The following is a 57,671-nucleotide window of genomic DNA, read 5'->3' as shown; positions in this document are numbered from 1 at the left end:
CAGCGTGCTCGGCTGGTTCCCGGCACCCAGCGGCCGGGTCGATCCGGACACCAACCTGACCCCGATCAGCGGCGCCGACCTGGTCGACGCGGCGTTGACCGCGAACGGGCCGGCGTTCACCTCGGCGCTGGCCCACCTGGTCCTGCCGGTGGCCACCCTGGCGATCGTCATCGTGGCACCGCTGCTGCGCAGTGTGCGGGCGTCGGCACTGGAGGTGCTGCACTCCGAGTCGTACGTCGCCGCCGGGGCGCACGGCCTGCGCGGACGTACCCTGCTCCGGGGATACCTGACCCGGGCCACCATGGTCCGGGTGCCGTCGCTGGCCGCGCTGGTCTTCGGCACCGCGATCGGCTCCACGGTGCTGGTCGAGTACGTCTACTCGTGGCAGGGCTTCGGCCAGTGGGCGCTGCGCGGCCTGCTGTACCGCGACTACCCGGTGGTGCAGGCGTCCGTGGTGATCATCGCGTTCGCGTACGTGCTCGTGTTCCTGATCGCCGACGTGGTGCACGCGATCCTCGATCCGAGAGTGAAAATCTGATGGTTGACCTGCGCGCCGCCGGTGGCCCCGGCGAGACCGCCGACACCGCAGCGCCGGTCCGGGTCCGCGGAGTCCGCGACGGCCGGTTCGCGAATGTCCTGATCTGGACCGGTGCGGTGATCCTGGCCGTGGTCGCGCTCGCCGCGCTGTTCGCCCCGCTGCTCAGCTCGTGGGGGCCGGAGGAGATCGACCCGGCGGGCAACCTGGTCGCCCCGGGCGGCACCCACCTGCTCGGCACCGACAGCAACGGGATGGACATCTGGAGCCGGCTGCTGCATGCCGGCCGGCTCGACCTGGGCATCGCGGTGTCGTCGGTCGCCCTCTCCGTCGTCGTCGGCACCCTGCTCGGACTGCTCGCCGGCTACCTCGGCGGCTGGGTCGACGACGTCCTGATGCGGCTGTTCGACATCCTCCAGGCGTTCCCGACCTTCATCCTGGCCCTGGCGGTGGCCGCCCTGCTCGGCAACGGCACCGTCAACCTGATCATCACGATCGCGGCGGTCAACGCGCCCGGGTACGCCCGCCTGGTCCGCGCCGAGGCCCGCTCGGTACGGGAACTGCCGTTCGTCGACGCGTCGGTGACCGCCGGCTCGTCCGCGTTCGGCGTGCTCTGGCGGCACATCCTGCCCAACTGCCTCACCCCGGTCCGGGTGATCGCCCCGCTGAACTGCGGCTGGGCCATGCTGACCCTCGCCGGCCTGTCCTTCCTCGGACTCGGCGTCAGCGTGCCCACCGCCGAGTGGGGCGCCATGATCAGCCTGGGCAACGCCGACGTGGTCGCCGGCCGCTGGTGGACCTCGGTGCCGCCCGGTCTCGTCCTGCTCGTCTGCGTGCTCGGGTTCAGCCTGCTCGGCGAGGGGCTGCAGGAACGCGCCGACGCGAAGCGGAGATGACGATGCTGTCGATCGAGAACCTTTCGGTGCTGATCCGCCGGTCCGGCCGCGAGGTCGCCGCGCTGAGCAACGTCGACCTGCGCGTCGACGCCGGCGAGGTGGTCGGGCTGGTGGGCGAGAGTGGCGGCGGCAAGAGCATGGTCGCCCGGTCGATCGTCGCGCTGCTGCCCGGCGGCTCGCACGCCACCGGCGCGATCCGGTTCGAGGGCGCCGACGTGCTGCGGATGGACGCCGAGGCGCTGCGCACGCACCGGGGACACGGCGCCGCGCTGTGCTTCCAGAACCCGCGCGGCGCGTTGTCGCCGACCCGGACCGTCGGCCGGCAGCTCACCGACCGGCTCACCACCCACCGGGGGATGTCCGCGGCGCAGGCCCGGACGACCGCCCGGGAATTGTTCGAGGCGGTCGGTATCCGCGATCCTGCCCGGCGGCTCGACGCGTACCCGCACGAGCTGTCCGGCGGGATGGCGCAACGGGTGATGATCTCGCTAGCCACCGGTTGCGCTCCCGGTCTGCTGATCGCCGACGAGCCGACCACCGGGCTGGACGTGACCCTGACCCGGGAGATCCTGCGCCAGTTCCGGCAGGCGGCCGACACCGACCGGCGCGGCGTACTGCTCATCTCGCACGACCTCGCCTCGATCGCGCCGGTCTGCGACCGGGTGGTGGTGCTGTACGCCGGCACGGTCGTCGAGTCCGGCCCGGCCGACCGGGTGCTGCGCGAGCCGGCGCACCCGTACACCCGGGCCCTGCTCGCCTCGGTCCCCGACGTCGACGGGCGGCCGGTGGTCGCGACCGCCGGCTCGATGCCGCTGCTGCGGACCGCGCCGCAGAACTGTCCGTTCGCGCCGCGGTGCGCGCACGCCACCGACAACTGCGGCACCGGACGGCCGGCGACCACCCCGGTGCCCGGCGGCACCGACGGCTGGACCCTGGCCTGCTTCCACCCCCAGTCCGGCCCGCTGACCGTGGCCCCGACCGCCACCGTCCCGGTCGACGCGACCCCATCCGGCGCGGCCCCGGCCGTCACCGTGGCCGACAAGCCCTCGGCCAGCGCGCCGGCAGTGCTGGCGATCGACGACGCACACGTGGTGTACCGCAGCCGGTTCGGGCGCGGCGGCCACCACGCGCTGCGTGGGGTCAGCCTGCGGGTCGCGGCCGGCGAGACGCTCGGCGTGGTCGGCGAGAGCGGATGCGGTAAGAGCACCCTGGCCAAGCTGATGCTCGGCCTGGTCGAGCCGACCCAGGGCACCGTCGAGGTCGGTGGGCAGCGGTACGCCGGCCTGCGCGGCCGCAAACTGCGCCGGCTGCGGACCAGGGCACAACTCGTCTTCCAGGATCCGATCGGGTCGCTGAGCCCACGCCGTACGGTCGGTGACTCGATCGCGGAACCGCTGCGCGCCCTCGGCGTACCGGCGGGGGAGCGGGCCGGACGGGTCGCGGCCGTTCTGGACCGGATGAACCTGGACCGGTCGATCCTGTCCCGGCAGCCGCACGAACTGTCCGGCGGGCAGGCGCAGCGGATCGGGATCGCCCGGGCGCTGGTCGGCCGCCCCGAACTGATCGTCTTCGACGAGCCGACGTCGGCGCTGGACGTCACCGTCCAGGCCCAGATCCTCGAGGTGATCGCCGATGTCGCCCGGGACAACTCGCGCGGCTCGGTGTTCATCTCGCACGACCTGGCCACCGTGCGCGGCTTCGCCGACCGGGTGGTGGTGCTCTACCTCGGCCGGGTGGTCGAGCAGGGCCCCGTCGACGAGGTCTTCGACGACCCGAAACACCCGTACACCCGGGCGTTGCTGTCCAGCGCGCCCAGTCTCGGCGCCGGCTTCGGCGGGCCGCGGGTCGAGCTGACCCGGGACCTCGCGGACACCGACGCGACCGTCGGGTGCCCGCTGGCTGCCCGCTGCCCGTTCGCCGTCGACCGCTGCCGGTCCGAAGAGCAGCAACTGCGGCCGTACGGCGCGAGCGAGGCGGCCTGCTGGCGCATTCCCGAGATCCCCGTCCTGATGAAAGGCAGTGAGAGCCTTGTCTGAACCGCACATCCGGCTCGCCGTCGACATCGGCGGCACGTTCGTCGACGCGATGGAGTTGGATACCCGCACCAACCGGGTCCGGTTCCGGAAGGCGTCGACCACGCCGGCCCGGCCGTGGGAGGGGGTGCTCGACGCGGTCACCGCGCTCGGCACCGATCTGTCCGATGTGGAGCTGTTCATCCACGGCACCACGCTGGGTCTCAACGCGGTGCTGGAACGCCGTGGCGGCGCGACCGGCATCATCACCAACGACGGCTTCCGGGACATTTTCCTGCTCGGCCGCGGCAACGTACCCGCCGACCACATGTACGACTTCAGGTACGAGCGCCCGGAGAGTCTGGTACAGCGGCGCTACACGGCCGGGGTCACCGGTCGCCTGGACTACAAGGGCCGGGTCGTCGACGACCTCGACCCGGACAGCGTCCGCGCCGCCGCCCGCGAACTGGTCGAGGTGCAGGGGGTCCGGTCGATCGCGATCTGCTTCCTGCACTCGTTCCTCGACCCGACCCACGAGCGGGAGGCCGCCGCGATCATCCGGCGCGAGTACCCGGACGTGAGCCTGTCGCTGTCCACCGACATCGTCCGCGAGTACCGCGAGTACGAGCGGACCAGCACCACCGTGCTGGAGGCGTACATCCGGCCGATCTTCGAACGCTACGTCGACGAGCTGGAGAGTGGGCTGGCCGCCCGCGGCTTCACCGGCCGGTTCCTGATCATGCGCTCTGGTGGCGGGTCGATGACGTCCACGGTGGCCAAGACGTCGCCGACGCACACCGTGCTGTCCGGCCCGGCCGGCGGCATCGTCGGCGCCGCCTACCTCGCCAACGAGCTGGGCCGGGACAACCTGCTCACCTTCGACATCGGCGGCACCTCGCTGGACGCCTGCGTCATCGAGCGCGGCACCGCCGTCGCCGCGTACGAGGCGCAGCTCGAGCACTTCCCGCTGCTGATCCCGACGTACGACATCCGGACCATCGGCGCCGGCGGCGGCTCGATCGCCTGGCTGGACCGGGGCCTGCTCAAGGTCGGTCCGCACAGCGCCGGCGCCGACCCCGGCCCGGTCTGCTACGGCCGGGGCGGCACGAAACCGACGGTCACCGACGCGTCGGTGGTACTCGGCTACGTCGACCCGCAACGGTTCCTGGCCGGCACGATGGGGCTGCGTGACGCCGCCGCCCGCGACGCGGTCCGGGAACAGATCGCCGAGCCGCTCGGGCTGTCCGTGGAGTCGGCCGCCGCCGGCATCTACGACGTGCTGCTGGCCAGGACCGTCGGCGCGGTCCGCCAGATCACCGTCGAACGGGGTCACGACCCGCGCGGCTTCTCGCTGCTCGCCTTCGGCGGCGCCGGGCCGCTGCTCGCCCCGCTGCTGGCCCGCGAGATGGGCATCCGCGAGGTGGTCGTGCCGTTCGCCCCGTCCGGCTTCTCCGCCTGGGGGATGCTGTCCGCGGACATTGTCGACGACTTCGCCCGTACCGTGATGGCCACCCTGGACGACGCGGACCTGGACCATGTCGAGGCGATGTTCTCCGGCGTGGAGGCCGAGGCGGTGGCGTCGCTGCACACTCAGGGCGTCGACGCGCGGGACGCGATCCTGGAGCGGCAGTTCGAGCTGCGCTACCTGGGCCAGGAGCACAGCCTGATGGTGACCGTCGGCGACGACCTGGATCCCGACGCCATCCGGGTGTCGTTCGAGGAGTTGCACCGGGCCCGGTACGGCCACGCGATGGAGAACCGGCTGCAGATCCTGAACCTGCGGGTACGCGGAATCGGCCGGACCCGTCGCCCGGAGCTGCCCAGCCTGTCGGCCGGCGACGGCGACCCGACGCGGGCGCTGCTCGCCCCGCGTGACGCGTACGACTTCGGCACCCGGTCAGTCGTGCCGTTCGCGGTCTACGACCGGTCTCTGCTGGCACCCGGCGACGTGTTCGCCGGCCCGGCTCTGGTCGACGAGGGCACCTCGACCACCGTCGTCCCCAGCGGACAACGTGTCGAGGTCGACGCGCACGGCTACCTGCTGGTGACCCTGGAGGAATCATGACCGGGCGTGGCGAGGGAATCGGCAAGCTCAGCCGGACAGCTCATGCGACTGCCGAGCGAAGCGAGGTGGGGGCGTGACCACATTGGATGGTGCCACGGTCGAGGTGGTCCGTAGCTATCTGCTGTCGGCGGCCGAGGAGATGCGGGCCACTCTGATCCGCACGTCGTTCAACCCGGTCATCTACGAGGTGCACGACTTCGGCATGTCGATGTACGACGCCGACCTGCGGCTGATCGCCGAGGCGACCGGCCTGACGTTCTTCCTCGGCGCCAACGACTTCTCGCTGCGCAAGGGCGTCGAGTACGTCGGCCTCGACAATCTGCACCGCGGCGACATCGTGCTGCTCAACTATCCGTACTGGAACGCCGCACACGCCTCCGACGCCACCCTGTTCGCCCCGGTCTTCCAACCCGACCCCACGGATCCGGACGCGGACGGCACCCTGGTCGGCTTCCTGTGCGTCCGCGCGCACTGGATGGATCTCGGCGCCAAGGACCCTGGCTACGTGCTGGACTCCACCGACATGCACCAGGAGGGCCTGATCTTCCCGGGTACCAAGGTGGTGTCGAAGGGCAAGCCGGTGCACGAGATCCACGAGCTGATCCGGTTCAACTCGCGGATGCCGGCCGAGGTGCTCGGCGACCTGCACGCCCAGATCGCCGCGCTGCGCACCGGCGAGCGCCGCTACCTGGAGATCCTGGCCAAGTTCGGCCGGCCGACCGTCGAGGCGGCCATCGACGCGATGATCGCCGACGGCGAGGCGCGCAGCCGGGCGGCGCTGGCTGCCCTACCGCAGGGCACCTGGACCGCCGAGGACTGGGTCGACGACGATGGCATCACCGCCGACCCGGTGAGGATGCGGGTCACCGTCACCATCGCGGGCGGCGAGTTCACCGTCGACTTCGCCGGTTCCGCGCCGGCCACCGCCGGCCCGATCAACATGCCGTTCGGCGCGACCGAGGCGATCTGCAAGGTGATCCTGAAGTCGCTGACCTCCCCGGACCAGCCGTCGAACGCCGGCACGGTAGCGCCACTGAAGGTGCTCGCCGAGCCCGGCACGCTGTTCCACGCTGTCTATCCACAGCCGACGTTCACGCTGTGGACCGGGATCGTCGCCGTCGAGCTGATCCTCAAGGCGCTCGCCCAGGGGATGCCGGATCTGCTGCCGGCGTCGTCGGGTGGGGACGTACCCGGGTTCATGATGGTGGGTACGCACCCGGACACCGGGGCGTTGTTCGCGGTCAGCAACAACGATCCGGTCGGCTGGGGCGCGACCACCGACCACGACGGGATGGAGGCCGCCACCCACGTGTCCGGCAGCACCGGTCGGATCACCCCGATCGAGGTGCTGGAGGCCCGGACCGGGATGTTCTTCGAGCGGGTCGAGTTCCGTGTCGATTCCGGTGGGGCCGGGCGGTTCCGGGGTGGTGCCGGGTTGCGGCGGGACATCCGGTTCGTGACGCCGGGGGAGTTCCTGTCGGTGATCAAGAAGACCCGGAGTCGGCCGTGGGCGCTGTCCGGTGGTCGGGAGCCGGACCCGAACCAGGTGGTCGTGTTCCCGGGTACGGATCGGGAGGCGCGGGTGTCGACGAAACGTACCCGGGTCGAGGTCGGTGACCGGGTCACGTTGCTGACCGCCGGCGGCGGCGGGCACGGCGAGCCGGGAGACCGGGATCCGGAACTGGTCCGGCACGATGTCGCCGAGGGCTACGTGAGCCAGGCCGCCGCCCGGGAGATCTACGGAGTGGACGTAGATGAGTGAACCGGACGGCGCCACCGTCGAGGTGGTCCGCAGCTACCTGGTCTCGGCCGCCGAGGAGATGCGCGCCGCACTGGTGCGGACCGCCTTCAACCCGGTCATCTACGAGGTGTACGACTTCGGCATCTCCATCTACGACGCCGACCTGCGGCTGGTCGCCGAGTCGACCGGGCTGAGCCGGTTTCTCGGCGCCAACGACTACTCGATCGGTAAAGGCGTCGAGTACGTCGGCGTCGACAACCTCGAACCCGGCGACGTGGTGCTGCTGAACTACCCGTACTGGAACGCCGCGCACTCGTATGACGCGACGCTGTTCAGCCCGGTGTTCCTGCCTCCTGTGGACGGGGCCGGCGACGGCGACATCATCGGCTTTCTCTGCGTCCGCGCGCACTGGATGGATCTGGGCGCCAAGGACCCCGGCTACGTGCTCGACTCGACCGACATGCACCAGGAAGGCGTCATCTTTCCCGGCACCAAGGTTTTTCGGCGCGGCGAGCCGGCGCACGAGATCGTGGAACTCATCCGGTTCAACTCCCGGATGCCGGACCTAGTCATCGGCGACCTGCATGCCCAGGTCGCCGCGCTACGCACCGGCGAACGCCGGCTGATCGACGTCTACACCCGCTACGGCCGGGACACCGTCGGCGCGGTCGTGTCCACCGTGGTTGCCGCCGCGCAGGCTTCCACCGCCGAGGCTGTCGCCGCCCTGCCGCAGGGCTCGTGGACCGCCGTGGACTGGCTCGACGACGACGGCATCACCGACGACCCGATCCGGATGCAGGTCACCGTGACCGTCGCCGACGGCAGGTTCACCGTCGACTTCGCCGGCTCGTCGCCGGCCGTACCCGGGCCGGTGAACCTGCCGCTCGGCGCGACCATCGCCACCGCCCGGGTAGCGTTCAAGGCGGTCACCACCCCGACCGAGCAGACCAACGCCGGACACTTCACCGCCCTCGAGGTACGCGCCGAGCCCGGCACCCTGTTCCACGCCGTGTACCCGGCGGCGACGTTCACCCAGTGGACCGGCACCGTCGCCCTCGAACTCATCTACAAGGCGCTCGCCCAGGGGATGCCGGATCTGCTGCCGGCGTCGTCGGGTGGGGACGTACCCGGGTTCATGATGGTGGGTACGCACCCGGACACCGGGGCGTTGTTCGCGGTCAGCAACAACGATCCGGTCGGCTGGGGCGCCAGCCCCGACCACGACGGCATCGGCCCGGTCAACCACCTGTGCCAGACCCAGGCCCGCAACACCCCGATCGAGGTGCTGGAGGCCCGGACCGGGATGTTCTTCGAGCGGGTCGAGTTCCGTGTCGATTCCGGTGGGGCCGGGCGGTTCCGGGGTGGTGCCGGGTTGCGGCGGGACATCCGGTTCGTGACGCCGGGGGAGTTCCTGTCGGTGATCAAGAAGACCCGGAGTCGGCCGTGGGCGCTGTCCGGTGGTCGGGAGCCGGACCCGAACCAGGTGGTCGTGTTCCCGGGTACGGATCGGGAGGCGCGGGTGTCGACGAAACGTACCCGGGTCGAGGTCGGTGACCGGGTCACGTTGCTGACCGCCGGCGGCGGCGGGCACGGCGAGCCCGCCGCGCGCGACCCAGCCGCGATCCGCCACGACATCGCCGAGGGCTACGTGACCCCGGAAGCCGCCCGCCAGAGCTATGGATTCGAGGACTACCCGTGAGTGAGCGCAGCGAACGAACCATCAGGCTCGGCCTTGGATATGGCGACGCCGAGCGTAGCGAGGTGGCGGCATGAGTGAGGACAGGGCCGCGGTGTCGGCCGTACTGGTGAACTGCACCGTCGTCGACGGGCGGATCGTGGACGGGGTCGCCCCGCAGTCCGACGCCGGGATCCTGGTGCGCGACGACCGGATCGCCGCCGTCGGCCCGGTCGACGCCGTCCTCGCCCAGGCCCGTGCCGAGGGCGAGCACGCCACGATCGACCTGGACGGGGCGTACGTCACGCCGGGGTTGACCAACATGCACACCCACCTGTCGTTGTCGCTGCCCGGCAGCGGCGGCGACGGGGTCAAGGGGATGAACCCGCACGAGCTGGCCCTCTACATGGCCGACGGGGCCCGCCGGACCCTCCTCTGTGGAGTGACCACGGTCCGCTGCGTCGCCGAGAAGGAGCATGCCGACTTCGCGCTGCGTCGGGCGATCGCCGCCGGCCGGGTCGTCGGGCCGCGGATCTTCACCGCCGGACAGGCACTGGTCTGCACCGGCGGCCACGGCCACGAAAGCGGCGACACCCTGGAATGCGACGGCGCCGATGGCTTCCGCCGCGGGGTGCGCTCCCAGGTCAAGGCCGGCGCCGACCTGATCAAGGTGATGATCTCCGGCGGGATCGCCGGCGAACACGAGTCGATCCACACCCGACAGTTGTTCACCGACGAGCTGCGCGCCGTCATCGACACCGCGCACGCCTGGGGCCGGCGGGTCACCGCCCACGCCGGACCCGCCCCGGTCATCGCCGAGGCCGTCGAACTCGGTCTGGACTGCGTCGAACACGGCTACCAGCTCACCCCCGAGGTGGTCGCCCGGATGGCGGCGCAGGGCACCGCGCTGGTGCCGACCCTGCTGGTCACCCGCTGCAAGGAGTTCTTCGACGAACTCGGTGTGCCGGAGTGGATGCAGTGCCGGTCGCTCGGCGCCGGGCCGCGTCACCTGGAAAGCTTCGCGATGGCCGTTGCGGCCGGGGTCGAGGTGCTGCTCGGCAGTGACATGCCGCCGTTCTGGCACTTCGAGGGCACCAACGCCTCGGTCCGCGAGCTCGAATACATGTCCGAAGGGATCGGCCCGGCCCGCGCGCTGCGCGCCGGCACCCTCGGCCCCATCCGCTGGCTCGGCGCCGAGGCCGACCTGGGCACGATCGAAACCGGCAAGTACGCCGACCTGGTCGCGATGGACGCCGACCCGACCGCCGAGACCTCGGCGTTCCGTGGCATCCGCTGGGTGATGAAGGGTGGCCGGGTCGTCCGCGACGACCGGTCGGGATGGAGCGCATGGTGACCAGTCAGACCGACACCGACCTGATCCGGGCCGGCATCGACGACCTGTACGACGCGTTCCTCGCCGGCGACCGGCGGCGCTTCGACAGCCACCTGCACGCCGACGTGACCACCTGGGAGAGTCACCTGCCCGGGCCGCTGCGCACCCGCGCCGAACTAGACGCGTACCGCGACCAGCGCGACGCGGCCGGGGCCCGCCCGACGCTCGCCGTCCTGGCCGCCACCGACCTGCGCGTCGATGTCTGGGACGACACCGCCGTCGCCCGGTACGTGCTGGTCGCCGTCCCACCGGACGGCCCGACGCAGCACAGCCGGGTCACCGACGTACTGCGCCGCGCCGGCAGCGGCTGGGTCATCATGCACCACCACAGCGAGCTGGTCGGCACATGATCCGACGACTGGTCGCGTACCGTGAGGGCGAGCCACACGATGTGCTGACCGTCGCCGAACTGCCCGATGACCCGGCACCCGGTCCCGGCAGCCAGGTGACCCTCGCGGTACACGCCGTCGGCCTGAACTTCCTCGACGTCATGCTGTGCCGGGGCACCTATCCGGTCCGCCCCGACCCGCCGGTCACCCCCGGCGTCGAGGTTGCCGGCCGGGTCGTCGCCGCCAGCGCCGATGCCGGTCACCTGCTCGGCCAGCATGTGCTCGCCTGCCCGACCCTGCCACACGGCGCGCTCGGCGACCGGGTCACCGTCGACGCGAACCTCACCGTGCCGCGGCCGGTCGGGATCAGCGCCGTCGACGCGGCCGCGCTGCCGGTGACGTACCAGACGGCGTGGTTCGCCCTGGAGCGTGCCGGTGTCCGGGCCGGCGACGTGGTGCTGATCCACGCCGGTGCCGGCGGTGTCGGCATCGCCGCCACCCAGCTCGCGGTCGCCCGCCGGGCCCGGGTGATCTGCACCGCCGGCGGGCCGGAGAAGGTCGCGCTGTGCCGGCGCAATGGCGCCAGCCTGGCCATCGACTACCATGCGGCCGACTTCGTCACCGAGGTCCGCGCGGCGACCCGGGGCACCGGCGTCGACGTCGTACTCGACCCCGTCGGCGGCGACGTGTTCACCCGGTCGCTGGACTGCCTCGCCTTCGAGGGCAGGATCGTGGTCATCGGCGCGGCCGGTGGGCCACCGCCGCCGGTCGACCCGATGCGGCTGGTCGCCGCCAACGCCACCGTGGTCGGGCTGTCCTGGGGGTCGGCATATCCGTGGCAGCGCCCCGACGCGGTCCGCGCGGCGTACCAGGCGATCTTCGACCTGCACGCGGAGGGCGCGGTCCGGCCGCCGGTCAGCCGGGTCGTCACCCTCGACGAGACACCGCAAGCACTGTCCGACCTGGCCACCCGGCGCACGGTCGGCAAGATCGTCGTACGGCTGGAAGAGAGCTGATCATGTCCGAGGGTACCGATGGCGACATGGACATCTACGACCTGCGGGTCAGCGTCGACCGGATCGAGGGCCGCTCCGTCTGCGGCATGGCGGTCGGCGACCATTTCGACCTGACCGACAGCGCCCACCTGAAGCTGCCCGAAGGCAAGCACTTCTGCGTGTACGCGCTCGCGTCCGTGCTGCCGTTCCTGGCCGCCAAGCAGCGCGACCTGCCGGCCGGCGACTGGCTCGCCCAGGACTCGCTGTTCGCCTGCCCCGACCCGGAGGAGCGGCTGATCATGCGGGTCGAGCGGACCTGCCGCCGCCGGATGAACTCCGCCGACCTGACCTGATTCCGCCTCGTCCACCTAGGAGGACCACCGTGCCACCCGTCGAGATCGGGCTCGGCCTGCAGAGCGACAAGCGGGCCGGCGACTACGCCCGGCTGGCACGCCGCGCCGAGCAGCACGGCTTCGATGTGCTCACCGTCTTCGGTGACCTGATGTACCAGCCGCCGATCTTCCCGCTGCTGGAGATGGCGGCGGCCACCACCCGGGTACGGCTCGGCACCGCCTGCCTCAACCCGTACTCGATGGCCCCGTACGAGATCGCCGGCCAGCTCGCCGCCCTCGACCTGGCCTCGCACGGGCGGGCCTACCTCGGCCTGGCGCGCGGCACCTGGCTCGGCGCCGTCGGCCTCGACCAGCCCCGGCCGCTGACCGCGCTCGCCGAGGCCGCCCAGGTCGTCTACCGGCTGCTCGGCGGCGACACCAGCGGCTTCGAGGGCAGGGTGTTCCGGCTCGCGCCGGGCACCGCGTTGCGCTACCCGGTGCAGCGCCCCGACCCGCCGTTGCTGCTCGGCGCCTGGGGCGAGCGTGGCGCCGCCCTCGCCGGCCGGATCGCCGCGGAGATCAAGGTCGGTGGCAGCGCCAATCCGGCGATGGTGCCGGTGATCCGCGACCGGGTGCGCGCCGGTGCCGACGCCGCCGGCCGCCCGGTCGACGACATCGGCATCGTGCTTGGCGCGGTCACCGTCGTCGATACCGACGGGCCGGCGGCCCGGGCGAAGGCGCGTACCGAGGTCGCCATGTACCTGGCCGTCGTCGCCGACCTCGACCCCACGGTGGCCCTTCCCGCCGACCTGCTGGCCAGGGTCTCCGAACTCGTCGCCGCCGGTGCCGACGCCGACGCCGGCCGGCTGATCCCCGACGACCTGCTGGACCTGTTCGCGTTCTCCGGCACCCCGGAACAGGTCGCCGCCCAGGCCCAGGCACTGATCGACGCCGGGGTCCGCCGGGTCGAGTTCGGCACCCCGCACGGCCTCACCGACGACCGCGGCATCGAACTGCTCGGCTCCGCCGTGCTGCCGTTGCTGCGCCGATGAGCGGGCGGGTGCTGCGGCCGTACGTGCTGGTCGTCGCGGTCGGCGGGCTGGTCGCCGACCGGGACCTGCTGGCCGAGGTCGCCGATGGGGAGTTCACCACGCTGGGCGTTACCGGGCGGTTCTTGACCGCCCCGGACGTCGCCGGCCTGCGGCGGATCCTCGACAACGTCGGCCGCGAACCGTCCACGGTGCTGGTGGTGCTGCCCGGACCCGAGCCGGCCATCAGGGCGCTGCTGTCCCTGGACGGCCCGCACGCGGTCCGTACCGTCTGGTACGACCTGGCCGTGGCCGAGCCGGTCCCGGTCGCGGCCGGGGCGGTGCACCTGCAGGGGCGTGGCATCTGGGGCCTCGGCTGGGCGGTCCGGCACGCTGTGCACCGGGTATGCACCCCGTCGATCCGTCTCGCGTACGGCCCGCACCCCGAGCAGTGGGCCGACCTGCACCTGCCGGCTGAAGGCCTGCCCGCCGATCGCCAGGCTCCCGGGATCGAGGCGGCGGGGGTCGAAAGGCGGCCGCTGCCGGTCGCGGTGCTGCTGCACGGCGGATTCTGGCGGTCGATCTGGGGCGCGGACCTGATGGACGCCCTGGCCGCCGACCTCGCCGCGCGTGGCTACGCGGTCTGGAACCTGGAGTACCGCCGGCCGGACCGGCACGGCTGGGACGCCACGACAGCCGACGTGGCCGCCGGTGTCGAAGCCCTGGCCAGGCTCGACGCGCTCGACCCGATAGTGGGTGGCACCCTCGACGTCGGCCTCAGGTCGAACGTGAGGTCGATGGTCGACCTGGACCGGGTCGCGGTGATCGGGCACTCTGCCGGCGCCCAGCTCGCGCTGCGGGTGGCCGCCGACGGTGGCCCCACGGCGCTGGTCGTCTCGCTGGCCGGCGTACTCGATCTTGTCGAGGGAGACCGGCGCGACATCGGCTCGGGTGCGGTTCCGGCGGCGCTCGGCGGCCGGCACACCGACCTGCCGGGCGTCTACGCCGGCGCCGACCCGATGAGTCGGCTGCCGATCGGGGTGCCGCAACTGGTGGTGCAGGGGCGTGGCGACGACCTCGACCTGATCGACTTCAACCGCCGGTACGTCGCCACCGCACGGGCGGTCGGCGACGACGTGATCCACCTCGAACAGCCCGGCGACCACTTTTCGGTCATCGACCCCGGCAGCCACGTGTGGCGGGCGGCGGCGGCCGAGATGGACCGCCTACTCAGGCCTGAAAGCGCTCCCGCTTCGTAGCGTGTGAGTGAACAGCTGACTCAGAACAGCCGTGGGGTGACCACCGAGACCACCGTGGTCACCTCGTCGGTGTCGTTGAACAGCCGGTGCGGGACATTCGAACGCAGGTGCAGACTGTCACCCGGGCGCAGCCGGTGCTCGACCCCGTCGACCTCGTAGAGCAGTTCACCGCGCACCACGTACGCGAATTCCTCGCCACCGTGCCCGTACGCCTCCTCGCGCCGGCCACCCGGTGCGATGTGCACCAGCATCGGCTCCAACACCAGGTTGGGGCCGCGGGCCGACAACATCCGGTAGGTCTGCTGGCCGGAGACGTACTCGGTGGCGCCGCTCTCGGCCCGGGTCAACGTGAAGTGCGTGGGTAGCCGGGCTGCCGGCACCTCCTCGACCGCTGGCTGGCCGTCGTCGAAGAACTCGGCGACCGGTCGGTCCAGGGCCGCCGCCACGCTGTTCAGCGCGGTCAGCCCGATCGACGAGACGCCCCGCTCGACCTGCGACAGGAAGCCGATCGACAGCCCGGACCGGGCGGCCAGACCGCGCAGCGTCAGGCCCCGCTCGGTGCGGAACCGCCGCATCCGCGCACCGACCAGGGCGGGTCGGGGGTCGACCTGCTGGCTGCGGTGTTCCGATGTGCGCACCGGTCCTCCTGCGGGGCTGGCGCGGGCGGGTGTGGCCCGGACGAGTCTTGTTCGATCCTATCGAACTTAGCCCCGCTCCGGGTATGGCCGACTCGGCCAGAACAACCGGTCAGCTGGCGAGAAGAGTGCGGCCCGTACGCCGGCCAGACTCCGTGCCCGGGCCGGTGGCCGTGTTGCCCGGCGAGATCACCTGTCCGCCGGTCGAACGTGCACTGATGGACGGTGGTCGCCTTGGGTGTTTGCTCAGTGGCCATGCGTCAGGCGGCCCGGCGGACGACAGGGTGGTCGCGGCAACCGGCTATCGATCCGATCGACGATGACCGGTGGTTCGTGCGGTTGACCGGAATGCCCCACAATGGAGAAAGGTCGCCTGTGATGTGTCTGCAGCAGGCGTTGTTCGGGGCGCAGGCGCTGCGCGTGTCGGCAGCGACCTGGTGGATCTCCAGGACCTCCGGCCAGGTGTCCACCTCGGGGTCCCGCAGGATGCAGCGGATCCGATCCGCCACCGTAGGCGGTGGTAGATGCACTCTACGTGACGGCTCGTCGAAGGACGGCCGGGCATCACGCCGCAATTCGTGCAGTAGGGCCCAATCCATCTCGTCCGAGCACACTTTTCCTTCGTTAAGTCAGTACCCCCATCTAGCCCTGAACGGCTGCTCATCCGTGCTGAACGCCGTTGATCCGGTCTTCAGGATCAGCCCCGCCGGGAGGGAACATGTGATGACGCAGCGCGAGGGAGGGATGCGACGCATGAACAGCACCGAACTGGCTGAGCTGGCTGGGGGGCCAGGCGAGTCGGCCGTCCGACCGGTCACCGCCGACGAACGTGAGGAGCGGGCCGCGGCCAACGCCGGCGAGCCGACCGTGGAGTTTACCGACCGGGTGCCGTACGACGCGTACGTCCACGCCAGCACCCTGCACAGTCTGCAGAGCACGCTGAGCAAGGACCCGGGCGAGATGTCCTTCCTCATGGTCAGCCAGATCATGGAGCTCTACTTCGGGTTGACCCGGTTCGAGATCCGCGAGGCCCAGCGGCTGCTGCGCGACGACGACGTCTGGGGTGCGCTCGCCCCGCTGCGCCGCGCCGCCCTGCATCTCGAAGGGCTCAACGCCTCCTGGCAGACGCTGCGCTGGATGACTCCGGCCGACTTCAACCGGTTCCGGGACCTGCTGGGCGAGGGCTCCGGCTTCCAGTCCGCGATGTACCGCCACCTCGAGTTCCTGCTCGGCCTCAAGACCGCCTCGCTGGTCCGCCCGTTCCGTAGCCAGCCGGACGTGTACGCCGAACTCGTCGAGACCCTTGAGGGTCCGAGCCTGTGGGACGACGTCATCGCACTGCTCGCCCGCCGTGGCCACAACATTCCGCAGGCGCTGCTGGACCGCGACGTCGCGCGGGAGCACCAGCCGCACCCGGCCGTCGAGCAGGCCTGGGTACGCGTCTACGAGCACAACACCCCCCACAATCACCTGCGGATGCTCGGCGAGGCACTGACCGAGGTCGCCGAACAGTTCGGCGACTGGCGGTACCGGCACCTCAAGGCCGTCCAGCGCAGCATGGGCGCCAAGGTCGGCAGCGGCGGATCGGCCGGGCTGGCCTGGTTGCAGCGCAGCATGGCCCGGGTGGTCTTCCCGGAGATCTGGTCCTCCCGGACCTCGATGTGAGGGCGGCGATGAACGACAGCGAGAATGACGCCCGGCGGCGGGACGACGCCGACGCCGGCCACCGCGAGCTGTTCCACATCCCGGCCGCCGACGGTGGCGCGTACCCCGAGGTCGCGTACTTCGCCGGCAACTCCCTCGGGCTGCAGCCGCGCGGCACCGTACCGGAGTTGCTCGACGATCTCGGCGACTGGGCCCGGCTCGGCGTCGAGGGCCATCTCGAAGCGGGCCGCCCCTGGCTGCCGTACCACGAGTTGTTGACCGCGACCGCGGCCCGGCTCGTCGGTGCCCGCCCGACCGAGGCGGTGGTGATGAACTCGCTGACCGTCAACCTGCACCTGCTGATGGTGTCGTTCTACCGGCCCGCGGGCGACCGGACCCGGATCCTGATCGAGGACAGTGCCTTCCCGTCGGACAGCTACGCCGTCCGGAGCCAGGCCGTCTTCCACGGCCTCGACCCCGACCGGACCGTGGTACGTCTGCAACCGCGCGCCGGCGAGGACAACCTGCGGACCGAGGACGTACTGGCCTATCTGCGCGACGAGGGTGACCGGGTGGCGCTGGTGCTGCTCGGCGGGGTCAACTACCTCACCGGCGAACTGATGGACATCGAGGCGATCACTGCCGCCGGCCACGCTGCGGGTGCCGTCGTCGGCTGGGATCTGGCGCACGCGGCCGGCAACGTGCCGCTGCGACTGCACGACTGGGATGTCGACTTCGCCGCCTGGTGCTCCTACAAGTACCTGAACTCGGGGCCGGGCGCGTTGGCCGGCGCGTTCGTCCACGACCGGCACCACGGTGCCGACCTGCCCCGCTTCGAGGGCTGGTGGAGTACGGAGCCGGCGACCCGGTTCGAGATGACGCCGGTGTCCCGGCCGCCGGCCAGCGCGGACGCCTGGCAGATCTCCAACCCGCCGATCTACGCGATGGGCCCGGTCCGTACCTCGCTCGCGATCTTCGACCGGGTCGGCATGCCGGCGCTGCGGGAGCGCAGTCTGCGGCTCACCGGCTACCTTGAGGAACTGCTCGACGGGGTCGTCCCCGGCCGCCCGCTGAAGGTGATCACCCCGCGTGACCCGGCCCGGCGCGGCTGCCAGCTCTCGGTACGGATCAGCGACGGCAGCGCCGTGGACCTGACCCGGCGGCTGCGGCACGAGCACGGCGTGATCGCCGATGCCCGCGAACCCGACGTGGTGCGGTTCGCCCCGGTGCCGCTGTACTCGACGTACCACGACTGCTGGCGGGCCGCCCAGGCGCTGGCCGCGACGGTCAAGGAGGTCGGAGAATGACGAAGGAGGACGGCCACGTCGTCGTGGTCGGGGCGGGGCTGGCCGGCTGCCTGCTGGCCTGCTACCTGGCCCGACGCGGCCACCGGGTCACCGTCTACGAGCGGCGGCCGGACCCGCGGGGCGGGACCGCCGAGCGGGGACGGTCGATCAACCTGGCGCTGTCCGAGCGAGGGCTGGACGCGCTGCGCCGCATCGACCTGGACAAGCAGGTGATGGCCGACGCGCTGCCGATGCGCGGCCGCATGATCCACCCGGTGACCGGTCCGCTGGATTTCCAGCTCTACAGCGCCGGCGGCGACCGGGCGATCAACTCGATCAGCCGGGGCGCGCTGAACAACGCACTGCTCGACGCCGCCGAGGCGGCGCCGGGCGTCGAGATCGTCTTCGACCACCGGCTGGTCGGCCTCGACCCGTCGACCGGCGCGATGACGTATCAGACATCCGGCGGCGAGGTCCGCGCGGACGCCGACGTCGTCCTCGGCACCGACGGCGCCGGATCGGCCGTACGTGGACAGATGCTCGCCCACGACGGCCTGACCGAGAGCCTGGACTTCCTTGACTACGGCTACAAGGAACTGACGATTCCCGCCGTCGACGGTGAGTTCGCGCTCGACCCCGGCGCGCTGCACATCTGGCCGCGTGGCACCTCGATGATGATCGCCCTGCCGAATCCGGACCGGTCGTTCACCTGCACGCTGTTCTGGCCGACCGGCGGCACCAGCAGCTTCGCGTCGCTGTCCAGCCCGGCCGCCATCGAACGGCACTTCGCCACGAACTATCCGGACCTGCCGCCGCTCGCGCCCAACCTCGTCGACGACTTCCAGCACAACCCGGTCGGCCTGCTCGGTACCGTCCGGTGTGCACCATGGCACATGGATGGTCGGGTCGGGCTGCTCGGCGATGCCGCGCACGCCATCGTCCCGTTCTACGGCCAGGGCGCCAACTGCGCCTTCGAGGACGTCGTCGAACTCGACCGCTGCCTCGACGAGACCGGCGATGACTGGGCGCGGGCGCTGCCCCTGTTCGAGGCCCGTCGACGCGCCGACACCGAAGCGATCGCCCAGATGGCGCTGGCCAACTTCGTTGAAATGCGCGACAAGGTCGCCTCGCCGGCATTCCAGTTCGGACGCAAGGTCGAACACGCGCTGGAGAAGGCGCTACCCGATTGGTACGTGTCCCGCTACGAACTGGTCTCGTTCTCCACCACCCCGTACGCGCAGGTGCAGCGGCGGGTCCGCCGCCAGCACCGGATGCTCGGCGCGGCGGTGGCGGGTGCGGCGGCGCTGCTGATCGGGGCAATCGGCACCGCCGCGACCCGGGCCGCCGCCGGCGGCACCAGCCGGCGGTGGCCCGCCAACCGGAAGGGGGACGCGTGAACCTGTGGCAGCCCGATCTGATGAGCGGACGGATTTCCGGCCCGCCCGGCCTGTTGCGCAACTTCGTCGGCGGACAGTTCGTCGACGCCGGCAGCCGGTTCCCGAAGGTGTCGCCGGTGACCGGCCAGACCATCGCCGAGGTGGTCGAGGCCGATACTTCCACTGTGGATGCCGCCGTGGCCGCTGCCCGGTCGGCGGTGCGCGGGCCGTGGGGCCGGATGGGGGAGCGGGAACGCGCCGCCGTGCTCTACCGGGTCGCCGACGAACTCGAACGCCGGTTCGACGACCTGGTGGCCGCCGAGGTCGGCGACACCGGCAAGTCGATCTCCCAGGCCCGTACGCTGGACATCCCGCGCGGCGCCGCGAACTTCCGCGCCTTCGCCGAGACCGTCGCGACCGCGCCGACCGAGTCGTTCACCACGGTCACCCCGTCCGGCGGCCGGGCCCTGAACTACGCGGTCCGCAAGCCGGTCGGCGTCGTCGCCGTCATCGTGCCGTGGAACCTGCCGCTGTTGCTGCTCACCTGGAAGGTCGCCCCGGCCCTGGCCTGCGGCAACGCCGTCATCGTCAAGCCGTCGGAGGAGACCCCGTCGTCGGCGACGCTGCTGGCCGAGGTGATGGCCGCCGTCGGCGTACCCGACGGGGTGTTCAACGTCGTGCACGGGTTCGGACCCGGCTCGGCCGGCGAGTTCCTGACCCGGCACCCGGGCGTCGACGCGATCACCTTCACCGGCGAGTCCGCGACCGGCGGGGCGATCATGCGGGCCGCCGCCGACGGGGTCAAGGCCGTCTCGTTCGAACTCGGTGGCAAGAACGCCGGCCTGGTCTTCGCCGACGCCGATCTCGACGTGGCGGTCGCCGGCTCGGTCCGGTCCAGCTTCACCAACGGCGGCCAGGTCTGCCTGTGCACCGAACGGCTCTACGTGCAACGGCCGGTGTTCGACGAGTTCGTCACCCGGCTGGCCGAGCAGGCCGACGAGTTGGCGTACGGCTGGCCCGCCGACGCCGCGACCGTCAACATGCCGCTGATCTCGCACCAGCACCGCGACAAGGTGCTCGGTTACTACGACCTGGCCCGTACCGAGGGTGCCACGATCCTGGCCGGTGGCGCGGTGCCGCGCTTCGACGACGGCCGCGACGGTGGTGCGTACGTGCAGCCGACGGTGCTGACCGGGCTCGGCCCGGACGCCCGGGTCAACCGCGAGGAGGTCTTCGGGCCGCTCTGCCACGTCGCCCCGTTCGACGACGAGGACGAGGCGTTCGCGCTGGCCAACGACAGCGAGTACGGCCTGGCGTCGACGGTGTGGACCCGGGACGTCGGACGGGCGCACCGGGCCGGGATGCGGCTCGAGGCCGGCATCGTCTGGGTCAACACCTGGTTCCTGCGCGACCTGCGCACCCCGTTCGGCGGGGTGAAGGCATCCGGTGTCGGCCGTGAGGGCGGCGTGCACTCCCTCGACTTCTACTCCGAACTCACCAACGTCTGTGTGGACCTGTCATGAGCGAACGAAGTGAGCGGGTGGCGGCGGTGCTGCGCGGGGCGTACGACAGCCGTACGCCGGTCGCGCCGTTGCGTGGGGACCTGCTGCCGGTCGGCGACGTCGACTCGGCGTACGCGGTCCAGCAGGCCCAGGTCGCCGGCTGGCTGGCCGCCGGCCGGCGCCGGATCGGGGCGAAGATCGGGCTGACCTCGCCCGCCGTGCAGCAGGCGTTCGGTGTCTACCAGCCGGACTTCGGGGTGCTGTTCGCCGACATGGCGGTGCCGGACGGCGACGAGATCGACATCGACCGGCTGTTGCAGCCGCGGGTGGAGGCCGAGGTCGCGTTCGTGCTCGGTGCCGGCCTGCCGTACGAGCAGGTGACGGTGGCCGACGTGATCCGGGCGACCGACCACCTCCTGCCCGCGATCGAGGTCGTCGACTCCCGGATCGCGGGCTGGGACATCTCGATCGTGGACACCGTGGCGGACAACGCGTCGTCGGGGCTGTTCGTGCTCGGCAACCAGCCGCGCCGGCTGTCCGATGTGGATCTCAGGTTGGCGGGGATGGTGCTCGAACACGCCGGCGAGCCGGTGTCGGTCGGCGCCGGCGCCGCCTGCCTCGGTAGTCCGGTGCACGCGGTCGCCTGGTTGGCGCAGACGCTCGTCGCCGCTGGCAGCCCACTGGCCGAGGGGGATGTGGTGCTGTCCGGCGCGCTCGGCCCGATGGTCCCGGTCACCCCCGGCGGGGCGTACGAGGCCAGAATCTCCGGCCTGGGCTCGGTCCGTGCCTGCTTCAGTACGGGGAGGAAAGCGTGACCACGGGTGTGGCGGTGATCGGGTCCGGAAACATCGGGACCGATTTGATGATCAAGGTCCTGCGGTTGTCGGAGTCGCTGCGGATGGTGGCGATGGTCGGCATCGAACCGAACTCCGACGGCCTCGCTCGGGCCCGCCGTCTCGGCGTCGCCACCACCGCCGACGGGATCGACGGGTTGTTGGCGATGCCGGAGTTCGCCGATGTGCGGGTGGTCTTCGACGCGACCTCGGCCGGCGCGCACCGCCGGCACGCGGAGCTGTTGAAGGCGCACGGCCGGCTGGTCGTCGACCTGACTCCGGCGGCCGTCGGACCGTACGTGGTCCCGCCGGTGAACCTCGACGAGCATCTCGCCGAGCCGAACGTCAACATGGTGACCTGTGGTGGTCAGGCGACGGTGCCGATCGTCGCCGCGGTCGGCGCGGTCACCCCGGTCGGGTATGCCGAGATCGTGGCCTCGATCGCGTCGAGGTCGGCGGGACCGGGCACCCGGGCGAATATCGACGAGTTCACCGCGACGACGGCGCGGGCGATCGAGGTCGTCGGCGGCGCCGGTCGTGGCAAGGCGATCATCGTGCTGAACCCGGCCGATCCGCCGCTGCTGATGCGCGACACCGTCTACTGCCTGTGTCCGGATCGGATGGTCGACCGGGCCGCCGTCGCCGCGTCGGTCGAAACCATGGTGGCCACGGTCGCCGGATACGTTCCCGGCTACCGGTTGAAGCAGGAAGTGCAGTTCGACGAGGTGGACGCGTACGTGCCGGCGCTGGGTACGCGGTTCACCGGCGTGCAGGTGTCGGTGTTCCTCGAGGTTTCCGGGGCCGGGCACTACCTGCCGGCGTACGCCGGAAACCTCGACATCATGACCTCGGCGGCGTTACGTACCGCGGAGCGGATGGTCGCGTTGCGCGCGGATCGGGGGGTGAGCGCATGAGCGAGCTTGGCGAGCGAATCGGTCAGCTCAGGTCGTCTTTCGGCGACTGCGAGCGAAGCGAGCAGGTGCCAGGGCTGTATATCCAGGACGTGACGTTGCGGGACGGCATGCACGCTATCCGGCACCAGTTCACCACCGACCAGGTACGGTCGATCGCAGCGGCGCTGGACGCGGCCGGGGTCGCGGCGATCGAGGTCGCGCACGGCGACGGTCTGGCCGGCTCGTCGGTCAACTACGGCCACGGCGCCGCGTCGGACGCGGACTGGATCGCGGCGGCCGCGTCGGTGCTCACCAAGGCCAAGCTGACCACGCTGCTACTGCCCGGCATCGGCACCATCGCCGACCTGAGAGCGGCCCGCGACCTCGGCGTGACCAGCGTACGGATCGCGACGCACTGCACCGAGGCGGACATCTCCGCCCAGCACATCGGCTGGGCGCGCAACAACGGCATGGACGTCGCCGGATTCCTGATGATGGCGCACATGAGCGACCCGAAGTCGCTGGCCGAACAGGCGAAACTGATGGAGTCGTACGGCGCGCACTGCGTCTACGTCACCGACTCCGGCGGCCGGCTGTTGACCCGGGACGTTGCCGAGCGGGTCGACGCGTACCGGCAGGTCCTTGATCCGGAAACCCAGATCGGCATCCACGCGCACCACAACCTGTCCCTCGGGGTGGCCAACAGTGTGGCCGCCGTCGAACACGGCACCACCCGGGTCGACGCGTCGCTGGCCGGGCACGGTGCCGGCGCCGGCAACGCCCCGCTCGAGGTCTTCGTCGCCGTCGCCGAGCTGCACGGCTGGGACCACGGCTGCGACGTGTTCGCCCTGATGGACGCCGCCGAGGACCTGGTCAGACCACTTCAGGACCGGCCGGTGCGCGTCGACCGGGAGACGCTGACGCTCGGCTACGCCGGGGTCTACTCCAGCTTCCTGCGGCACGCCGAACGCGCGTCGGATCGCTACGGTGTCGATGTCCGGTCGATCCTGGTCGAACTCGGCCGGCGCCGGATGGTCGGCGGCCAGGAAGACATGATCGTCGATGTCGCACTCGACCTCGCCGGTGGTTCGGAGGGAAAGTCATGACCGATCTCGCTGCTCTTGCTGACCAGCTCGACGAGGCCGCCTGCACCGGCATCGCCACGCCGCAGCTCGCCGCCGCGGCCGGCGTCGACGTCGACACCGCGTACGCCGTCCAGGAGGAACTGGTCGGCCGCCGGCTGAACCGCGGCGAACGCCTCGTCGGCCTGAAGATGGGCCTGACCAGCCGGGCCAAGATGGCGCAGGTCGGGGTAGACGAAATCATCTGGGGTCGGCTCACCGACGCCATGCACATCGACGACGGCGGCACGGTGCGGGTCGGCGAGTTCATCCACCCACGTGCCGAACCCGAGGTCGCGTTCCTGCTCGACCGCCTGCCGGAACCGGGTGAACCGGTCACCGACTTCGCGTCTGCGGTCCGTGCCGTCGCCCCCGCCGTCGAGATCATCGACTCCCGGTACCGCGACTTCACGTTCTCGCTGCCTGACGTGATCGCCGACAACTGCTCGGCCGCCGCCTACGTCGTCGGTGCCTGGCAACCGGTGCCGGACGGGCTCGACAACCTCGGCGTACTGCTCGAGGTCGACGGCCGGGTCGTGCAGACCGGATCCACCGCCGCCATCCTCGGCGACCCGCGCCGGGCGCTCACCGAAGGCGTCCGACTCGCCGGCCGGTACGGCGTACGGATGCGTGCCGGCTGGGTGTTCCTGGCCGGCGCGGCCACCGCGGCCGTACCGCTCAAGCCCGGCGCCCACGTCCGCGCGGTCGTCGAGTCGCTCGGCACCGCGTCGCTGAAGGCAGCCCCGTGAGCGAGCGGAGCGAGGCGGTGTCCGTGACCGGCGGGGTGGTGGCCGGCAAGGCCACGCCGCGCGGCCGATTTCCGCACGTCAAGGTCGCGGGCGGCCTGGTGTACGTGTCAGGTACGTCGAGCCGTCGCCCCGACAACACCATCGTCGGGGCGACGGTGGACGCGATGGGCACCACCGACCTCGACATCCGGGTGCAGACCCGGGCCGTCATCGACAACATCCGCGACATCCTGCGCTCGGTCGGCGCCGACCTGTCCGACCTCGTCCAGGTCACCAGCTATCTGGTGAACATGAACGACTTCGGCGGCTACAACGAGGTCTACGCCGAGTACTTCGACGAGACCGGTCCGACCCGCACCACCGTCGCGGTGCACCAGTTGCCGCACCCGCACCTGCTCATCGAGATCCAGGCAGTGGCCGTTGTTCCGGAAGGAGCCCGTACATGACCGAGCGTAGCGAGGGAATCGGTCTGCTCAGCCGTATGTCATGCGGCCACCGAGCGAAGCGAGGTGACGCATGACCGACATCACCGAGCCGGTGAGCTTTCCCGGCTGGATCGACGAGAACCAGCACCTGCTGAAGCCGCCGGTCAACAACAAGCAGATGTTCCCCACCGGCGACGACTTCATCGTGCAGGTCGTCGGCGGCCCCAACCAGCGCACCGACTTCCACGTCGATCCGTACGAGGAGTTCTTCTACCAGGTCAAGGGCAACATGCACGTGAACCTGATGACCGAGGACGGCCCGCGGACGGTGCACATCCGCGAGGGGCAGATGTGGGTGTTGCCGGGCAACATCCCCCACTCGCCGCAGCGGCCCGAGGCCGGTTCGATCGGCGTCGTCATCGAGCGGGTCCGCGAGGAGGGCACCCTGGAACGCTTCCAGTGGTACTGCCTGGAGTGCGGCAACAAGGTTCACGACGTCGAACTGCAGGTCCGCGACATCGTCGCCGACCTGCCGCCGGTGTTCACCGCGTTCTACGGCGACGAGCAGGCCCGGACCTGCGACCGGTGCGGCACCCTGCACCCGGGCAAGGGCTGATGGCCGGCCTGGTGCCGCCGCTGCCGGCCCGGCCGGGTACGGCCGGGGCTGGGCGGCCGGTCGTCGACCTGCACACCCATCTGGTACCGAAGGGCTGGCCGGACCTGTCCGCCGCGTGCGGCGGTGCCGACTGGCCCTGGCTCCGGATCGACTCCGAACGCGCCGCCATGATCATGGTGGGGGAGACGGAGTTCCGCCCGGTCGGCCCGCAGGCCTGGGACGCCCCGACCCGACTGTCCGACATGGACGCCGACGGTGTCGACGTACAGGTGGTGTCACCGACCCCGGTCTTCTTCTCCTACGACCGGCCGGCCGACCAGGCAGCCAAGGTCGCCCGGATCTTCAATGATCTGACGCTGGAACTCACCACGGCCGGCGGCGACCGGCTGGTGCCGTTCTGCCAGGTGCCGTTGCAGGACCCGGACGCGGCCTGCGCCGAACTCGACCGCTGCCTGGCCGCCGGACACGCCGGCGTCGAGATCGGCAACCACGTCGGCGACCGTGACCTCGACGACGAGGGCGTGGTCACCTTCCTGCAGCACTGTGCCTCGGTCGGCGCCCCGGTGTTCGTGCACCCGTGGGACATGCCCGACGGGCCCCGGCTCGACCGGTGGATGGCTCGCTGGCTGACCGGCATGCCCGCCGAGACGCACCTGTCGGTGCTGGCGCTGATCCTCGGCGGCGTCTTCGACCGGGTACCGGACACCCTGAAGCTGTGCTTCGCCCACGGCGGTGGCAGTTTCCCCTTCTGGCTTGGTCGCGCCGACAACGCCTGGCACCGCCGGGGCGACCTGGTACGCGGAAGGTCGACCCGACCGCCGAGCCACTACGTGGACCGGTTCCTGGTCGACACGGTGGTCTTCGAACCGGCGGCGTTGCGCCTGCTGGTCGACACGCTCGGAGCGAGTCAGGTGGTGCTGGGCAGCGACTACCCGTACCCGTTGGGTGAACGCCCGGTCGGGGACGTGGTCCGCAAGGCCGACTTCCTCACCGACGACCAGCGCGACGCCCTGCTCTCCGGCAACGCCCTGCGCTTCCTCACCCGCCCCTGACCCGTCGGTCGGACCGGTCGCCGACGGGGCCCTGACCGCCGCGGGCTCTGCGGGGGGCTCTGTCGCGTTGTCGGATCGGTGGAGACGCCGAGCCGGATCAGGGGCACGGTCAGATGCTCGGACGAGTTCGGTGAACGCGGCGGCCCCCCCCGGGTCACCGGTCAGGGTCGCAGGAAGGTGACCCGTTCGGCGGTCTCGGTGAGCTGGAGGGCCAGGTCCCCCGAGTCCACCTCGGCCACCGGCACCCCCAGGGACCCGGCGATCGCGGCAGCCAACCCGGTCGGGGAGACCGTTCCCCGGGGCCCCAGGGGCAGGGGCCCGACCGGGTCGGGGACCCGCTCCGAGCCCCCCGGGGCCCGCAGGGTCCTGCCGAAGCTGCCGGGGGAGCGCGGCTCCACCGCCAGGTGCTGGGCCTCCGGGGGCTGGTGCAGGTCCAGCCGGGCCAACTCGCCCTCGAAGAGGCAGAGCAGCACCTCCGGGTTCAGGCGGCGGGTCACCCAGGGGGTCAGGTGCCCGGTGCCGGCCCGGTCGGCGTACCCGTCGACGAGCAGCCCCGGGTAGCCCGACACCACCTGGGACCGGATCAGGGCCCCGGTGAGGGTGGGGAACTCCAACGGCAGGGGGGCGGCGGCGTCCCGGGCCTCGTCGGCGGGGCCCAGCCGACCCACGCTGACCGCCCCGTCGACCAGGTGCCGGACCCAGCCCTGGTCCACCCCGAGGAACCGTATCGACTCGGCCGGCAGCAGCCCCTCGTCCGGCACCAGGTAGCCGAAGGGCACCCCCTCGAGCCGGGTCAGCCCGGTCAGCCAGTCCCGCACCCCCGCCGGGAGGGAGTCGTCGATCGGGGCCACCGCCAGGGGATACCCGGCGTCGAGGTTGCGGGCGGCGCGCTGGTCCCGGGCGGCCTGCTGGTCCCGGCGGCGACGCCACCCGTACAGGGCGGTAGCGGTGTCCCCGCTGCCCAGGGCCAGCAGTCGGCCGAGCTGCCAGGCGGCGGCGTACCCCAGGTCGAACATGCCCAGCTCCGCGTCGAAACGCAGCAGGGCGTCCCCGGTCCGTACCGGGGCCACCGGCCCCGCATCCGTCGGACCGGGTACCAGGGGCCCCCGGTACCAGCCGATGCTGCTCCCGCCCTGCCGGAGCCGGTGCCGGGCCGGCACGAAACCCTGACCGAGGTACCGGTCGGCGGCGGGCTGCCCGCTGGGAGGAAGCCGGAGGGTGGCCCCCTCCTCGGCGAGGTCCCGGACCAGGGCGGCGAACGTGTGGTCGGTGCTCACCGAGGCGAACCGCCAACTCGTCATGCTGACCAGCCGGACGGTGTCCCCGACCGGGGCAGGCCCCCGGTCGAGTACCCAGGACCCGTCGGTGGCCGGGGTGAACCGGTGCTCCAGGGAGACCAGGTGCACCACGCTGGTCATCCCGGCCGGCGGCAGTCGGGTGCCGACCACCACCGCCGTGTCGGCCGGGTCGTCCCCCTCGGACCGGACGTGGGCCAGCAGGGGCAGGTCGGCGTAGCCGGGCAGCAGGTCGGCGAGGAGAGCGGCCGGGACGTCGATGACGGTGACCGGGTCCTGCGCCGACTCGTGGGACTCGGCAGCGACGGCGGCCGGCGGCAGCCAGGGCCCCGCCGCCACCTGCCCCAGGGGCACCGTCGAGACGGGGGGCGCCTCCTGCTCGGTGAAGAGCAGCAGGGCCAGCCAGGGCGGGGTCTGCGGCCCGGCTCCCCCCGGGCTGCGCTCCCAGGGCAGGGTGGCGCGCTCCAACACGATGTGCGGCAGCACGGCGGCGTGGTCCCCGACGCTCCCCTCGGGCGGGAAGACCGACCGGATGAGGGAGGGGGCCAGGCCGAACCGGTCCCCGGCGACGGTGAACCGGCGGGTCGTGGTGAAGTCCACCGGTTCCAGACTGACCCGATGGGAGGAAGTGACCTGGTAGTCGCCGGCGGCCAGCACCGGGCGGTGGGCGTGGCGGAAGGTCACCTGGGACTCAGACATGGGCTGCCACCTGGGGGATCGCGTGGAACTGGGTGGTGTCGAAGCCGGCGGGGTCGAGTACCGCCGAGGGGAGCAGGGCGGCGGCGACCGCGCTGCGGGTGGCGGCGACCACCGGGTCGGCCATCGCCGCCCGGATCGTGGTCGCCCGCGCAGCCGGCCCGTCCGGTACGACCGGCCGCCGGGGCGGGGGAGACAGGGTGAGCACCTCCCGGGTGTACAGGGGGGTGTCGGCCTGGAGGGCGGCCCGGTCCACCCAGACCGCACGGGCCGGGGCGGGCGGGCGCGGGCGCAGCTCGTACCCGGTGACCAGGTCCTCCATCAGGGCCGGGTCGGTGACCTGGGGGGTGAGCCGGCCACCCCACAGGGCGAAGGGCAGCCCCCGGCAGACCGGGGTGTAGTCGAACCGGTCCTCGACCGGCATCCCCTCGTGGGTGACCACGATCCGGTGGACGGCGGTGACGGCGCCGGGGGCCAGGTCGGCCGGGCCGATCCCGAACGCGGTTCGACCCCCGCCGGTGGGCAGGGCCACCTCCCGCTCCGGGGTGCCCCGGACCGCCCCGCTGGCCGGGATGGCGCTGTTGGTCGCCACGACCAGGGTGGCCGGGTCGACGACCCCCAGCTCCTCGGGGGCGGCCACGGGGGCGGTGTGGTGGGTCTCGGCCCGTACCGACAGGCCGAGGATCCGGTCCCGGGGCGGCAGCAGGGTGTCCCGGAACCGGTCCCAGCTCACCGGTGCCGGCTTCGCCCCGCCGTTCGAGCCGAAGGAGATGCGCACCGTGACGATGTCCAGGTCGATGGCGGCGGTACCGCCGAAGTCCGGACCCCACAGCTGGACGTCGGCGCCGACCTGCACGTTGAGGGTGTGGGTGCCGAAGAGGCTGAAGGTGTACGACACCCCGATGCTGACGTGCAGGGAAGCCTCGTAGTGGTACGGCTGCCAGGAGATCAGGAAGTCCATCGAGGCGTCGAACCCGGCCCGCAGGGAGTCGTCCTGCCACAGGGCGGTGAGCCGGCCCCCGGCCATCAGCGCGGTGGGGGTCAGCGCGAAGTACCCGGCCCCGGCGATGCTGAACTGCTTCGTGACCTGCCAGGCGAAGCCGAGCCGGGGCACCGTCGGGTAGTGGGCGGGTACCGGGAACTGGGGGTGGTAGCCCCCGGCGGTGAGGGCGAAGTCCCCGGTGTGCTCCCCGGTGAACCAGGTGGCGAAGGCGAACCCCCCGGTCAGGTGGCAGTCCGGGGAGAGCAGGTACGAGGCCCGGGTGAGCTGGGCCTCCACCGCCAGGTATCCGTCCTCGGGTACCAGGGTGGCCCGGATGGCGAGCTGGATCTGGGCGACCGGGGTGACCGGCCCCGCCCCCGCGTCCGGTGCGGGCAGCACCACCGTGGCCAGCCCCAGCACGTCCAGCTCGAACCGGTGCCCGAAGGCGGCGGCGACCAGCAGGAAGGCGTCCACCATCTCGAAGGAGTTGACCCGCAGCCCCAGGGCGAGGAAGTAGTCCCCGACCGAGGGGGGCAGGTAGTCGGCGAGGATCCGCAGCTCGTCGGCGAGGGTGGTGCCCGGGGGCGGCCCGGTGACCGCGTCGGCCACCAGGGGGAAGGTCGCCACCTGGTCGATGGCGGGGGCGACGAACCGCCGGTTGTACCCGAACCCGCCCGCCAGCCCCCGTAGCGACAGGGCGGGCGGACCGGCGTGCAGGCCGTTGAGGTAGGCGTAGGCGAACAGGGAGGGCCCGGCGGGGAGCTGGACGTAGGAGCCCAGGGCCCCGACGGAGAACGTCGGGGTCCGTACGCTCAGCCCCCCGCTGTAGGCCGGGTAGCTGGCCCCCTCGTACTCGATGGTGTCCTTGCGCAGGGCTCCGTCGATCCGCAGCGGGCCGCTGGCGTAGGCCAGCCCGATCCCGGCCAGGTCGAAGGTGGGCATCGAGAGGGGATCGGTGGTGGAGACCCCGATGGCGAGGCCGCTCAGGGAGAGGGTCAGCCCGGCCACGGTGACCGAGGCGTCCAGCAGCAGGGCGACCCGGGACTCCCCGCCGGGGGACTGCCGCCAGGCCAGGCCGACCCGGGAGATGTGCAGGGGCCCGAAGGAGCGCTGGACGGTGAGCCAGGTGGCGTCGTCGCCGGTCCGCACCGGCGCGGGACCGCCCGCTGCCGGTGCCGGGGTCACCCCCGGCGGGCCGCCGACCGGTACCGCCAGGGCCTGGGTGAAGGGCCCGAGCAGCAGGGTGGCGTCCACGGTGAACCCGGCGGCCAGGCCCCCGGTGGGCAGGGTGGTGCCCGCCGGGAGCAGGGCGGCCAGGGCGGTGGCCTCGGCCGCCGGCAGGGCGGTGGTGGCGGCGAGCAGCCGCAGGGGGTCCACCCCCATCGTGGTGCCCCGCAGGTGGTCCCCGACCACCGGGAGCCGTCCCAGGTCCAGGGTGGCGGCGACCTCCACCCCGAAGAGGTACCCGGTGCGGGTGCCGTTGCCGGTGAGGGCGAACAGGGCCTGGCGCAGGTCCAGCCGGATTCCCTCGGGGACGTGCGCGGCGGCGGTCGGGGAGATCGCCCCCACCAGGGACCTCAGGTCGGGCACCGGATCCTCGGGCAGGTGCCGGTAGGAGGCGGCGAGCCGGTGGGCCGCCGGATCCTGGGCGAAGTGCAGCTCCAGGGTGGGGTGGAAGGTTCCCCCCTGCACCGGTACGACCAGGTCCAGGGTCCCGGCGACGCTGCGTCGGGCGGTGTCCACGGCGAGGGTGAGGGCAACCTCGGTGCCGTCGACCGGGAACCGGGTCCGCCCGGTGAGGAAGAGGCGTCCGGCCCCGGTGGAGATCTCGGCGGCGAGGTTGTCCACGACGGATTCGGCCAGGGGGGCCGGCAGGGCCAGCCCGCCGAAGCGGTCGGCCAGGTCGGCGAAGAGGTGCCCGACGGGGATCTGCTGCCCGGGGGCGGTCTCGCCGGCGAACTCCCAACGCCGGTCCGGGGCCGGGTCGTACGCGGCCCGGAGCACCACCCCGACCCCGCCCAGCACCAGCCCAGCCCGGGCGTGGAAGGTGGTGCCGGTGGAGTCGTGCAGCAGGTCGAAGCCGACCTCGGTGACGGTGACCTCTTCGGTGATCTGCCAGGCGCCGTCGATGACGATCTCGCCGTCGAAGGAGGCGGGCACGGTGGCCGAGGGCACCACGGCCCCGACCTGGAACCGGGTGACCGTCAGATCCGGGACGTGCTCCGGCTCGGTGCCGGTGAAGTGCCGGTAGACCTCCCGGATACGCAGGGGCGGGTCGCCCGTGCGCAGTCCTCCGCCGATCCGCCGGGTGACGGAGTCGGCGACCAGCTCCAGGGTGCCGTCCCGGCCGATCCCGAACAGGCCGCCGACCAGGACCGACACCTGCGCGGAGGGGCCGGGAGCGACCACCCGGACGGTCAGGTCGATCTGCTGGAGGGTGAACAGCCCGGGGATCACCTCCCACTCCGCCTCGGTGTACAGGGTCATGGTCAGGTACTCGACCGGGTTGGCGGCGGTGGGGTCCACCGCGAGGGTGACCTTCCCCAGGGTGATCCCGGCCCCCGGGTCGATGCCGAACGGCACCGGCAGGGTCTCCAGCCCGACCAGGCCGGCGATGTCGGCCAGGGTCAGCGGCCCCAGCCCGCTGAAGTCGGCGGTGAGGACCAGGTCCTCGCTCCAGGTGGCGAGGCGGGCGTCGATGGTGACCTTGCGGTCCCTGGTGACCCCGGACATGCTGCCCGCCGACACCGGGATGCCCGCCGCGAGCACCAGGGCCCCCCGGACCCGGTGGTCGAGGGTGTTGTAGTTCAGGTCGGGCAGGCCGAACAGCCCGTACCGCAGGTTGGTGAGGGTGAACAGGCCCAGGTCGAGGCCGGCCCCGGCCGGGCCGTAGAGGGCCACGCTCGGCACCAGGGGGGTGGCCGGGGTGATCCCGGGCGGGGCGAGGGAGATCATGGTGATCTCCCCGGAGAGGGGGTGGCTCTGCCCGGGGAAGAGCAGCCCGACCAGCTCCATCCCGGGTCGGATCAGCAGGTTCCCCTCGAAGGCCAGCCAGGTGGCGGTCGGGGTGGGGGGATTTCCGCTCTCCGCGATCAGGTCGGTGTCCAGGCGCAGGACCGCCCCGCTGAACCGGAGGGTGTCCAGCAGGGTCCCGCGCAGGGGCGGGAAGGTGTCGGCCAGGGACCAGTCGGCGACCGGCCGGACGATCACCTCCACCCGGCTGACGGCCTGCCCGGCCAGGGTGAACCGGAGGGTCACGTCGGCGCCGTCGAAGGGGGCCCCGGAACCGGTGCCCCGGACGGTGACCGGGCCGGGGGCCTCGCCGCGGACGCAGCCGGTCAGCAGCAGCCGGCCGGTGGGCAGGAACCGGCCCAGGTAGGCGGCGGTCGGCGGGTCCAGGACGGCGACCGGCAGGTCGAGCCGACCGGAGGGCACCCCGGCCAGCAGGGTCTCCAGGGCCTCGGGGGTCACGCCCGCTCCCAGGTGATGTCGAGGTCACCGTGGGACCCGGTGATGTAGACCGGGGCCTTGAACTCGAACGGCAACGACTTCGCGGGCTCGTAGCGCTCGGAGTCCCAGGCCCACCCGGAGTGGGGTGGCTTCTTCTCCCGACCGCTGTCGACGAAGCGTTTGACGTACCGCTCGACCACTGTCCGGGAGGGCAGGTGGTGGGTGGACACCCCCACCTTTCCGGCGCTGATCAGGGCTCTCTCCTTCGGGTCCAGCAGGTTCACGAACTCCAGGGAGGAGGAGGTGCAGTTGCTGCCGTGGTGGGCGACGTGGACGATGTCGACACCCTTCAGCCGGGTCCGGTTCTCCTCGGCGTACTTCCCCCGGCTGATCAGGTGGTGCTCCGTGCTGCGGGTGGCGTCCCCGCAGAGCAGCAGCTTCTTACCGAAGACCTCGACCAGGAGCACCACGCTGCCCCGGTTCTTGCCCTGGGCCGCGTCCTTGTCCTTCACGTAGTCGTTGGAGACCCCGGCGGTCAGGATGGTCACCGTGCAGGGCGGGTCGGTCTCCGCCACGATCCGGATGCCGCCCTGGCCGTCGAGACAGTCGATGTCGGTGTCCTCGTCCGCCTCCGGTACGGCGACTCCCCCCAGGGTGGTCTCCCCGGCCACCTCCTTGTCATCGAGGTCCTGGTCGGGGTCGACCGCGTTGTGGATCACCCTGCGGATCAGCTTCTCGTTTTTGATGTGCTCGTACACCCAGGTCTTGGCGGCACCGTAGCCGGCGAAGTCCCCGCTGTGGTACACCCGGCCGACCTCGATCCGGTGGGGATTGTCGGCGAGCACCGAGGCGAGCTGGTTGTAGTGGTCCTCGTCGGAGTGCGTGAAGACCAGGATGTCGATGAACTGGGCCTTCGGAATCTCCAGCGGCAAACCGAACTCGTCGGTGGTCTGCACCGCACCCAGGAACTTCGGATCCTCCAGGCAGTCCCGTACCCGCTTGGTGTAGACGTCGACCTCGGTCTCCTTCACCTCCCGGGAGGTGGAGCCGCAGTCGATGAGGATGAACCGTCCACGCGGCGTGCTCAGGGCGATGCAGTCCCCCTGCCCCACCTTGATCATGCGGGCGTAGAACTTCCGGTCCCCCCGGCTGCCGGGGGCGGCCGGCGGTCGCTTGCTGATCTCGTCCTCCCAGAGTTTGGCCAGGGCCTCGGCCTCCTTCCGGAGCTTCGCCGCCTGGTCCTCCTGCAGCTTGATCCGCTTGCGTCTGGACTCCCTGCGGTCGTCGTCGAGGATCGTCTCCCCGTCTCTCAGGCCGAGGCTGGAGTCGGCCGTCTTCCGCTTGCGCTTCGGAGGGGTCGGGTCGGTCATCGTGCTCTCCTCAGCTCGGGAAGGCGATCCGCCAGCGGCCCTGACTGACCCGTTCGCCCTTGCGCCGCCAGGTGAAGACGTGCCGGCGGTCGTTGTCGAAGGGGCTGAAGTCGGCCGCGTAGGCGAACTCGCCCTGCAGCACGTTGTAGAGGTCGAACTCCAGTTCCCCGGCGGCCAGCCGCAGCAGGGCCCGCAGCTCGTGGGCGCCGATGGTGACCCCGTCCACGGTCAGGGCCTGGAAGGTCCCCCGGGCGGCCCGGACGTCGCTCAGGTCGTCGGAGCCGCCCTGCTTGAACGCGAAGCCCTCGGGGCGGCCCTCGATGCGGTGCCAGAACCTGTGGGAGTGGTGGAAGCGGATGCTGGGGTGGACGTCCACCCCGTCCGGGGTCTCGGCCTGGTACAGCTCCAGGAACAGGACCCCGCCCCCACTCTGGTCCTCCCGGCGGAGCTGGAGGTGGTCGGAGCCGGCGGTGAACACCGACTGGCCGGCGGCGATCTGGGCGCCGTGCACCTCCTCGGCCCGGAGCCGGGGGGTCGTCACGGTGCTGGCGGTCAGAGCCCCGGTCGTCACGGCGCTGGCCGTCAGAGCCCCGGTCTGCACGTCGGTCAGCTCGTCGGAGGCGCCCTGCTTGAAGGCGAAGCCCTCGGGGCGGCCCTCGATGCGGTGCCAGAACCTGTGGGAGTGGTGGAAGCGGATGCTGGGGTAGACGTCCACCCCCGCCGGGGTCTGGTCCTGGTACAGCTCCAGGAAGACCACGCCGCCCCCGCTCTGGGCCTCCCGCCGCAGCTGCAGGTGCTCGGAGACCGCCTGCACGGTCAGCGGGGACGCGGGCGCGGTGGTGCCGATGCCGACCTTGTTGCCCACCGGGTTGACGGCCAGCGGGGCACTGCCGTGCGACTGCACCCAGGCGTACCCGGTGTCGTAGCCCAGCCGCAGGTTCGGCTGGTCGGTGGGGCCGACGATGACGCTGCCCCCGTTGGCGTCGCCGTTGTCGTCCACGATGTGCAGCCGGGACTGGGGGGTGGCGGTGCCCAGCCCGGCGTTGCGGGCGGAGAAGACCAGGGGTGCCCGCTCCACTGCGGCGCTGAGCTGACCGTCCTGGAACCCGGGGAGGTTGCGGTAGGCCAGCACCACCGGGGCGTGGCCGGGGTCCGGCAGCCCCTGCACCTCCTCCAGGGTCAGCTCCAGGCACCCTCCGGGGGGCAGGGTCGTGTCCTGCTGGGGGATCAGGGTCCACTGGGCCCGGTCCGCCAGCATCTCCCGGTGGACCTGCCAGACCCCGGGAACCGACCCGCCGACCCGGAGGGTGACCGTGCCGGCGGTACCGGCGGTGGTCAGGGCCCAGTCCCGGGTCTCCCGGTCGCCCTGCACCTCGAAGGAGAGGACCAGTTCGGTGGGGGCGGTCCCGTCCGCCCCGGTCAGCGGCACGGGGATCTCCCGGGAGACGTTGGCCACCCGGACCCGCAGGTCACCGGGGGTCCGTCCGTCGCTGAGCACCCGGTCCCCGCCGACGAACCCCAGGTGCAGGGGGACGTCGGGTCGACCCCGGTGGTTGACGATCTCCAGCACCTGGTGCCGGGCCCCGGTCAGTTCGCTGGGCTCCCCGCTGTACCCCATGCGCTGGTAGCCCAGCTCCACCCGGCTGCCCCGGGTGCCCCCCACCCCGTCGGCCCGCAGCCCGGTCAGGCGCAGGTCGAGGGAGTTCCCGGCCGGCAGGGTCAGCCCCTCCGGTCCGCGCAGCCAGCCGGTGGAGCCGGTCAGGGTCAGCTCCCACCCCGGCACCTCCAGGGCCGGCCGGGAGTCGGCGGCCAGCACCCCCTGGCGGAAGGTCACCGCGAGGTGGTGGTTCTCGGGACCGGTGGGTCCGGAGGTCGACCAGAGGGTCAGGTCCTGGCGGGAGGAGTTGGTGACCCGCAGGGTGAGGGTCTGCCCCGCCGGGGCGTCGTCGATGTAGAGCACCGGCTGGTCGTCGACGTTGACCAGCTCGAAGGCGAGGGGGTGGGTACGGACGAAGGTGGCGAGCAGGGCCTCGTCGCCGGCCATGTCCCGCTGGATCTCGGCCACCGACCGGGGAGCGTCGTACACCCGCAGGTGGGCGGCGGTGAGGGCGAGGTGGGAGCTGACGGAGTTGGGGTTACGGCCCAGGGCGAACCTCTCCCCGCTCGGCCGGGTCGGCCCCGGCATCGCGTCCTCGGCCACCACCACCCCGTCCAGCAGGATCCGGGCGGTGCTGTCCTGGCTGGTCACCGCCAGGTGGTGCCACCGGTCGAAGGTGAAGGTCCCCGGGACGGTCTCCTGCCGGAAGGGCCCGTTCACCGTGGAGCCCTCGTACCCGATCCGACCGTCGTCGTGCAGCCAGAGCACGAAGTGGCCCCACTGGCCGAAGACGACGGCCATCGAGTTCGACGGCATCGGGGGCACCCGCACCCACGCCATGCTGGTGATCGGCCGGGTCACGCCCGAGGTGCTGACCACCGCGTCGGAGCCCCCGGCCAGGGCCAGGCAACTGCCGAACCGTTCGTCGGCGCGGACCTGCGGGGAACCCTCGACCTCCCCGGTGGCCGGGGCAGCGGGGGAGCCGGTGACCAGGGGGCCGGCGGCCAAGTCGTCGAGCTGCCAGTGCAGCAGCAGGGCGGCGCTCATGCCGGGGAGCCCGGGACGACGGGGGCGGTGGAGGCGGCGGCACCGGGGACGGCCGGTCGGGTCCCGGCCGGGACCCCCTCCGGGTGGAGCTGTGCCCCGGCCTGCTGGCCGATGGCCTCGATCAGTTCGTACACACGGACGTAGGGCATCTGACCCAGGGCCTCCAGGATCGTGTTCGTCTGGTCGAGGGTGAGGGTGAGGGTGATCGGGGTCATCGCTCGCATCCTTGGTCCGGTCGGGTGACCGGGGTGGTGGCTCATCGGGTGGGTGCGGTCGGGACGGGCAGCGCGAGCCAGCCCTCCCGCAGGGTCAGGTCGGTGGGGAACCCCGGGTTCGGAGCGGGGGGATCCTCGGTCTCGGTCCAGACGGCACCCACCCGCTCCCGCCAGGTCCACCGGCGACCCGGCTCGGTGGCGGGCAGCACCAGCCCGACCCCGGCGGCGTCGGTCAGCACCGGGGCGGCGAGGAAACCGGTCTCCAGGCGGGCCAGGGCGTCGTGGTGGTGGGCGGGGTCCAGCCGTACCGAGACGGTGGGCAGGATGCCGGTGGTGGCGTGCAGGGCCCCGGCCGGCTCCAGGAGCACCGTCAGGGTCTCCTCGGGCAGACCGAAGGCGAGCCGTACCGGGGGGTCGGTGCCGGCGGCGGCCATGGTGGGCACGTCGTGGTACTCGGTGCCGAGGCTCCCGTCGGGCTCGTGCCGCCAGTAGCCCAGCACCCCGTCGGTGAGCCGCCCGTACGCTCCCAGCCGGACCGGGAACCGCACCAGCGGGAAGCCGTTGGTCTCCCGGCCGGTACGCCCCAGGTCCTGCCGGAACACGTTCCAGTCCTGGTGGATCGCGGGAGGGCCGAGCAGGTCCAGCCCGAGGGTCAGGCACAGCACCGCGATCGGTCGGCCGGTGAGCCGGCACCGGACCTGGTGGCCGCCCTCCCCCTCCTCGTCCACCGCCTCGAGGGCGTCGAGCAGGGAGCCGAGCAACTCCCCGAGCCGGTCGGCCCCGTACCCCCGCAGTCGGTCGACGACGGCCCGGAGTCCGGGGTTGGTGATCTGCTCCACGGCGGGAACGCCCCCGGTGGGGGCGGCCAGCCAACGGGCCAGCGCCGGACGGTCCGGGTCCGGGTCGGGAAGGAGGCTGCCCAGCCACTCCCCGCCGGCGGTGTGCACCCGCAGCCCGTCGTCGAGCAGGTCGGGCAAGAGCCACCCGCAGACCGGGGAGGACCCCACCAGGCCGCTGACCGGCCGGCCCGGGTGCTCGGCGTCGAGCAGCCGCAACCGCAGTCGGGCCGGCTGGGCCACCCGGGGCGGCAGGGCGATCCAGCCCGGCCGGTCCGGTACCCGTAGCCGGGTGGTGGCGGCGGGCTGGTCCACCGAGAGGTCGTGCCCGACCCCGAAGGAGTCCACCACCCGCAGCCGCAGCAGCCGCAGACAGCCGGCCCGCAGGGGGTTGAAGTCGGCCAGGGGCACCGGGGCCTGCCGGTTCTGCTCCCCGACCCGGTCCCGCACCTGCTCGGCGAGGAGCTGCCCGGCGGGGAAACCGAGGGGGTCGAGGATGGGGAGCTGGCGGGTCAGCCGGCGCATCAGCAGGGCGTCGTTGAACCCGCCCAGGCTCTGGGCCAGGTTGCTCCCCTCGTGCTCGGCCAGGTGAGCGTAGGCGGCGGCGAGGGTCCCCAACCGGGGGTCGGCCGACTGGTCGGCGCACCAGGCGAGCAGGGCCCCGGGATCCCCGGTCACCTGCTCCGGGGTGAGGAGCCCCAGCCCTGCGGCCGTGCGTTCCTCGTTGTACCGGGCCAGGGGGCCGCCCGCGAGGTACCGCAGGATCCGGGCCGAGAGCAGCGGGCGGGTGGCGGTGGAGAGCACGGTGCTGCCGCTGTAGGTGACCGCAGCCCGTTCGGTGAGCCGGTGCCCGGGGCGGGCCGCCAGCTCGACCTCCCCGGGCGGGAGCCGGTAGTTGAGGCTGACCACCTCGGGGTCGTAGTCCCGGTCGGTGGGGTCGAGGTTGGTCCCGGGGGCGGCCGGCAGGAACTCCACCTCCCAGTGCAGCAGCAGGGGGTGCCAGGGCTGGCCGGTCCAGCGGCGCAGCGCCGGATGGGGTTCGGTCAGCCCGGCGAGGACCGTGTCCAGCAGGTCGCCGGCGGCGGCGACCCCCTCGGCGTCGGTCAGGTCCCCGGTTGCCCCGGGGGCCTCCACCACCAGACAGGGCAGCAGGCCCTCCGGGTGCTCGTCGTCGCTTCCGTACCGGTCCGACCCGGTGGCCTCGGTGCCGGTGAGCAGCACCACCGGCTCGTTGGGCACCTGGTACGCCTCGTCGGGGAGCTGCTGGAGCCGGTAGCCGGCCCCCTCCGGCAGCTCCGCGTTGACCCGGGCCACCACCGCCTCCACCGCCTCCCGGGCCGCCGCCAGCCGGTGGGCCAGGGTGTCTCCCCGCCCGGTCGGGGGGAACTCCCCGGTCTCGGCGAGCAGGGCGTCCAGGGTTGCCATTTCCCGTTGCAGGTAGGCGGCCGCCAGGTCCGGGTCGGGGTAGTCCGTCCGGTTCTCCGGGGGCGGGTAGGCGCAGGTCAGGTACCGGTGCCAGTCGGCGAAGAGACGCTGCCGCAGCCCGGTGGCCTGGGCCTGGGCCCCCTCGTGGGCGGCCTGGGCCGCGTTCAGGGCGACCAGCAGGTCACCCAGCTCGGGCGGCAGGTCGGCCAGCTCCCGGGCGGGGGCGGCCCCCACCGGGGCGGGGCCGGCGGGGCCGGCGGCGGCGAGCAGGATCGCCGGGTCGGTGCCGGGGACGGCGTCCTGGGGCCGGACCGTCCAGCGGGTCCCGGCGGCGACCGGGGTGAAGGCGGCGGTGTGCCGGGCCTCGGCGAGCCGTTCCGGCAGGTCCAGGGTGGCGGTCTCCAGGTGTTCGGCGAGGTCGATCGCCTCGAGGAGCTGCTCCATCTCGTCGGCGCTCACCCCGGGCAGCTCCGCCCCCAGATGGGCGGCGAGGGCCTCGGTGGCGCTGTCGGCGAGGTAGACCCCGGTCTCGGTGGTCCGGGTTTCGAGCAGGGACAGCTCCCCCTCCGGGTCGAGGGTCAGCCGGCCGAAGCAGACCATCCGCTCCGGGGCCGCCCCCTCGGGCCCCGCCGCCCAACCCAGCTCGTCGGCCACCCGCTGGGCCCAGGTGCCGGTACCCGGCCGGGCCAGGGTGCCGGTCAGCTCGTCCAGGGCGGGGGAGGAGTACCAGCCGAGCAGGTCGTACCGGGTACCGGCCGGGCGTCGGGTGCCCGACTGGGGGTCGAAGAACCCGAAGACGCTGGCCGAGTTGGGGTAGAAGGCGGCGAAGGTGGGCTCCCCGTACCCGAGGGCGGTCAGCCGGGCCACCCGGTCGGTCTCCGGCCCCGGCCAGGCCCTCAGGGGCAGGACCCGCCCGAGCCGGCGCCAGGGCCGACCCGAGGGGCCCGGGGGGTCGGCGGGGGAGAGGGGGTAGGCCACCGAGGCGGGCGACTCGTCGGTGAGGGCGTCGCTCTCCACCACCCACCGGGCCCGCCGGCCGTCGGGGTCGGTGCGGGTGACCAGCCACCGGTCGGGTACCCGGGGCGGCTGCACCCCCTGCGGACCGTGGACCAGGCGGGTCAGTGCGTCCGGCAGGGCCCAGTGCAGGTGGACCCCGGCCTGGAGAGTGAGTTCCTCCTCGAAGGGGGCGGGGAGGATCCCGTCGCTGAGGAAGGGCTGGTCGGGGTGGACGTCCCGCCCGGTGACCGGGTCACGGTAGGGCAGTCGGGTGAAGTCGGCGACCGGGCCGGCGACGGTCCGCTGGGCCGGGAGCCACAGTGCGTCGATTCGGACGGGTACGGCGAGCAGACGCATGGGGCATCCCTCTGGGGTGGACGGGCAGCGCGGCTCACCCTACAAACGCGACCGGATCTTGATCCTCCGCAAAGTCGACAATGGAGCTGTGCGTTACGCCGTAGCGCTGTCGGTCCCCGGTGGTGTAGGACCGACTTCGGCGATGTGTTCAGGTATCGGCGATGATGATTTCAATCTCCCTGTAGGTCCGGTCTGCTCCGGTTCCCTCGCCGCAGGTCAAGGCGGTCGGGCGGTGGAGGAGTGGACCACCAGGGTCGGCGGGAAGCGGACGTCCCGGTGCCGGTGCCCCGGCTCTCCCTCGCTAAGCAGCGGGGCGGCGGCGGTGTGCCCCAGTCAGTAGGGCGACTGTCGTGCGGAAGCCGAGAATCTCGTAGCAGCGTGGCTGTTCCCGAGGCGGCGCCCACCGTGACCAGGCCCATGACGATGAAAAGGACTCAACGTCCTTCTTGTCTGCCACGACGTGTCCTTCCTGGACAGGATCGACGTCCTGTCCAACGGATCACACCCAGGTCAAGCGCGGAGATCCACGCAGTGGCGCCCGCAGGGGTGGAGAGAGTTGCTGCTTCCAAGGTGACCGATCCCTGGGTGGGCAGCCGTCGAGGTGGCAGTGAACAGCGGCTCGCAGGCTGGATTCATGTTAAAGATCAGAGTCAATGTGAACAACTCGACTTGCGAACCCGGCAATGCTGCCATAGCCTCCAGTTTCAGTTATGTCGTGCATTCGCGAGGGATCGCAGGAAGGATTCAGGGTGACCAACGTGCGAACTTCCCGGAGGGTTGCGGTATTGGCTGCCGCCGTCACTGCTTCTTTTGGGATGGGTCTGTCAGCCGCCACCCCCGCCGCTGCGGAGACCGACGGCCGACGGGTGACCGGTGCCACCGCTGTGGAAAGCGGCACCTGGCGGGCTTACGGCAACACGAATCCGATTACTTCAAGCTCCAGCACATGGGGTTGCGGCGCCACTGAAACGGTCGTCAGTGGTGTGTCGGCGCAGGTCTGCGCAGTGAGGTCGCCAAGTGGGTCTGCCGCGCAGGGGGCAGTGATCGTACGCAACAACCGATCCACCCTCTATTCAGTGCATGCATATCTTGACTTGGTTTACACGGGCGGCAACTTGGGTCAGTGGGAGTGCCCGTCGTCGGGCGTGGGAGCGAACTCGTGGTCAGTTTGCTTCGGAGAGACGATTTCCATCAGTAGCGACGTCAACTCCTACGGGGAAGCCAACGGTGTAAACCTTGGATTCTCGCCATGGACCTGAGGCTGACCAGTTTAGTCAGGTAGCATCCTTCAGTTTCAAAAATCTCTTCAGAACGCTTCAACCTGCCCCGTTGCCTTTTTGTCCTCAGCCGGAGACTCCTCGGTCGCCCGGCCCGGTATGACTTCCTGCCCCTGTCGTTTCGATGATTCGGGGGGGGGCGCCGGGTCGGGTGGCGTCGGCGGACCGCTGATAGGGACCCGGCCGCCCCGTCTGGGGTTGGTCTCTTCGTAACGTGGCTGCCGGCAGCCCGACGCCGTTGACTGTGGCCGAGGCGGTGGCGAGGTGTGGCGGCGGGCCTGGTGCACGGCGGCTACGGCGTCGTCCTGGGCTTGGACGTCGGCAAAGGTGATCACCACGCGGTCGGGTTGGCTCCAGACGGCAGGCCGCTGCACGATGCGCCGTTGAAGTGACCCCCTGAGGCCGGACATCTCCTGACTTGGCATCGGTCGCACGTGCCCTGCGGATATCAGGTGGTCTACCTGCCCGGGCTGGCGATGCGCCGCATCGCCGACCTGCACCCCGGCAGCGCGAAGACCGACGCCCGCGGACGCATTCGTGATCGCCGACGCCGCTCGCACCCAGCCCCACACGCTGCGGCGGGTCGACAACGGCGACGAGACCCTGGCCGAGCTGGAAGTCCTCGTCGGCTTCGACGAGACCTTGCCGGCGAAGCCACCCGGGTGTCCAACCGGATCCGGGGACTGCTCGCCGGTACGCGCGTAGGTGGGCAAGGCGGCCCGCCCGGCCGGTGTGGGCATCGAGGGCCCCTCGGAGCCACAGACGTCCCAGGGTACGCCCGCGTCGCGGGACCGGAACCGCCCCACGGCGCAGGGGGTGGACGCCAACGCCAGCAAGGGCCATCTGGCCGACCTCGCACGCAAGATCGGTCTCGGTGTCCTGCTCGCTTCCGCGACGGCGGACGAGAGGCCGACATCTACCCGGCGGCTGCGCGGTTGGTACGCGTACCCGACCGTCCGGTGTGCTGCGACCGCGAACTGCTTCCGGCCGACGAGGACATCACCCGACTGCGGCGGCAGATCGTCACGCCCGCCGAAACCGCTGCACCACCACAGCCCCGAGCGGCAACCGCCCCGCATGGACGCACACGCCGTGGTACAGACACACTGCCACCGCCACGCGTTCCTCGGCACCGCCGCCGACCAAACCGTGCTGTCCGCCGCCGGGAGGGACGCGGAGTTCCTCGGCTCCGGCTGTTGTGGACTGGGCGGTGACTTCGGCTTCGAGCAGGGCCACCACGAGGTGTCCGAGGCGTGCTGGAACGGGTGCTGCTGCCGGTGTCGCGGGCACCTGGACGCGGTGTCGGCACACTGCGGAACTGTGGTCGGTCACCTTGCTTTTCCCGTAGCCCTCTGCGCAGGTGGATGCTGGGTAGGTGCGACCGCTCGTCTTTCCTGGCGGGTCCGGCCCGGTGTGCGTCAGCCGCAGTGCCCTCTGAGCGTGACCTGACGGGATGCCGAGCCGCTGGTTCACCCACTCGGATCACCTTGCTCATCGGTTGTGTCACACGACTGTCACCGAATCGCCGGGCTATCGCCACGTTCCACCCCCAAAGTGGTGCCGCATCGTCACCCACGTCGGAGGAATCGAGCCCTTAGCGGAATCTGCGCGCCTGCCGCTTGTTCCACACCCGTGGTTGAGCGAGTTCCCCGTTGTCGTTTCGCTGACGTGGATAAACACAGAGCCGCGGGCCATCCGAGGCGCGGAGCGCCGGCAGGGTGGTCTGCGTCCCGCGAGACCCCGGAGGTCCACAGACCATGACCGTGCCTGCCGCCAGCGTGCCGAGGGACGACACCGCGCCGCCGGGCGACGTGTCAGTCCCGCCAGACGGTCGCCCTGAGGGCATCGACTGGACGGTGCTCGGCATCGCCACCGCGGTCTCCGTGCTCTTCGTCCTGTGGGGCATCGTGGCCACCGACAACCTGGCGTCGGTCACCGACGCGGTGCTGGACTGGGTGGTCAACGCCTTCGGCTGGGTCTTCGTGCTGGCCAGTGCCGCCTTCGTGGTGCTGTCGGTCTGGCTGGCGCTGAGTCGGTACGGCCGGATCAAGCTCGGCCGCGACGACGAGAAGCCGGAGTTCTCCACCGTCTCCTGGGTCGCGATGATGTTCAGCGCCGGCATGGGTATCGGCCTGATGTTCTGGGGTGCGGCCGAGCCACTGTCCCACCTGGGCACCCCGCCACGCGGTCTGAACGAACCGAACTCCCAGCAGGCCGCCCGGGTGGCCATGGAGTACTCGTTCTTCCACTGGGCGCTGCACCCCTGGGCGATCTACGCCGTGGTCGGTCTGACGTTGGCGTACTTCACCTTCCGTAAGGGGCGGCGCGGGCTGATCAGCAGCGCGTTCTTTCCGCTCATCGGGGAGCATGCGCACCGCGGCCCGGGGAAGGCCATCGACATTTTTGCGATCTTCGCGACGCTGTTCGGATCGGCCGTCTCCCTCGGCCTGGGTGCCCTCCAGATCAACAGCGGTTTGACGAACCTCTGGGACGTACCGAAGTCGACGCCGCTGGCCATCGGCATCATCGCCGTCCTTACCGTGGCGTTCGTGGTGTCCGCCGTCACCGGCGTCAAGCGCGGTATCCAGTTCCTGTCGAACACCAACATGGTGCTCGCGGTGGCGCTGCTGTTCTTCCTGCTCGTGGTGGGCCCGACGGTCTTCATCCTCAACACGCTCACCGCGTCGACCGGCGGATACCTCTACGATCTCATTCCGATGAGCTTCCGCACCGGTGCCTTCGGCGGCGAGGAGTGGATGGCGGGCTGGACCATCTTCTACTGGGCCTGGTGGATCTCCTGGACTCCGTTCGTCGGTTCCTTCATCGCCCGCATCTCCAGGGGGCGGACGATCCGTCAGTTCGTCCTCGGGGTGGTGGCCATTCCGAGCCTCGTCAGCTTCGTCTGGTTCTCGGTGTTCGGCGGCACCGCCATCGACCTGCAACTGGGCGGCACCGACCTGGCGCAGGCAGTGGCGGAAAGCCCGGAGGCCGCGCTCTTCGCGGTCCTGCGGGAGTTCCCCTTCTTCACCGTCACGGCGATCCTGGTGATGGTGCTGGTGGCGCTCTTCTTCGTCAGTGGAGCCGATGCCGCGTCGGTGGTGATGGGCACGCTCTCCGCACGTGGCACCATCGAGCCGAAGAGCTGGCTGGTCGCCATGTGGGGTGTACTGACCGGCCTGGTGGCCGCAGTGCTGCTGCTCGCCGGCGGGCTGTCCGCTCTCCAGTCGCTGACCATCCTCGCCGCGCTGCCGTTCCTGTTCGTGATGGTCGGTATGGTCGTCGGGCTGCTCCGTGAGCTGCGCCGTGAACCGCCCAGTGCGACGATGGCCCCCGAGATCCTTGCCCTGGCGACCGCCGCACAGCGGGCACCCGCGCACTCCGACGGCTCCTGACCGTTGTGCCGGCGCGGGCGGTCTTCAAGGGGGACGGTCCGCGCCGCACTCGGGTTCGGGGCCGGCACTGGAGCGGGATACAGCCGGCGAACGGGAAAATCTACTTCGGGCGGAACGCCCGAGTCCACGCCGTGACGGGCCAGCGTCGACGGCGGACAAGCCTTGGCCGGCACCCACGGTCCGTTGCTAGCGTCCCGCGGTGACACGCGGGGTGGGGGAACGACTCGACGGACGGTTCGGTCGGTTGTGGGCGGCGGCGACCACCTCGGCGCTCGGCAGTGGACTGAGTACGGTCGCCGCGCCGCTGCCGGTCGCCTCGCTCACCGACGATCCGGTGGTGGTGTCCGGGGCGTTCGCGGTCGCGTGGCTGCCCTGGCTACTGTTCGCCCTGCCCGGCGGGGTCCTCGTCGACCGGGTCGACCGGCGTCGGTTGATGATCGTCGTCGACTGGCTGCGGGTGGGCGCGCTGGTGCTGCTCGGTCTCTGCGTCGTCACCGGCCTGGTGACGGTGGCCCTGCTCTACACCGTGCTGTTCCTGCTGAACACCGGCGAGATCGTCGTCCGGTCGGCGAGCCAGGCGATGGTTCCGGCGGTGGTGCCCCGGGACCGCCTCGAACGGGCCAACGGCTGGCTTTCCGGAGGCACGACGGTGGCCCAGGGCATGGTCGCCAACCCGCTCGGCGGGTTGCTGTTCGTGCTGGCGGCGAGCGTGCCGTTCCTGGCCAACGCCGCCACGTACGCGGTGAGCGCGGTGCTCCTGGCCGGGATCGCCGGGACGTACCGTCCGCAGCCCGCCACCGCTGGCACCCGATCGGTCCGGGCGGACCTCGCGTCGCCCGGGCGTACGTCGGACCTCCGGTCGACGCGGTACCCGGGCAGGGCGGTCCGGTCGCCACCGTGCCGGAGTCGGCCGGCCGACCGCACGACCCGAGTGGCCCGAACGACCGTTAAGCTGGCGGGGTGGGCGCGCGCGAGGGAGTTTCGCCGAACCGGTGGTCCGCCACGCGCCGCGTACCGGCTCCCTGCGGGTCGGGCGCGCTCGGCGCTCACGTTGGTCCGCGACCCGCGCGCCCGCCGCACGGCGGTTGGCACGTACCGGCTCACCCCCACCCCACGGAGCGCACCGCACCATGACTGTCGACCGGATCCTGCCCACCGACGAGGCCCACGACCTGCTGGAGCTCGCCACCGAACTCGCCGACCGGGAACTCGCGCCCCGGGCCGCCGACTTCGAGGCACGCGCCGAGTTCCCCCGGGAGGTGCTGCGCACCCTCGGCCGGGCCGGCCTGCTCGGCCTGCCCTACCCCGAGGAGTACGGCGGGGCGGCCCAGCCGTACGAGGTCTACCTCCAGGTGCTGGAGATCCTGGCCAGCCGCTGGCTCGCGGTGGCGGAGGCGGTCAGCGTGCACACCCTGGCCTGTTTCCCGGTCGCCCAGTACGGCAGCGACGCGCTGCGCAAGCGGCTGCCCGACATGCTCGGCGGGGAGCTGCTCGGCGCGTACTGCCTCTCCGAGCCGCAGGGCGGCTCGGACGCGGCGTCGCTGACCACGCGGGCGACCCGCGACGGCGACGACTACGTCGTCTCCGGGACCAAGGCGTGGATCACCCACGCGCACAGCGCCGACTTCTACAACGTGTTCTGCCGCACCGGGGGGCCGGGCGCGAAGGGCATCTCCTGCCTGCTGGCGGACGCGGGAACCTCGGGGATCACGCCGCAGGCCGTCGAGCGGACCATGGGGCTGCGCTCCTCGCCGGTGGCGCAGATCGCCTTCGACGACGCGCGGGTGTCGGCGGACCGGCTGGTCGGCGGGGAGGGCACCGGCTTCACCATCGCGATGTCCGCCCTGGACTCGGGCCGGCTGGGCATCGCCGCCTGCGCGGTGGGGCTGGCCCAGGGGGCACTGGACTACGCGGTCGGCTACGCCCGCGAGCGTCAGCAGTTCGGCCGGGCGATCGTCGACTTCCAGGGGATGGGTTTCCTGCTGGCGGACCTGGCCACCCAGATCTCGGCGGCACGGGCGCTGACCCTGGCGGCGGCCCGGCTGCGCGACGCCGGCCGGCCGTACTCGATCGAGGCGGCCAAGGCGAAGCTGTTCGCCACGGACGTGGCGATGCGGGTGACCACCGACGCGGTCCAGGTGCTCGGTGGTTCGGGGTACGTCGCCGACCACCCGGTGGAGCGGTTCATGCGGGAGGCCAAGGTGCTCCAGATCGTGGAGGGCACCAACCAGATCCAGCGACTGGTGATCTCCCGCGCCCTGGCCAAGGGCTGACCAGCCGTCCACTGTGGCGTCCGGCCGGAGTGTGACGCACCGGACGCCACGGTGCGACGTCGTCGCCGGGAGAGGGTTTTCCCGGTAGGTTGCCAGCGTGGAGGAGACCGATCGCGCCATCGTCGCCGCCCTGACCGTCGACGGCCGGCTGTCGTACACCGAGCTGGCCGAGCGGGTCGGGCTGTCGGTGTCCGCCGTGCACCAGCGGGTGCGGCGGCTGGAGCAACGCGGTGTGATCAAGGGGTACGCGGCACAGGTGTCGTTCGAGGCGCTGGACCTGCCGTTGACCGCGTTCGTGGCGATCCGCCCGTTCGACCCGTCCCAGCCGGACGACGCCCCGGAGCGGCTGGCGCACCTGCCGGAGATCGACTCGTGTTACTCGGTGGCGGGGGAGGACTTCTACCTGCTCCTGGTGCGGGTGGCCGGTCCGGCCGACCTGGAGCGCCTGTTGCAGGAGATCCGGACGGCGGCGAACGTCACCACCCGGACGACGGTGGTGCTGTCCACCCCGTACGAGAAGCGGACGCCGCGCATCGGTCTGTAGGGCGCCGACTGGGGGACACCCCTGCCGCGTCGAGTCGGTCTCAGCGTGCGTTCCAGCTGAGGATGACCTGCCGTCCGTGCTCGTGACCGAGGACGCTGACGCTGGCGGTGTCGAGCCGCAGCCGGCCGCCGCTGGCGGCGGGCAGCCCGATCCACCGGGCGCCGAGCACCCGCAGGGCGTGCGCGTGGGCGACCAGGGCGACGTCTCCGGAGTCGAGCAGGGGAGTGACCCGGGCGAGCACCCGGTCGAGGCGTGCGCCGACCTGGTCGGGTGACTCGCCGTCGGGGCAGCCGTCCTGCCAGATGACCCAGTCCGGGCGCTCGGCGCGGATCTCGGCGGTGGTGCGCCCCTCGTAGGCGCCGTAGTGCCACTCGGTCAGGTCGTCGTCGACGTCGTCGACGCGGAGACCGGCGAGGTCGGCGGTGCGCAGCGCGCGGCGGCGGGGGCTGGCCAGCACGGTGGCGAGACGGCGTCCGGCGAGCCGGTCGCGCAGCGCGGCGGCCTGTCGTTCGCCGTCCGGCGTCAGCTCCAGGTCCGTGTACGAGGTGTGCCGACGGGCGGCACTCCAGGTGGTCTCGCCGTGCCGGATCAGCAGGAGCTCTCCCATCGGGCCAGTCAACCACTGGCGGCCGGAGCGAGCACGTCGACCCTCAACCTATCTTCCTAGGATGCCCTACGCGGGGTGTGCCACGCCGCACAGGAATGTTTCCACTGCCACCGACGGGGCAAGACCATGGACAGGCCCGACGAGGGGCCGGAGCAGCCGGAGGGAGTGGTGGACGTGAGCTTCACCGACAAGGCGAAGAACAAGGCCGACGAGCTGACCGGTGCCGCGAAGGAACGCATCGGCGGCGCCACGAACAACGAGCGCCTACGGGCCGAGGGAACCACGCAGCAGACCGAGGCGCAGGCCCGTCAGGCCGGCGAGCACGTCAAGGACGCCGGTCGGGACGTGCGGGACGCGTTCACGAAGTGACCGACGTCCGATAACTCGACACAACTCGAGGGGGTCCCGGCAACTGCCCGGACCCCCTCGATCATGAACTTCGGGCACCGCCCCAACCCCACAACCGCCCTGAATCAGGCGCCACAACTCCATGATCGACGGAGTGGCGGGGGCGGGGGCGGGGGCGGGGGCGGAGGTCGGGTGGGTCAGTCGTCGACGCGGTGGGTGGTCCACCACGCCTGCCCGGACTCGGGCAGGGTGTCGATCGGGTCGTAGTAGGCGTACCGCTTGTCCAGCGCCTCCAGGTCGGCCTGCTCGATGGAGGTGCGGTAGTTCTTCGTCCAGTACGAGATGCCGCGTTCGGTGTCGTACTCGGTGAGCATGTGCACCCAGCGCTTGCCGACGAACGGGACGTCGCAGACGATCCGTGGGGTGGCGTAGCCGGGCAGGTAACCCATGATGTCGTGCTGGAGCTGCTGGGCGTGCCAGACCGGGACCCGCCAGTGTTCGGCGTTGGGGATCATGTCGCACATGTAGAAGTAGTACGGCAGGATCCCGGCCTCGCCCTGGAGGGCGAAGCAGAGGTCGAGCAGGTCGGGTGCGGTGGCGTTGACGCCGCGCATGAGGACGCCCTGGTTGCGGACGTCGCGGACGCCGACGTCGAGGGCGGTCTGGGCGGCCCGGGCGACCAGCGGGGTCAGCGACTGGGCGTGGTTGACGTGGGTGTGGATGGCGAGGTTGACGCCACGTCGGGCGGCGGTGCGGGCGACCCGTTCGAGGCCCTCGACGACGTCGGGCTGGAGCCAGTGCTGGGGTAGGCCCATGAGGGCCTTGGTGGCGAGCCGGATGTCGCGGATGGTCTCGATCTCCAGCAGGCGCATCAGGTAGGACTCGAGGTTGCGCCAGGGGACGTTGGCGACGTCCCCGCCGGAGACGACGACGTCCCGGACGCCGGGGTGGGCCTTGAGGTAGGTGATGTGGGCGTCGTAGCGGTCGACGGGCTTGAGGGTGAGCTTGAGTTTGTCGACGGCGGGCGTGGAGTTGCCGACGAGGTCCATCCGGGTGCAGTGGCCGCAGTACTGCGGGCAGGTGGAGAGCAGTTCGGCGAGGACCTTGGTGGGGTAGCGGTGGGTGAGGCCCTCGGCGACCCACATGTCGTGTTCGTGGAGTGAGTCGCGGCTGGCGTAGGGGTGGGAGGGCCAGTCGGTGCGCCGGTCGGAGGCGACGGGGATCATGTAGCGCCGGATGGGATCGGCGAGGAACGCCTCGGTGGTCATCGGGGCGAACGGGACCATGGTGTTGAGCATCTGGGGTGGCACCAGCATGGACATGGTGGCCAGGGCGTGCTGATCGGCGGTGAGGTCGGCGTAGAAGCTCTCGTCGACGGTGTCGCCGAGGATGGTGCGGAGCTGCTTGATGTTCTTGACGCAGTTGACGCGTTGCCACTGCGCGGATTCCCACTGGTCGCGGGTGACGTGACGCCAGCCGGGGAAGCGGGTCCAGTCGGGTTCGACGAGTGGGGCGCGGCGGTATTCGTAGGGCTGGCCGGCGGAAGGTGGCGCGACCGGGGTGGGACGGGTGGCCGTCGCCAGTGGTTGTGTCGGTGTCACGAACCCTCCTCGGTGCGGTTGTGCTGCCACAGCAGCCCCGAAGGCTACTGGAAAATCTGCGGTCGAGAAATTAGTCTGCCGTAAGTTTTCCCGTTACGCGAGCCCCTGGCCGGGGGTTCGGGCGGTTGGGCAGGGGGAGGGGTGCCGTGACGTCACCGGTTGGTCTGCATCGCGTCGTGGAGCCGGCGGGGGTGCTGCCGCAGGCGGCGTGGCGGTTGGACGCCGCGCGGGAGATCGCGCCGAACGAGGTGCGGATCCGGGTGGAGCGGCTGAATCTGGACGCGGCGAGTTTCCGACAGTTGTCGGAGAAGCACGGCGGTGACGGCGAGAAGGTGCGCGCCGAGGTTCTGGAGATCATTTCCCAGCGCGGGAAGATGCAGAATCCGGTGACCGGGTCGGGTGGGATGTTGATCGGCACGGTCGAGGAGGCGGGGCGGCGGTCGCCGTTGGGGCTGCGGTCGGGGGACCGGGTGGCGACGTTGGTGTCGTTGACGTTGACGCCGCTGGTGGTGACCGATGGTCTGGCCCGGTGGGACGGGCGCAGTGAGCAGGTGCCGTGTGACGGGTGGGCGATCCTGTTCGCGCGGTCGATCGCGGCGGTGTTGCCGGCGGACCTGGATCCGGAGTTGTCCCTCGCGGTGCTGGACGTGTGTGGGGCGCCGGCGTTGACGGCGCGGGTGGTGGCCGAGCAGGTGGCGCGGCGGGGGCGGGACGGGGATCCGCGGCCGGTGTCGGTGGCGGTGGTGGGGGGCGCGGGGAAGAGCGGTTCGTTGTCGCTGGCGGCGGCGCGGCGGGCGGGTGCCGGTCGTACGGTCGGGGTGGTGCCGGTGGTGGCGGAGCGGGACGCGTTGGTGGCGTCGGGTTTGGCCTCGGAGGTGGCGTTGGCCGACGCGCGGGATCCGGTGGCGTTGTCGTCGGCGGTGACCACGGCGTTGGGGGTGCCGGCGGACGTGACGGTGGTGTGCGTGGACGTGCCGGGGTGTGAGCACGGGGCGGTCCTGGCGACGGCGGACGGGGGAACGGTGGTGTTCTTCTCGATGGCGACGAGTTTCGCGGCGGCGGCGTTGGGGGCGGAGGGTCTGGCTGCGGACGTGACGATGCTGGTGGGGAACGGTTACGTGCCGGGTCACGCGGAGTTGGCGTTGGATCTGGTGCGGTCGGAGCCGGGGGTGCGGGGGCTGTTCGAGGCGCGGCTGGCGGCAGGATAAGGGCCATGACGAACCCCTCGACGTTGTACCGCGGTGGTGTGCTGCACTGTCCGGCGGATCCTGGCGCGACGGCGCTGTTGGTGCGGGACGGGCGGATCGCCTGGTTGGGGTCGGTGGCGGATGCGCCGTCGGCGGACCGGGTGGTGGATCTGGACGGGGCGTTGGTGACGCCGGCGTTCGTGGATGCGCACGTGCACGCGACGGACACGGGTCTGGTGCTGTCGGGGTTGGATCTGTCCGGGGTGCGGTCGGCGGGTGGGGTGTTGGACGCGGTGGCGGGGTTCGCCGCGGGTCTGCCGGGTGACGCGGTGGTGTTGGGGCACGGCTGGGACGAGTCGGCCTGGGCGGATCCGGTGTTGCCGGACGCGGTGGCGTTGGACCGGGCGGCCGGGGGTCGGCGGGTGTATCTGTCGCAGGCGTCGATTCATTCGGCGTTGGTGTCGCGGGCGATGCTGGCGGCGTGTCCTGAGGTGGTGTCGGCGGCGGGGTACGACGCGTCGGGTTGGGTGCGTCGGGACGCGCATCACGTGGTGCGGGCGGCGGCGTTCGCGTCGGTGTCGCGGGCGCAGCGGGTGGCGGCGCAGCGGGCGGCGTTGGCGCATGCGGCGTCGTTGGGGATCGCGGCGGTGCACGAGTGTGGTGGTCCGGAGATCTCCGACGAGGAGGATTTCACGGGTCTGTTGGCGTTGTCCGGTGTCGGGGTGCCGGAGGTGTACGGGTACTGGGGTGAGTTGGGTGGTGCGGCGCGGGCCCGGGAGTTGGGGGCGGTGGGTGCCGGGGGTGACCTGTTCGCGGACGGGGCGTTGGGGTCGCGGACGGCGTTCGTGTCGGAGCCGTACCGGGATTCGCGGTCGGGGTCGTGTGGGCACGGGTATCTGACGGCGGAGCAGGTGCGTGATCATCTGTTGGACTGTGCGGCGCACGGGTTGCAGGGTGGGTTCCATGCGATCGGTGACGCGGCGATCGGCACGGTGTTGGCGGGGTTCGCGGGGGCGGCGGAGCGGCTGGGTGTGGATCGGTTGCGGGCGGCGCGGCACCGGGTGGAGCATGCGGAGATCATGAGTCGGCGGTTGATCGCCGGGTTCGTGGAGTTCGGGATCGTGGCGTCGATGCAGCCGGCGTTCGACCGGTTGTGGGGTGGCGCGGGGCGGATGTACGAGTCGCGGTTGGGTCTGGATCGGTCGTTGGCGTCGAATCCGATGGGGGCGATGCATTCGGTCGGGGTGGCGTTGGCGTTCGGGTCGGATTCGCCGGTGACGCCGTTGGATCCGTGGGGTTCGGTGCGGGCGGCGGCGGCGCATCACAATGCGGCGCAGCGGATGAGTGTGCGGGCGGCGTTCGCGGCGCACACGCGGGGTGGTTGGCGGGCGGTGCATCTGGACAGCGAGGGTGTGTTGGCGTTGGGTGCGCCGGCGACGTTCGCGGTGTGGTCGACGCCGGCGGGGGTGGACCGGGGGTTGCCGGTGTTGCAGGCGGCGGATCCGGAGGTGCGGGGGCCGGGGGATCCGACGCCGTTGCCGGTGTGTCGGCGCACGGTGCTGCGCGGCGAGGTGATCTATGAGGAAGGGTCGTCGTGACGGGAAAGCTTGATCTCGATCCGCGGTTGGTGGCGCGGGCGCGGGAGTTGGCGCGTCGGGCCGGGCAGCCGGTGGTGGAGTTGGCGCGTAGCCACACGACGGTGTCGGTGGAGCGGGCGGTGTTGCGGCTGGCGGGGGTGGCCGGGGCGGATCCGGATGGGATTCCGTGGGTGAACCGTCTGGTGGACGCGGTGGTCGCGGACGTGGGGTTGGGGCACGGGGTGGCGGTGCCGGTGTTCGACGCCATGGCGCGGGAGCAGATCGCGGATGTGACGTTGCTGGCGCAGAAGGCGGCGGCGGGGTCGGTGCGGTTCGTGGTGCCGTCGGGGAAGGCGGCGGGTGCGGCGCGTCGGGCGGCGCGTCGGGCGGTGGCGGCGGGGGTGCGGCGGATCGACCGGCGTCGGGTGGAGCGGGAGCGGCTGGTCGGGCGGTACGGGGATCCGGCGCGGCGGCCGTGGATTTATCTGATCGTGGCGACGGGGGACATCTACGAGGACATTCCGCAGGCGCAGGCGGCGGCGCGGGCGGGTGCGGACGTGATCGCGGTGATCCGGTCGACGGGGCAGTCGTTGTTGGACTACGTGCCGGAGGGGGCGACGCGGGAGGGGTTCGCGGGGACGTACGCGACGCAGGAGAACTTCCGGTTGATGCGGGCGGCTCTGGATTCCTCGTCGAAGGAGTTGGGCCGGTATGTGCGGTTGACGAATTACGCGTCGGGGTTGTGCATGCCGGAGATGGCGACGTTGGCTGGCCTGGAGCGGCTGGACATGATGCTCAACGATTCGATGTACGGGATTCTGTTCCGGGACATCAATCCGGTGCGGACGTTCGTGGACCAGCGGTTCTCGCGGCAGGTGCACGCGCGGGCGGGGATCATCATTAACACCGGTGAGGACAACTACCTGACCACGGCGGACGCGGTGGACGAGGCGCACACGGTGACGGTGTCGCAGTTGTTGAACGAGTTCTTCGCGCACGAGGCGGGGTTGGCGGACTGGCAGTTGGGGTTGGGGCACGCGTTCGAGATCAATCCGGATGTGCCGGAGTCGTTCCGTCTGGAGTTGGCGCACGCGTTGTTGGCGCGGGAGTTGTTTCCGGATGCGCCGTTGAAGTGGATGCCGCCGACGAAGCACATGACGGGGGACGTGTTCCGGGGGAATCTGCTGGACGGGTTCTTCAACCTGGTGGGCACGATGACCGGGCAGGGGATTCTGTTGGTGGGGATGATGACCGAGGCGGTGGTGACGCCGTGGTTGTCGGATCGGGACATCGCGTTGCAGAACGTCCGCTACGTCCTCGGGGCGGCCGGTGGTCTGCACGAGGACTTCGTGCCGTCGCCGGGTGGGTTCATCCAGCAGCGGGCCAACCGGGTGCTCGGTGAGGCGGTGGAGTTGTTGGAGCGGATCGGGGAGCAGTCGTTGTTGACGGCGATCGCCGAGGGCACGTTCGGGATCATGCGGCGTCCGGCGGACCGGGGTAAGGGTCTGGACGGGGTGGCGGCGCACGAGGCGGACTACTACAACCCGGCGACGGACATCCTGGAGCAGCCGGCATGAGCGAGAAGACGGTCGTGCGGCCGTACGGGGACACCACCGGTGACGGGATGGTGCAGGTGTCGTTCACGTTGCCGGTGCCGCACGACAAGCGTGGCGAGGGCGCGGCGGTGCAGTTGGCGAACAAGATGGGCATCGATCCGGCGATGCTGGTGCACGCGAAGCAGATGGGGGACGGGTTCACGTTCTTCGTGGTGTACGGGCGGGTGAACCATCTGGTGGACGTGTCGGCGGTGCAGGTGGTGGAGCGGGACTTTCCGTTGTTGTCGGCGCGGGAGGTCAACGCGGTGGTGAAGCGGCGGTTGCGGCGGAAGCTGTCGGTGGTGGGGGCGTGTATCGGCACGGACGCGCACACGGTGGGTATCGACGCGATCCTGAACGTGAAGGGCATCGCGGGGGAGAAGGGCCTGGAGTACTACCGGGAGTTGAAGGTCACCAATCTGGGTGCGCAGGTGAGTGTGCCGGAGTTGGTGGAGGCGGCCCGGGTGGAGCGGGCGGACGCGGTGCTGGTGTCGCAGGTGGTGACGCAGCGGGACGCGCATCTGCACAACACGCGGGAGATGACGGCGGCGTTCCGGGAGGCGATGCCGGCGGGGCGGCGTCCGCTGCTGGTGGTGGGTGGGCCGCGGTTCGACGAGACGATGGCCGCCGAGTTGGGGGTGGATCGGATCTTCGGGCGGGGCACCACGCCGGGTGAGGTGGCGAGTTTCCTGGTGCACGCGTTGGTGACGAACAGGAGGGCGGCAGCATGAGTGATTCGCGGGTCGGGTTGACGGTGACGCACCGCCGGTATGTGCCGTACTCGCATGCCCACTACGCGGGGAACCTGGTCGACGGGGCGTACGCGTTGGGGTTGTTCGGGGACGTGGCGACGGAGGTGTGTATCCGCACGGACGGCGACGAGGGGTTGTTCGCGTCGTACTCGGATGTGCAGTTCCGCAGTGCCATGCGGGCGGGGGACGTGCTGGAGGTGTCGGCGACGGTGACGCGGGTGGGGACGCGGAGCCGCACGATCGACTTCGTGGCGCGGGTGGTGTGCCGGGGCCGCCCGGATCGGGGCGAGTCGGCGGCGGAGGTTCTCGCGGAGCCGATCGTGGCGGTGACGGCGACGGGCACGGTGGTCGTGCCGGCGGCGGCGTGACTCTGGCGGTCTGCGCCGACGTCGGGTCCACGTGGACGAAGGTCGGGGTGGTGGACCTCGACGGTGGGCTGCTGGTGGGGTCGGCGGCGGCGCCGACGACGGTGGGCACGGATGTGCTGCACGGCCTGGACGCGGCGGTGGCGGCGGCCACCGCCGGGTTGGACGCCGGCGGGGATGTGCCGTGGTATGTGTGTTCGTCGGCCGGCGGCGGGTTGCGGTTGGCGGTGGTCGGCTACGAGCTCCTGGTGACGGCGCAGGCGGGCCGGCGGGTGGGGTTGTCGGCGGGCGCGCACGTGGTGCACGTGGCGGCGGGGCGGCTCGGTGGGGCGGACGTGTCGGCGTTGCGGGCGGCCCGCCCGGACGTGGTGCTGCTGGTGGGCGGCACCGACGGCGGGGATGCGGACACGTTGACGCACAACGCGACGCGCCTGGCGCGGGCCCGGTGGCGGGTGCCGGTGGTGCTGGCCGGGAACGTCGACGTGCGCGACGAGCTGTGCGCGCTGCTGGCCGGGGCGGGGGTGCCGGTGACGGCGGCGGAGAACGTGCTGCCGCGGATCGGGGTGCTGGCGCCGTCGTCGGCGCGGGCGGCGATCCGGGAGGTGTTCCTGCGGCACGTGATCGGCGGGAAGCGTCTGTCGCGGGGGCCGCGTTTCGCGCGGCTGGTGCGGGCGGCCACCCCGGACGCGGTGCTGACGGGGGTGGAGGTGCTCGCCGACACGGTCGGCGGGGACCTGGTGGTGGTGGACGTCGGTGGGGCCACCACGGACGTGTACTCGGTGTTGACGCCGGACGAGCGGGCCGACGGGCCGGGTCGGGAGGTGGCGGGGTCGCTGTGGCGGGCGCGGACCGTGGAGGGGGACCTGGGGATGCGGTGGAGCGCCCCGGGGGTGGTGCGCGCGGCGGTGGAGGAGCGGCTGCTCGACGCGGTCGGGCAGGAGGAGTTGACGGCGGTGGCGGCGGCGCGGGCCGCTGATCCGGGGTTCCTGCCGTCGTCGCCCGTGGAGCGGGCGGTGGAGGGGCGGATCGCGGCCCTGGCGGCGACGGTGGCGGTGCGTCGGCATGCGCGGGGCGCGGCGACGGGGGAACGGTCCGGGCGGGATCTGCGGGACGTGCGGCTGCTGGTCGGCTCGGGTGGGGTGCTGCGGCATGCGCCGGCGGTGGAGGCGGCCGGGGTGTTGGCGGCGGTGCTGGGTGACCACGCGGGTGGGTGGGCGGTGCCGAGGGCGGCGCGGGCGGTGGTGGACGGCGCGTACGTGCTGGCCGCCGCGGGGTTGCTGGCCGGTGAGCATCCGCAGGTGGCGCGGGCGGTGCTGCGTCGGCATCTGGTGGTGGACCGGTCGGGGTGAACGCCGGTGCGACGGCGGGGAAACGCCGGTCGTACGGCGACACGCCGGGGGCGACACGCCGGGGGCGACACGCCGGGGGCGACACGCCGGGGGCGACACGCCGGGGGCGACACGCCGGGGGCGACACGCCGGGGGCGACACGCCGG

43 protein-coding genes and 3 pseudogenes (1 of these 46 running past the window's edge) are annotated in these 57,671 nt (G+C 71.8%); 36 read left to right on the top strand and 10 right to left on the bottom strand.

Features of this window, described 5'->3' with window-relative positions; all coding sequences use genetic code 11:
- The 12 genes from ACIBJE_RS03950 to ACIBJE_RS03895 all read left to right on the top strand — a co-directional run.
- Window positions 1-538, top strand: the 3' portion of a protein-coding gene (locus tag ACIBJE_RS03950) for an ABC transporter permease (protein ID WP_396742501.1). 473 nt of this gene lie to the left of the window's left edge; the window shows 538 of its 1,011 coding nt (coding positions 474-1,011); its start codon lies beyond the left edge, outside the window; the stop codon is at window positions 536-538.
- Complete coding sequence (locus tag ACIBJE_RS03945) at window positions 538-1,431, top strand: ABC transporter permease (RefSeq protein WP_396742499.1); 894 nt, start codon at window positions 538-540, stop codon at window positions 1,429-1,431. The genes ACIBJE_RS03950 and ACIBJE_RS03945 overlap by 1 nt, the downstream gene beginning before the upstream one ends.
- On the top strand, window positions 1,428-3,467 hold the full coding sequence (locus ACIBJE_RS03940) for a dipeptide ABC transporter ATP-binding protein (RefSeq protein WP_396742497.1): 2,040 nt from the start codon (window positions 1,428-1,430) through the stop codon (window positions 3,465-3,467). The genes ACIBJE_RS03945 and ACIBJE_RS03940 overlap by 4 nt, the downstream gene beginning before the upstream one ends.
- The gene (locus ACIBJE_RS03935; protein WP_396742495.1) at window positions 3,460-5,508 is read left to right on the top strand and encodes a hydantoinase/oxoprolinase family protein; all 2,049 of its coding nucleotides are present in this window, start codon (window positions 3,460-3,462) and stop codon (window positions 5,506-5,508) included. The genes ACIBJE_RS03940 and ACIBJE_RS03935 overlap by 8 nt, the downstream gene beginning before the upstream one ends.
- Before the next feature lie 73 nt (window positions 5,509-5,581).
- A complete protein-coding gene (locus ACIBJE_RS03930; RefSeq protein WP_396742493.1) occupies window positions 5,582-7,270 on the top strand; it encodes a hydantoinase B/oxoprolinase family protein in 1,689 nt (562 codons plus the stop codon).
- Window positions 7,263-8,948, top strand: coding sequence for a hydantoinase B/oxoprolinase family protein (locus ACIBJE_RS03925; protein ID WP_396742492.1), 1,686 nt, complete (start codon window positions 7,263-7,265; stop codon window positions 8,946-8,948). Before ACIBJE_RS03930 ends, ACIBJE_RS03925 begins: the two co-directional genes overlap by 8 nt.
- A gap of 70 nt (window positions 8,949-9,018) precedes the next feature.
- Window positions 9,019-10,278: an amidohydrolase family protein gene (locus ACIBJE_RS03920; protein WP_396742491.1), complete on the top strand. Its 1,260-nt coding sequence runs from the start codon at window positions 9,019-9,021 to the stop codon at window positions 10,276-10,278.
- Window positions 10,275-10,667 (top strand): nuclear transport factor 2 family protein, encoded by a 393-nt coding sequence (locus tag ACIBJE_RS03915; RefSeq protein ID WP_396742490.1) that lies wholly within the window; start codon window positions 10,275-10,277, stop codon window positions 10,665-10,667. Before ACIBJE_RS03920 ends, ACIBJE_RS03915 begins: the two co-directional genes overlap by 4 nt.
- On the top strand, window positions 10,664-11,662 hold the full coding sequence (locus ACIBJE_RS03910; protein ID WP_396742488.1) for an NADPH:quinone oxidoreductase family protein: 999 nt from the start codon (window positions 10,664-10,666) through the stop codon (window positions 11,660-11,662). The genes ACIBJE_RS03915 and ACIBJE_RS03910 overlap by 4 nt, the downstream gene beginning before the upstream one ends.
- Before the next feature lie 2 nt (window positions 11,663-11,664).
- Window positions 11,665-11,994 carry a TIGR04076 family protein gene (locus tag ACIBJE_RS03905; RefSeq protein ID WP_396742486.1) on the top strand — a complete coding sequence of 110 codons (330 nt, stop codon included), beginning with the start codon at window positions 11,665-11,667 and terminating at the stop codon, window positions 11,992-11,994.
- Window positions 11,995-12,023: 29 nt separating this feature from the next.
- Window positions 12,024-13,025: an LLM class flavin-dependent oxidoreductase gene (locus tag ACIBJE_RS03900; protein ID WP_396742484.1), complete on the top strand. Its 1,002-nt coding sequence runs from the start codon at window positions 12,024-12,026 to the stop codon at window positions 13,023-13,025.
- A complete protein-coding gene (locus ACIBJE_RS03895) occupies window positions 13,022-14,260 on the top strand; it encodes an alpha/beta hydrolase (RefSeq protein ID WP_396742482.1) in 1,239 nt (412 codons plus the stop codon). Before ACIBJE_RS03900 ends, ACIBJE_RS03895 begins: the two co-directional genes overlap by 4 nt.
- A gap of 20 nt (window positions 14,261-14,280) precedes the next feature.
- On the opposite strand, the gene ACIBJE_RS03890 is transcribed toward ACIBJE_RS03895, so the two are convergent.
- Both ACIBJE_RS03890 and ACIBJE_RS03885 read right to left on the bottom strand, forming a co-directional pair.
- A complete protein-coding gene (locus ACIBJE_RS03890) occupies window positions 14,281-14,898 on the bottom strand; it encodes a helix-turn-helix domain-containing protein (protein ID WP_396742480.1) in 618 nt (205 codons plus the stop codon).
- 257 nt (window positions 14,899-15,155) lie between these two features.
- A complete protein-coding gene (locus tag ACIBJE_RS03885; RefSeq protein ID WP_396743477.1) occupies window positions 15,156-15,494 on the bottom strand; it encodes an AsnC family transcriptional regulator in 339 nt (112 codons plus the stop codon).
- Window positions 15,495-15,648: 154 nt separating this feature from the next.
- Here ACIBJE_RS03885 and ACIBJE_RS03880 point away from each other — a divergent pair, with 154 nt between their 5' ends.
- From ACIBJE_RS03880 to ACIBJE_RS03830, 11 genes are all read left to right on the top strand, one after another.
- Complete coding sequence (locus ACIBJE_RS03880) at window positions 15,649-16,560, top strand: tryptophan 2,3-dioxygenase (protein ID WP_396742478.1); 912 nt, start codon at window positions 15,649-15,651, stop codon at window positions 16,558-16,560.
- 8 nt (window positions 16,561-16,568) lie between these two features.
- Window positions 16,569-17,846: a kynureninase gene (gene kynU / locus ACIBJE_RS03875; protein WP_396742476.1), complete on the top strand. Its 1,278-nt coding sequence runs from the start codon at window positions 16,569-16,571 to the stop codon at window positions 17,844-17,846.
- The gene (locus ACIBJE_RS03870; RefSeq protein WP_396742474.1) at window positions 17,843-19,222 is read left to right on the top strand and encodes an FAD-dependent oxidoreductase; all 1,380 of its coding nucleotides are present in this window, start codon (window positions 17,843-17,845) and stop codon (window positions 19,220-19,222) included. Before kynU ends, ACIBJE_RS03870 begins: the two co-directional genes overlap by 4 nt.
- A gap of 20 nt (window positions 19,223-19,242) precedes the next feature.
- Window positions 19,243-20,724: a 2-hydroxymuconic semialdehyde dehydrogenase gene (locus ACIBJE_RS03865; protein WP_396743475.1), complete on the top strand. Its 1,482-nt coding sequence runs from the start codon at window positions 19,243-19,245 to the stop codon at window positions 20,722-20,724.
- Window positions 20,721-21,518, top strand: coding sequence for a 2-keto-4-pentenoate hydratase (locus ACIBJE_RS03860; protein ID WP_396742472.1), 798 nt, complete (start codon window positions 20,721-20,723; stop codon window positions 21,516-21,518). Before ACIBJE_RS03865 ends, ACIBJE_RS03860 begins: the two co-directional genes overlap by 4 nt.
- Window positions 21,515-22,450: an acetaldehyde dehydrogenase (acetylating) gene (locus ACIBJE_RS03855; protein ID WP_396742470.1), complete on the top strand. Its 936-nt coding sequence runs from the start codon at window positions 21,515-21,517 to the stop codon at window positions 22,448-22,450. Before ACIBJE_RS03860 ends, ACIBJE_RS03855 begins: the two co-directional genes overlap by 4 nt.
- Window positions 22,451-22,515: 65 nt before the next feature.
- Window positions 22,516-23,535 carry a 4-hydroxy-2-oxovalerate aldolase gene (gene dmpG, locus ACIBJE_RS03850; protein WP_396742468.1) on the top strand — a complete coding sequence of 340 codons (1,020 nt, stop codon included), beginning with the start codon at window positions 22,516-22,518 and terminating at the stop codon, window positions 23,533-23,535.
- Window positions 23,532-24,299: a 2-keto-4-pentenoate hydratase gene (locus ACIBJE_RS03845; protein WP_396742466.1), complete on the top strand. Its 768-nt coding sequence runs from the start codon at window positions 23,532-23,534 to the stop codon at window positions 24,297-24,299. The genes dmpG and ACIBJE_RS03845 overlap by 4 nt, the downstream gene beginning before the upstream one ends.
- Window positions 24,300-24,322: 23 nt before the next feature.
- Entirely contained in the window at window positions 24,323-24,745 is a 423-nt protein-coding gene (locus ACIBJE_RS03840; protein WP_396743472.1) for a RidA family protein, read from the top strand.
- Window positions 24,746-24,815: 70 nt separating this feature from the next.
- Window positions 24,816-25,340: a 3-hydroxyanthranilate 3,4-dioxygenase gene (locus ACIBJE_RS03835; protein WP_396742464.1), complete on the top strand. Its 525-nt coding sequence runs from the start codon at window positions 24,816-24,818 to the stop codon at window positions 25,338-25,340.
- On the top strand, window positions 25,340-26,392 hold the full coding sequence (locus ACIBJE_RS03830) for an amidohydrolase family protein (RefSeq protein WP_396742462.1): 1,053 nt from the start codon (window positions 25,340-25,342) through the stop codon (window positions 26,390-26,392). Before ACIBJE_RS03835 ends, ACIBJE_RS03830 begins: the two co-directional genes overlap by 1 nt.
- A gap of 161 nt (window positions 26,393-26,553) precedes the next feature.
- Here the strand turns inward: ACIBJE_RS03830 and ACIBJE_RS03825 are convergent, their stop codons facing one another.
- Genes ACIBJE_RS03825 through ACIBJE_RS03800 form a run of 6 tightly spaced genes read right to left on the bottom strand, consistent with a single transcriptional unit; the run spans window position 26,554 to window position 40,658 of the window.
- Window positions 26,554-28,386: a hypothetical protein gene (locus tag ACIBJE_RS03825; RefSeq protein ID WP_396742460.1), complete on the bottom strand. Its 1,833-nt coding sequence runs from the start codon at window positions 28,384-28,386 to the stop codon at window positions 26,554-26,556.
- Entirely contained in the window at window positions 28,379-32,836 is a 4,458-nt protein-coding gene (locus ACIBJE_RS03820) for a DUF6603 domain-containing protein (protein ID WP_396742458.1), read from the bottom strand. The genes ACIBJE_RS03825 and ACIBJE_RS03820 overlap by 8 nt, the downstream gene beginning before the upstream one ends.
- Entirely contained in the window at window positions 32,833-34,185 is a 1,353-nt protein-coding gene (locus ACIBJE_RS03815; RefSeq protein ID WP_396742456.1) for a ComEC/Rec2 family competence protein, read from the bottom strand. The genes ACIBJE_RS03820 and ACIBJE_RS03815 overlap by 4 nt, the downstream gene beginning before the upstream one ends.
- Before the next feature lie 10 nt (window positions 34,186-34,195).
- Window positions 34,196-36,829: a LamG-like jellyroll fold domain-containing protein gene (locus tag ACIBJE_RS03810; RefSeq protein ID WP_396742454.1), complete on the bottom strand. Its 2,634-nt coding sequence runs from the start codon at window positions 36,827-36,829 to the stop codon at window positions 34,196-34,198.
- Complete coding sequence (locus ACIBJE_RS03805; protein WP_396742452.1) at window positions 36,826-37,044, bottom strand: hypothetical protein; 219 nt, start codon at window positions 37,042-37,044, stop codon at window positions 36,826-36,828. The genes ACIBJE_RS03810 and ACIBJE_RS03805 overlap by 4 nt, the downstream gene beginning before the upstream one ends.
- A 41-nt stretch (window positions 37,045-37,085) precedes the next feature.
- Window positions 37,086-40,658, bottom strand: a complete 3,573-nt coding sequence (locus ACIBJE_RS03800) for a hypothetical protein (RefSeq protein ID WP_396742450.1) — start codon at window positions 40,656-40,658, stop codon at window positions 37,086-37,088.
- 1,558 nt (window positions 40,659-42,216) lie between these two features.
- Between ACIBJE_RS03800 and ACIBJE_RS03795 the strand changes: the two are divergent.
- The 6 genes and pseudogenes from ACIBJE_RS03795 to ACIBJE_RS03770 all read left to right on the top strand — a co-directional run.
- A pseudogene (locus ACIBJE_RS03795) lies at window positions 42,217-42,624 on the top strand (IS110 family transposase); the annotation flags it as partial.
- 285 nt (window positions 42,625-42,909) lie between these two features.
- Window positions 42,910-43,230: pseudogene (locus ACIBJE_RS03790) on the top strand (FAD-binding oxidoreductase); the annotation flags it as partial.
- 462 nt (window positions 43,231-43,692) lie between these two features.
- Window positions 43,693-45,327, top strand: coding sequence for a BCCT family transporter (locus ACIBJE_RS03785; RefSeq protein ID WP_396742448.1), 1,635 nt, complete (start codon window positions 43,693-43,695; stop codon window positions 45,325-45,327).
- 199 nt (window positions 45,328-45,526) lie between these two features.
- A pseudogene (locus ACIBJE_RS03780) lies at window positions 45,527-46,090 on the top strand (MFS transporter); the annotation flags it as partial.
- A 367-nt stretch (window positions 46,091-46,457) separates the two neighbouring features.
- Entirely contained in the window at window positions 46,458-47,600 is a 1,143-nt protein-coding gene (locus ACIBJE_RS03775) for an acyl-CoA dehydrogenase family protein (protein WP_396742446.1), read from the top strand.
- Between the two features lie 97 nt (window positions 47,601-47,697).
- On the top strand, window positions 47,698-48,144 hold the full coding sequence (locus tag ACIBJE_RS03770) for an Lrp/AsnC family transcriptional regulator (protein ID WP_088983981.1): 447 nt from the start codon (window positions 47,698-47,700) through the stop codon (window positions 48,142-48,144).
- 40 nt (window positions 48,145-48,184) lie between these two features.
- Here the strand turns inward: ACIBJE_RS03770 and ACIBJE_RS03765 are convergent, their stop codons facing one another.
- The gene (locus ACIBJE_RS03765) at window positions 48,185-48,751 is read right to left on the bottom strand and encodes a histidine phosphatase family protein (protein ID WP_396742444.1); all 567 of its coding nucleotides are present in this window, start codon (window positions 48,749-48,751) and stop codon (window positions 48,185-48,187) included.
- A 174-nt stretch (window positions 48,752-48,925) separates the two neighbouring features.
- On the opposite strand from ACIBJE_RS03765, the gene ACIBJE_RS03760 reads away from it, so the two are divergent.
- The gene (locus tag ACIBJE_RS03760; protein WP_396743469.1) at window positions 48,926-49,120 is read left to right on the top strand and encodes a CsbD family protein; all 195 of its coding nucleotides are present in this window, start codon (window positions 48,926-48,928) and stop codon (window positions 49,118-49,120) included.
- Window positions 49,121-49,296: 176 nt separating this feature from the next.
- Here ACIBJE_RS03760 and ACIBJE_RS03755 read toward each other — a convergent pair whose 3' ends face one another.
- A complete protein-coding gene (locus tag ACIBJE_RS03755; RefSeq protein ID WP_396742442.1) occupies window positions 49,297-50,700 on the bottom strand; it encodes a KamA family radical SAM protein in 1,404 nt (467 codons plus the stop codon).
- Between the two features lie 146 nt (window positions 50,701-50,846).
- Between ACIBJE_RS03755 and ACIBJE_RS03750 the strand changes: the two genes are divergently transcribed.
- From ACIBJE_RS03750 to ACIBJE_RS03725, 6 genes are read left to right on the top strand one after another with little or no spacing between them, the layout of a single operon-like run.
- Window positions 50,847-51,908 carry a zinc-binding alcohol dehydrogenase gene (locus ACIBJE_RS03750; protein ID WP_396742440.1) on the top strand — a complete coding sequence of 354 codons (1,062 nt, stop codon included), beginning with the start codon at window positions 50,847-50,849 and terminating at the stop codon, window positions 51,906-51,908.
- A gap of 5 nt (window positions 51,909-51,913) precedes the next feature.
- Window positions 51,914-53,485, top strand: a complete 1,572-nt coding sequence (locus ACIBJE_RS03745) for an amidohydrolase (RefSeq protein ID WP_396742438.1) — start codon at window positions 51,914-51,916, stop codon at window positions 53,483-53,485.
- Complete coding sequence (locus ACIBJE_RS03740; protein WP_396742436.1) at window positions 53,482-55,041, top strand: lysine 5,6-aminomutase subunit alpha; 1,560 nt, start codon at window positions 53,482-53,484, stop codon at window positions 55,039-55,041. The genes ACIBJE_RS03745 and ACIBJE_RS03740 overlap by 4 nt, the downstream gene beginning before the upstream one ends.
- The gene (locus ACIBJE_RS03735) at window positions 55,038-55,790 is read left to right on the top strand and encodes an OAM dimerization domain-containing protein (protein ID WP_396742434.1); all 753 of its coding nucleotides are present in this window, start codon (window positions 55,038-55,040) and stop codon (window positions 55,788-55,790) included. The genes ACIBJE_RS03740 and ACIBJE_RS03735 overlap by 4 nt, the downstream gene beginning before the upstream one ends.
- Complete coding sequence (locus ACIBJE_RS03730; protein WP_396742432.1) at window positions 55,787-56,179, top strand: hotdog domain-containing protein; 393 nt, start codon at window positions 55,787-55,789, stop codon at window positions 56,177-56,179. The genes ACIBJE_RS03735 and ACIBJE_RS03730 overlap by 4 nt, the downstream gene beginning before the upstream one ends.
- Window positions 56,176-57,525 (top strand): glutamate mutase L, encoded by a 1,350-nt coding sequence (locus tag ACIBJE_RS03725; RefSeq protein WP_396742430.1) that lies wholly within the window; start codon window positions 56,176-56,178, stop codon window positions 57,523-57,525. Before ACIBJE_RS03730 ends, ACIBJE_RS03725 begins: the two co-directional genes overlap by 4 nt.
- The last annotated feature ends 146 nt before the right edge of the window (window positions 57,526-57,671 follow it).

It is taken from the genome of Micromonospora sp. NPDC050187, assembly GCF_044459745.1.
Taxonomy (GTDB): domain Bacteria; phylum Actinomycetota; class Actinomycetes; order Mycobacteriales; family Micromonosporaceae; genus Micromonospora.
The sequence above is the reverse complement of the archived record's forward strand: the minus strand, read 5'-3'. Positions and strand labels throughout refer to the sequence as shown.

What these genes read in the sequence shown, in the direction of transcription:
- ACIBJE_RS03945 (WP_396742499.1), top strand. Translation starts at nt 538, where the DNA reads ATGGTTGACCTGCGCGCCGCCGGTGGCCCCGGCGAGACCGCCGACACC.
- ACIBJE_RS03940 (WP_396742497.1), top strand. Translation starts at nt 1,428, where the DNA reads ATGACGATGCTGTCGATCGAGAACCTTTCGGTGCTGATCCGCCGGTCC.
- ACIBJE_RS03925 (WP_396742492.1), top strand. Translation starts at nt 7,263, where the DNA reads ATGAGTGAACCGGACGGCGCCACCGTCGAGGTGGTCCGCAGCTACCTG.
- ACIBJE_RS03920 (WP_396742491.1), top strand. Translation starts at nt 9,019, where the DNA reads ATGAGTGAGGACAGGGCCGCGGTGTCGGCCGTACTGGTGAACTGCACC.
- ACIBJE_RS03910 (WP_396742488.1), top strand. Translation starts at nt 10,664, where the DNA reads ATGATCCGACGACTGGTCGCGTACCGTGAGGGCGAGCCACACGATGTG.
- ACIBJE_RS03905 (WP_396742486.1), top strand. Translation starts at nt 11,665, where the DNA reads ATGTCCGAGGGTACCGATGGCGACATGGACATCTACGACCTGCGGGTC.
- ACIBJE_RS03895 (WP_396742482.1), top strand. Translation starts at nt 13,022, where the DNA reads ATGAGCGGGCGGGTGCTGCGGCCGTACGTGCTGGTCGTCGCGGTCGGC.
- ACIBJE_RS03885 (WP_396743477.1), bottom strand. Translation starts at nt 15,494, where the DNA reads ATGGATTGGGCCCTACTGCACGAATTGCGGCGTGATGCCCGGCCGTCC.
- ACIBJE_RS03880 (WP_396742478.1), top strand. Translation starts at nt 15,649, where the DNA reads ATGAACAGCACCGAACTGGCTGAGCTGGCTGGGGGGCCAGGCGAGTCG.
- kynU (WP_396742476.1), top strand. Translation starts at nt 16,569, where the DNA reads ATGAACGACAGCGAGAATGACGCCCGGCGGCGGGACGACGCCGACGCC.
- ACIBJE_RS03870 (WP_396742474.1), top strand. Translation starts at nt 17,843, where the DNA reads ATGACGAAGGAGGACGGCCACGTCGTCGTGGTCGGGGCGGGGCTGGCC.
- ACIBJE_RS03865 (WP_396743475.1), top strand. Translation starts at nt 19,243, where the DNA reads ATGAGCGGACGGATTTCCGGCCCGCCCGGCCTGTTGCGCAACTTCGTC.
- ACIBJE_RS03860 (WP_396742472.1), top strand. Translation starts at nt 20,721, where the DNA reads ATGAGCGAACGAAGTGAGCGGGTGGCGGCGGTGCTGCGCGGGGCGTAC.
- ACIBJE_RS03845 (WP_396742466.1), top strand. Translation starts at nt 23,532, where the DNA reads ATGACCGATCTCGCTGCTCTTGCTGACCAGCTCGACGAGGCCGCCTGC.
- ACIBJE_RS03835 (WP_396742464.1), top strand. Translation starts at nt 24,816, where the DNA reads ATGACCGACATCACCGAGCCGGTGAGCTTTCCCGGCTGGATCGACGAG.
- ACIBJE_RS03830 (WP_396742462.1), top strand. Translation starts at nt 25,340, where the DNA reads ATGGCCGGCCTGGTGCCGCCGCTGCCGGCCCGGCCGGGTACGGCCGGG.
- ACIBJE_RS03825 (WP_396742460.1), bottom strand. Translation starts at nt 28,386, where the DNA reads ATGTCTGAGTCCCAGGTGACCTTCCGCCACGCCCACCGCCCGGTGCTG.
- ACIBJE_RS03815 (WP_396742456.1), bottom strand. Translation starts at nt 34,185, where the DNA reads ATGACCGACCCGACCCCTCCGAAGCGCAAGCGGAAGACGGCCGACTCC.
- ACIBJE_RS03810 (WP_396742454.1), bottom strand. Translation starts at nt 36,829, where the DNA reads ATGAGCGCCGCCCTGCTGCTGCACTGGCAGCTCGACGACTTGGCCGCC.
- ACIBJE_RS03805 (WP_396742452.1), bottom strand. Translation starts at nt 37,044, where the DNA reads ATGACCCCGATCACCCTCACCCTCACCCTCGACCAGACGAACACGATC.
- ACIBJE_RS03800 (WP_396742450.1), bottom strand. Translation starts at nt 40,658, where the DNA reads ATGCGTCTGCTCGCCGTACCCGTCCGAATCGACGCACTGTGGCTCCCG.
- ACIBJE_RS03785 (WP_396742448.1), top strand. Translation starts at nt 43,693, where the DNA reads ATGACCGTGCCTGCCGCCAGCGTGCCGAGGGACGACACCGCGCCGCCG.
- ACIBJE_RS03775 (WP_396742446.1), top strand. Translation starts at nt 46,458, where the DNA reads ATGACTGTCGACCGGATCCTGCCCACCGACGAGGCCCACGACCTGCTG.
- ACIBJE_RS03765 (WP_396742444.1), bottom strand. Translation starts at nt 48,751, where the DNA reads ATGGGAGAGCTCCTGCTGATCCGGCACGGCGAGACCACCTGGAGTGCC.
- ACIBJE_RS03745 (WP_396742438.1), top strand. Translation starts at nt 51,914, where the DNA reads ATGACGAACCCCTCGACGTTGTACCGCGGTGGTGTGCTGCACTGTCCG.
- ACIBJE_RS03735 (WP_396742434.1), top strand. Translation starts at nt 55,038, where the DNA reads ATGAGCGAGAAGACGGTCGTGCGGCCGTACGGGGACACCACCGGTGAC.
- ACIBJE_RS03730 (WP_396742432.1), top strand. Translation starts at nt 55,787, where the DNA reads ATGAGTGATTCGCGGGTCGGGTTGACGGTGACGCACCGCCGGTATGTG.